The sequence below is a fragment of the Sinomonas humi genome, assembly GCF_000802235.1.
Lineage (GTDB): Bacteria > Actinomycetota > Actinomycetes > Actinomycetales > Micrococcaceae > Sinomonas > Sinomonas humi.
On the sequence record NZ_JTDL01000044.1, the window covers coordinates 1 to 54,830 of the forward strand.

At 66.9% G+C, this 54,830-nt stretch carries 55 protein-coding genes, 3 tRNA genes and 2 pseudogenes (1 of these 60 running past the window's edge); 35 read left to right on the top strand and 25 right to left on the bottom strand.

Annotation, left to right across the window (positions count from 1 at the left end; all coding sequences use genetic code 11):
- The 5 genes and pseudogenes from LK10_RS03815 to LK10_RS03835 all read right to left on the bottom strand — a co-directional run.
- A pseudogene (locus tag LK10_RS03815) lies at positions 1-206 on the bottom strand (phosphoenolpyruvate--protein phosphotransferase); the annotation flags it as partial.
- Positions 207-233: 27 nt separating this feature from the next.
- A complete protein-coding gene (locus LK10_RS03820) occupies positions 234-2,270 on the bottom strand; it encodes a PTS fructose transporter subunit IIABC (protein WP_043120285.1) in 2,037 nt (678 codons plus the stop codon).
- Between the two features lie 2 nt (positions 2,271-2,272).
- Positions 2,273-3,244, bottom strand: coding sequence for a 1-phosphofructokinase family hexose kinase (locus LK10_RS03825; protein WP_043120288.1), 972 nt, complete (start codon positions 3,242-3,244; stop codon positions 2,273-2,275).
- Entirely contained in the window at positions 3,241-4,044 is an 804-nt protein-coding gene (locus LK10_RS03830) for a DeoR/GlpR family DNA-binding transcription regulator (RefSeq protein ID WP_043120349.1), read from the bottom strand. The genes LK10_RS03825 and LK10_RS03830 overlap by 4 nt, the downstream gene beginning before the upstream one ends.
- A 239-nt stretch (positions 4,045-4,283) precedes the next feature.
- Positions 4,284-4,499, bottom strand: a complete 216-nt coding sequence (locus LK10_RS03835) for a hypothetical protein (protein WP_043120290.1) — start codon at positions 4,497-4,499, stop codon at positions 4,284-4,286.
- Positions 4,500-4,639: 140 nt separating this feature from the next.
- Here LK10_RS03835 and LK10_RS03840 point away from each other — a divergent pair, with 140 nt between their 5' ends.
- Positions 4,640-5,392, top strand: a complete 753-nt coding sequence (locus LK10_RS03840) for a hypothetical protein (protein WP_052206922.1) — start codon at positions 4,640-4,642, stop codon at positions 5,390-5,392.
- Here the strand turns inward: LK10_RS03840 and LK10_RS03845 are convergent.
- The gene (locus tag LK10_RS03845) at positions 5,389-6,690 is read right to left on the bottom strand and encodes a DUF445 domain-containing protein (RefSeq protein ID WP_052206923.1); all 1,302 of its coding nucleotides are present in this window, start codon (positions 6,688-6,690) and stop codon (positions 5,389-5,391) included. The two genes, LK10_RS03840 and LK10_RS03845, sit on opposite strands and share 4 nt — an antisense overlap.
- A 53-nt stretch (positions 6,691-6,743) precedes the next feature.
- Here LK10_RS03845 and LK10_RS03850 point away from each other — a divergent pair, with 53 nt between their 5' ends.
- From LK10_RS03850 to LK10_RS03860, 3 genes are all read left to right on the top strand, one after another.
- Positions 6,744-7,619 (top strand): glycerophosphodiester phosphodiesterase, encoded by an 876-nt coding sequence (locus tag LK10_RS03850; protein WP_043120292.1) that lies wholly within the window; start codon positions 6,744-6,746, stop codon positions 7,617-7,619.
- A gap of 101 nt (positions 7,620-7,720) precedes the next feature.
- Complete coding sequence (locus LK10_RS03855; protein WP_052206931.1) at positions 7,721-8,443, top strand: AzlC family ABC transporter permease; 723 nt, start codon at positions 7,721-7,723, stop codon at positions 8,441-8,443.
- Entirely contained in the window at positions 8,440-8,751 is a 312-nt protein-coding gene (locus LK10_RS03860; RefSeq protein WP_043120294.1) for an AzlD domain-containing protein, read from the top strand. The genes LK10_RS03855 and LK10_RS03860 overlap by 4 nt, the downstream gene beginning before the upstream one ends.
- 9 nt (positions 8,752-8,760) lie before the next feature.
- Here LK10_RS03860 and LK10_RS03865 read toward each other — a convergent pair whose 3' ends face one another.
- Positions 8,761-9,387 (bottom strand): TetR/AcrR family transcriptional regulator, encoded by a 627-nt coding sequence (locus tag LK10_RS03865; RefSeq protein WP_043120295.1) that lies wholly within the window; start codon positions 9,385-9,387, stop codon positions 8,761-8,763.
- Positions 9,388-9,521: 134 nt separating this feature from the next.
- Between LK10_RS03865 and LK10_RS03870 the strand changes: the two genes are divergently transcribed.
- Positions 9,522-9,872, top strand: a complete 351-nt coding sequence (locus LK10_RS03870; RefSeq protein ID WP_043120297.1) for a thiamine-binding protein — start codon at positions 9,522-9,524, stop codon at positions 9,870-9,872.
- 55 nt (positions 9,873-9,927) lie between these two features.
- Here LK10_RS03870 and LK10_RS03875 read toward each other — a convergent pair whose 3' ends face one another.
- Entirely contained in the window at positions 9,928-13,203 is a 3,276-nt protein-coding gene (locus LK10_RS03875; RefSeq protein WP_197061840.1) for a DEAD/DEAH box helicase, read from the bottom strand.
- A gap of 611 nt (positions 13,204-13,814) precedes the next feature.
- Between LK10_RS03875 and LK10_RS03880 the strand changes: the two genes are divergently transcribed.
- A complete protein-coding gene (locus LK10_RS03880; protein WP_043120299.1) occupies positions 13,815-14,477 on the top strand; it encodes an O-methyltransferase in 663 nt (220 codons plus the stop codon).
- Between the two features lie 6 nt (positions 14,478-14,483).
- Positions 14,484-14,972, top strand: a complete 489-nt coding sequence (locus LK10_RS03885; RefSeq protein ID WP_043120301.1) for a GNAT family N-acetyltransferase — start codon at positions 14,484-14,486, stop codon at positions 14,970-14,972.
- Positions 14,973-15,025: 53 nt separating this feature from the next.
- Here the strand turns inward: LK10_RS03885 and LK10_RS03890 are convergent, their stop codons facing one another.
- The gene (locus LK10_RS03890) at positions 15,026-16,267 is read right to left on the bottom strand and encodes a UPF0158 family protein (RefSeq protein WP_043120303.1); all 1,242 of its coding nucleotides are present in this window, start codon (positions 16,265-16,267) and stop codon (positions 15,026-15,028) included.
- Between the two features lie 97 nt (positions 16,268-16,364).
- Here LK10_RS03890 and LK10_RS03895 point away from each other — a divergent pair, with 97 nt between their 5' ends.
- Positions 16,365-17,216, top strand: coding sequence for a spermidine synthase (locus LK10_RS03895; RefSeq protein WP_043120304.1), 852 nt, complete (start codon positions 16,365-16,367; stop codon positions 17,214-17,216).
- Here the strand turns inward: LK10_RS03895 and LK10_RS03900 are convergent.
- A complete protein-coding gene (locus LK10_RS03900; RefSeq protein WP_043120306.1) occupies positions 17,206-18,099 on the bottom strand; it encodes a LysR family transcriptional regulator in 894 nt (297 codons plus the stop codon). The genes LK10_RS03895 and LK10_RS03900 overlap by 11 nt on opposite strands.
- 141 nt (positions 18,100-18,240) lie before the next feature.
- Between LK10_RS03900 and LK10_RS03905 the strand changes: the two genes are divergently transcribed.
- Together LK10_RS03905 and LK10_RS03910 are read left to right on the top strand one after the other, a co-directional pair.
- Positions 18,241-19,614, top strand: coding sequence for an MFS transporter (locus tag LK10_RS03905; protein ID WP_043120308.1), 1,374 nt, complete (start codon positions 18,241-18,243; stop codon positions 19,612-19,614).
- On the top strand, positions 19,611-20,357 hold the full coding sequence (locus LK10_RS03910; RefSeq protein ID WP_043120310.1) for a 3-hydroxybutyrate dehydrogenase: 747 nt from the start codon (positions 19,611-19,613) through the stop codon (positions 20,355-20,357). Before LK10_RS03905 ends, LK10_RS03910 begins: the two co-directional genes overlap by 4 nt.
- A gap of 6 nt (positions 20,358-20,363) precedes the next feature.
- Here the strand turns inward: LK10_RS03910 and LK10_RS03915 are convergent, their stop codons facing one another.
- Positions 20,364-21,815 carry an amino acid permease gene (locus LK10_RS03915; RefSeq protein ID WP_052206924.1) on the bottom strand — a complete coding sequence of 484 codons (1,452 nt, stop codon included), beginning with the start codon at positions 21,813-21,815 and terminating at the stop codon, positions 20,364-20,366.
- Between the two features lie 225 nt (positions 21,816-22,040).
- On the opposite strand from LK10_RS03915, the gene LK10_RS03920 reads away from it, so the two are divergent.
- The 4 genes from LK10_RS03920 to LK10_RS03935 all read left to right on the top strand — a co-directional run bounded on the left by LK10_RS03920 (position 22,041) and on the right by LK10_RS03935 (position 26,801).
- Entirely contained in the window at positions 22,041-22,829 is a 789-nt protein-coding gene (locus tag LK10_RS03920; protein ID WP_043120311.1) for an IclR family transcriptional regulator, read from the top strand.
- Between the two features lie 144 nt (positions 22,830-22,973).
- A complete protein-coding gene (locus LK10_RS03925; protein ID WP_043120312.1) occupies positions 22,974-24,719 on the top strand; it encodes a urocanate hydratase in 1,746 nt (581 codons plus the stop codon).
- Positions 24,720-24,730: 11 nt separating this feature from the next.
- On the top strand, positions 24,731-26,332 hold the full coding sequence (gene hutH, locus LK10_RS03930) for a histidine ammonia-lyase (protein WP_043120313.1): 1,602 nt from the start codon (positions 24,731-24,733) through the stop codon (positions 26,330-26,332).
- Between the two features lie 232 nt (positions 26,333-26,564).
- Positions 26,565-26,801 (top strand): hypothetical protein, encoded by a 237-nt coding sequence (locus LK10_RS03935; protein ID WP_043120315.1) that lies wholly within the window; start codon positions 26,565-26,567, stop codon positions 26,799-26,801.
- A gap of 92 nt (positions 26,802-26,893) precedes the next feature.
- On the opposite strand, the gene LK10_RS03940 is transcribed toward LK10_RS03935, so the two are convergent.
- From LK10_RS03940 to LK10_RS03950, 4 genes and pseudogenes are all read right to left on the bottom strand, one after another.
- Entirely contained in the window at positions 26,894-27,292 is a 399-nt protein-coding gene (locus tag LK10_RS03940) for a hypothetical protein (RefSeq protein ID WP_052206925.1), read from the bottom strand.
- A gap of 33 nt (positions 27,293-27,325) precedes the next feature.
- A pseudogene (locus tag LK10_RS22990) lies at positions 27,326-27,388 on the bottom strand (TetR family transcriptional regulator); the annotation flags it as partial.
- Between the two features lie 12 nt (positions 27,389-27,400).
- On the bottom strand, positions 27,401-28,399 hold the full coding sequence (gene hutG, locus LK10_RS03945; protein ID WP_043120317.1) for a formimidoylglutamase: 999 nt from the start codon (positions 28,397-28,399) through the stop codon (positions 27,401-27,403).
- A gap of 134 nt (positions 28,400-28,533) precedes the next feature.
- Entirely contained in the window at positions 28,534-29,106 is a 573-nt protein-coding gene (locus LK10_RS03950) for a VanZ family protein (protein WP_052206926.1), read from the bottom strand.
- Positions 29,107-29,260: 154 nt separating this feature from the next.
- Between LK10_RS03950 and LK10_RS03955 the strand changes: the two genes are divergently transcribed.
- Complete coding sequence (locus LK10_RS03955; RefSeq protein ID WP_197061841.1) at positions 29,261-30,805, top strand: HNH endonuclease signature motif containing protein; 1,545 nt, start codon at positions 29,261-29,263, stop codon at positions 30,803-30,805.
- 90 nt (positions 30,806-30,895) lie between these two features.
- Here LK10_RS03955 and LK10_RS03960 read toward each other — a convergent pair whose 3' ends face one another.
- From LK10_RS03960 to LK10_RS03975, 4 genes are all read right to left on the bottom strand, one after another.
- On the bottom strand, positions 30,896-31,102 hold the full coding sequence (locus tag LK10_RS03960; RefSeq protein ID WP_043120320.1) for a hypothetical protein: 207 nt from the start codon (positions 31,100-31,102) through the stop codon (positions 30,896-30,898).
- Between the two features lie 362 nt (positions 31,103-31,464).
- Complete coding sequence (locus LK10_RS03965; RefSeq protein ID WP_043120322.1) at positions 31,465-32,919, bottom strand: NCS2 family permease; 1,455 nt, start codon at positions 32,917-32,919, stop codon at positions 31,465-31,467.
- A gap of 190 nt (positions 32,920-33,109) precedes the next feature.
- A complete protein-coding gene (locus LK10_RS03970; RefSeq protein WP_156144021.1) occupies positions 33,110-33,292 on the bottom strand; it encodes a hypothetical protein in 183 nt (60 codons plus the stop codon).
- A 94-nt stretch (positions 33,293-33,386) separates the two neighbouring features.
- The gene (locus tag LK10_RS03975; RefSeq protein WP_052206927.1) at positions 33,387-33,983 is read right to left on the bottom strand and encodes a hypothetical protein; all 597 of its coding nucleotides are present in this window, start codon (positions 33,981-33,983) and stop codon (positions 33,387-33,389) included.
- 252 nt (positions 33,984-34,235) lie between these two features.
- On the opposite strand from LK10_RS03975, the gene LK10_RS03980 reads away from it, so the two are divergent.
- Positions 34,236-35,267, top strand: coding sequence for a universal stress protein (locus LK10_RS03980; RefSeq protein WP_043120365.1), 1,032 nt, complete (start codon positions 34,236-34,238; stop codon positions 35,265-35,267).
- Between the two features lie 18 nt (positions 35,268-35,285).
- Here LK10_RS03980 and LK10_RS03985 read toward each other — a convergent pair whose 3' ends face one another.
- On the bottom strand, positions 35,286-36,830 hold the full coding sequence (locus tag LK10_RS03985) for a C40 family peptidase (protein WP_156144022.1): 1,545 nt from the start codon (positions 36,828-36,830) through the stop codon (positions 35,286-35,288).
- Positions 36,831-36,970: 140 nt separating this feature from the next.
- On the bottom strand, positions 36,971-37,342 hold the full coding sequence (locus tag LK10_RS03990) for a metallopeptidase family protein (protein WP_231567591.1): 372 nt from the start codon (positions 37,340-37,342) through the stop codon (positions 36,971-36,973).
- 121 nt (positions 37,343-37,463) lie between these two features.
- Here LK10_RS03990 and LK10_RS03995 point away from each other — a divergent pair.
- The 13 genes from LK10_RS03995 to LK10_RS04055 all read left to right on the top strand — a co-directional run bounded on the left by LK10_RS03995 (position 37,464) and on the right by LK10_RS04055 (position 45,258).
- Positions 37,464-37,536: transfer RNA gene (locus LK10_RS03995), tRNA-Glu, on the top strand.
- Positions 37,537-37,617: 81 nt separating this feature from the next.
- Positions 37,618-37,691: transfer RNA gene (locus tag LK10_RS04000), tRNA-Asp, on the top strand.
- A gap of 49 nt (positions 37,692-37,740) precedes the next feature.
- Positions 37,741-37,813: transfer RNA gene (locus LK10_RS04005), tRNA-Phe, on the top strand.
- 185 nt (positions 37,814-37,998) lie between these two features.
- A complete protein-coding gene (locus LK10_RS04010; protein ID WP_052206928.1) occupies positions 37,999-38,475 on the top strand; it encodes an Asp23/Gls24 family envelope stress response protein in 477 nt (158 codons plus the stop codon).
- Complete coding sequence (locus tag LK10_RS04015) at positions 38,472-38,663, top strand: hypothetical protein (RefSeq protein WP_043120325.1); 192 nt, start codon at positions 38,472-38,474, stop codon at positions 38,661-38,663. The genes LK10_RS04010 and LK10_RS04015 overlap by 4 nt, the downstream gene beginning before the upstream one ends.
- Complete coding sequence (locus tag LK10_RS04020; protein ID WP_043120327.1) at positions 38,660-39,037, top strand: hypothetical protein; 378 nt, start codon at positions 38,660-38,662, stop codon at positions 39,035-39,037. Before LK10_RS04015 ends, LK10_RS04020 begins: the two co-directional genes overlap by 4 nt.
- Entirely contained in the window at positions 39,034-39,702 is a 669-nt protein-coding gene (locus tag LK10_RS04025) for a hypothetical protein (protein ID WP_043120328.1), read from the top strand. The genes LK10_RS04020 and LK10_RS04025 overlap by 4 nt, the downstream gene beginning before the upstream one ends.
- Positions 39,699-40,334 (top strand): hypothetical protein, encoded by a 636-nt coding sequence (locus tag LK10_RS04030; protein ID WP_043120329.1) that lies wholly within the window; start codon positions 39,699-39,701, stop codon positions 40,332-40,334. The genes LK10_RS04025 and LK10_RS04030 overlap by 4 nt, the downstream gene beginning before the upstream one ends.
- A gap of 197 nt (positions 40,335-40,531) precedes the next feature.
- The gene (locus tag LK10_RS04035; protein WP_043120330.1) at positions 40,532-41,818 is read left to right on the top strand and encodes an ABC transporter substrate-binding protein; all 1,287 of its coding nucleotides are present in this window, start codon (positions 40,532-40,534) and stop codon (positions 41,816-41,818) included.
- An 84-nt stretch (positions 41,819-41,902) separates the two neighbouring features.
- Positions 41,903-42,910: a carbohydrate ABC transporter permease gene (locus tag LK10_RS04040; RefSeq protein WP_043120331.1), complete on the top strand. Its 1,008-nt coding sequence runs from the start codon at positions 41,903-41,905 to the stop codon at positions 42,908-42,910.
- A 4-nt stretch (positions 42,911-42,914) separates the two neighbouring features.
- Complete coding sequence (locus LK10_RS04045; RefSeq protein ID WP_043120332.1) at positions 42,915-43,802, top strand: carbohydrate ABC transporter permease; 888 nt, start codon at positions 42,915-42,917, stop codon at positions 43,800-43,802.
- An 80-nt stretch (positions 43,803-43,882) separates the two neighbouring features.
- The gene (locus LK10_RS04050) at positions 43,883-44,086 is read left to right on the top strand and encodes a hypothetical protein (RefSeq protein ID WP_043120371.1); all 204 of its coding nucleotides are present in this window, start codon (positions 43,883-43,885) and stop codon (positions 44,084-44,086) included.
- Positions 44,087-44,247: 161 nt separating this feature from the next.
- Positions 44,248-45,258: a LacI family DNA-binding transcriptional regulator gene (locus LK10_RS04055; RefSeq protein WP_052206929.1), complete on the top strand. Its 1,011-nt coding sequence runs from the start codon at positions 44,248-44,250 to the stop codon at positions 45,256-45,258.
- 206 nt (positions 45,259-45,464) lie between these two features.
- On the opposite strand, the gene LK10_RS04060 is transcribed toward LK10_RS04055, so the two are convergent.
- The 3 genes from LK10_RS04060 to nadE form a co-directional block, all read right to left on the bottom strand.
- Positions 45,465-46,301 (bottom strand): hypothetical protein, encoded by an 837-nt coding sequence (locus LK10_RS04060; protein WP_043120335.1) that lies wholly within the window; start codon positions 46,299-46,301, stop codon positions 45,465-45,467.
- Positions 46,302-46,328: 27 nt separating this feature from the next.
- A complete protein-coding gene (locus LK10_RS04065) occupies positions 46,329-47,141 on the bottom strand; it encodes an exodeoxyribonuclease III (RefSeq protein ID WP_043120336.1) in 813 nt (270 codons plus the stop codon).
- 79 nt (positions 47,142-47,220) lie between these two features.
- Positions 47,221-48,066 carry an ammonia-dependent NAD(+) synthetase gene (nadE, locus tag LK10_RS04070; RefSeq protein WP_043120337.1) on the bottom strand — a complete coding sequence of 282 codons (846 nt, stop codon included), beginning with the start codon at positions 48,064-48,066 and terminating at the stop codon, positions 47,221-47,223.
- Between the two features lie 17 nt (positions 48,067-48,083).
- Here nadE and LK10_RS04075 point away from each other — a divergent pair, with 17 nt between their 5' ends.
- The 4 genes from LK10_RS04075 (at position 48,084) to LK10_RS04090 (ending at position 51,816) form a co-directional block, all read left to right on the top strand.
- Positions 48,084-48,431, top strand: coding sequence for a hypothetical protein (locus tag LK10_RS04075; RefSeq protein WP_043120338.1), 348 nt, complete (start codon positions 48,084-48,086; stop codon positions 48,429-48,431).
- Between the two features lie 68 nt (positions 48,432-48,499).
- Positions 48,500-49,564: a Gfo/Idh/MocA family protein gene (locus LK10_RS04080; protein ID WP_052206930.1), complete on the top strand. Its 1,065-nt coding sequence runs from the start codon at positions 48,500-48,502 to the stop codon at positions 49,562-49,564.
- Between the two features lie 188 nt (positions 49,565-49,752).
- On the top strand, positions 49,753-50,613 hold the full coding sequence (locus LK10_RS04085; RefSeq protein WP_231567593.1) for a sugar phosphate isomerase/epimerase family protein: 861 nt from the start codon (positions 49,753-49,755) through the stop codon (positions 50,611-50,613).
- Between the two features lie 36 nt (positions 50,614-50,649).
- Entirely contained in the window at positions 50,650-51,816 is a 1,167-nt protein-coding gene (locus LK10_RS04090; RefSeq protein WP_043120341.1) for a Gfo/Idh/MocA family protein, read from the top strand.
- Between the two features lie 108 nt (positions 51,817-51,924).
- Here the strand turns inward: LK10_RS04090 and LK10_RS04095 are convergent, their stop codons facing one another.
- The gene (locus LK10_RS04095; protein ID WP_052206934.1) at positions 51,925-52,944 is read right to left on the bottom strand and encodes a LacI family DNA-binding transcriptional regulator; all 1,020 of its coding nucleotides are present in this window, start codon (positions 52,942-52,944) and stop codon (positions 51,925-51,927) included.
- A 140-nt stretch (positions 52,945-53,084) separates the two neighbouring features.
- On the opposite strand from LK10_RS04095, the gene LK10_RS04100 reads away from it, so the two are divergent.
- Both LK10_RS04100 and LK10_RS04105 read left to right on the top strand, forming a co-directional pair.
- Entirely contained in the window at positions 53,085-54,437 is a 1,353-nt protein-coding gene (locus tag LK10_RS04100) for an ABC transporter substrate-binding protein (RefSeq protein ID WP_043120344.1), read from the top strand.
- 32 nt (positions 54,438-54,469) lie between these two features.
- Positions 54,470-54,830 carry the beginning of a carbohydrate ABC transporter permease gene (locus LK10_RS04105; RefSeq protein ID WP_081998256.1) on the top strand. It continues 698 nt past the right edge of the window, so only the first 361 of its 1,059 coding nucleotides appear in the window; it begins with the start codon at positions 54,470-54,472; the stop codon falls past the right edge of the window.

The window sequence follows — 54,830 nt, forward strand, 5'->3', positions numbered from 1 at the left end:
CCCTTGGCGTCCCCCGCGGCGGCGGCGGCGCGGGCCTTCAGCCCGGCCTGGACCGCCTTGGACGCCGCCCGGATCCGCTCCGCCCCGGCCTCCGGGTCCAACCCCGCCACCGGCCCGGCCGCGGGCTCCCGCACCGGGGCCGGCATCTGCCGCACCGGCCCCACCACACGCCCCGGCGTCACACCCACACCGTGAAACTGCTGCATCTTCGGACCTCGAACTTTCTCCGCTCGTCAGGCGGCGACAGGCTGAGCTTCGACGGCCGCGGGGGCCTTCCTGCCAACGTAGCGCTTGAGCCCGACGGTCGCCAGAGCCGTCACGACAACGCCGACTGCGATCGAGATGACCCACATGACGAAGTTGTCAATTGCGAAGAAGACGAAGATGCCGCCATGGGGGGCCTTCGACCCCGCGTTGAACGCCATGCTGAGGGCGCCCGTGACGGCACCGCCGAGCATTGAGGCCGGAATGATCCGGAAGGGATCAGCCGCCGCGAACGGGATGGCGCCCTCGGAGATGAACGATGCGCCGAGGAGCCACGCAGCCTTGCCGTTCTCGTGCTCCGCCGCGTTGAAGGTCTTGGGGGAGATGACGGTCGCGAGGGCCATGGCGAGTGGCGGCACCATACCGGCAGCCATGACTGCGGCCATGATGTGGTACGGGGCCTGATTCGTAGCGCTGGCTGCGCCGAGGCCGGCAACGGCGAACGAGTACGCAACCTTGTTGACCGGTCCGCCGAGGTCGAAGCACATCATGAGGCCGAGGATGATGCCGAGGCCAACGGCGGCTGCGCCGGACATGCCCGAGAGCCAGGAGTTGAGGCCGTCGGTGATCGCCTTGATGGGCCAACCGAGGACCACGAACATGAGGCCGGAGGCGATGATCGATGCGATGAGCGGGATGATCGCGACCGGCATGAGGCCGCGTAGCCACTTGGGTGCGGAGAGCGAACCGAGCCAGTGCGCGGTGTAGCCGGCAAGGAGGCCGCCGACGATTCCGCCGAGGAAGCCGGCACCCATGAGGCCCGCGACGGCGCCAGCGGTGAAGCCCGGCGCGATGCCGGGGCGGTCAGCGATGGCGTACGCGATGTAGCCGGCAAGGGCGGGAACGAGGAAGCCGAGCGAGGTCGAGCCGATCATGAACAGGACCGCACCCAGATATGCGCCGAGCGGGCCCCAGGCCTGCGGCCCGAATTGCGTCGGAAGGTCGAAGAAGTTGTTCTTCACGACGATCGTGCTCGCGTACTTCGTGATGTCGTAACCGCCGAAGAGGAAGCCGAGCGCGATGAGCAGGCCGCCCGCGGCGACGAACGGGATCATGTAGCTGACTCCGGTGAGGAGCGAGCGCTTGAGCTTGCCGCCGACTGACTCGCGGCCCTCGGGCTCTTCGGCCGGCGCGCCGCCCGTGGCGGCGAGCCGGCGTCCGTTCGGGTCAGCGGCGACGGTGAGCGCCTCATTGAGCATGACGAGAGGCTCGTCGATGGCGCGCTTGACCGGCGACTGGACGTAGGGCTTGCCTGCAAAGCGGTCCTTGCCGCGGACGTCGACCTCGACCGCGAACACGACGGCGTCGGCGTTGTCGATGACGGTCTGGGGAATCGGCGTAGCACCCGCCGAACCCTGGGTTTCGACGACGACGTCGATCCCGTTCTCCTTGCCGGCCGCCACGAGCGAATCGGCTGCCATGTAGGTGTGCGCGATGCCGGTCGGGCACGCGGTCACGGCGACGACGAGCTGGCGGTGCCTGTGAGCGGCGGGTGCTGCCGCAGGGGCCGGAGCGGCTGCAGGGGCGGCTGCGGCGGTGGGGGCACCCGAGGCGCCGAGGCCGAGTGCCTCGTTCACGAGGTCCACAATGTCTTCCCGGGTACGGGCGGCACGGAGGGACGCGGTGAAGTCCTTCTTGATGAGGCTCCGGGCGAGCTTGGCGAGGAGCTTGAGGTGCTCCTGGTCAGCGCCTGAAGGAGCAGCGATGAAGAAGACGATATCGGCGGGACCATCCTTGGCTCCGAAATCGACGGGCTGCGAAAGGCGAGCCATCGCGAGGGAGGGCACCTTGACGGCTTCTGATCGGCAGTGCGGGATGGCGATGCCGCCGGGAACGCCGGTGGCCGTCTTCTGCTCGCGGGCATACGCGTCCGCGAAGAGGCCGTCGGCGGCCGTCGCGCGGCCGTCGTCTGCGACGGTCTGGGCGAGCTTCCGGATCACGTCAGCCGAAGCGTCGCCGAGGGCGACGTCGAGCAGGACCAGCTCCGGGCTGATGAGTTCGGTCATGGTCAGTCCTTCGTGAGAGCCGTGACGGTCACGGCAGAGGGATCGGTCTGGTTGACTGCCGGGACGGTCGATCCCGGCAGGGAGGCTGCCGCCGCGCCGTGGGCGACTGCCTGACGGAGACGGCCTTCGGCGTCCGCTCCGCTGATGTCGGCCAGGAGGTACCCGGCCAGCGAGGAGTCGCCGGCACCAACGGTGCTGACGGCTCGGATGGGGGCATGCGTGGCGAGCCACGCGCCGTCGGCCGTCACGAGGACGGCACCTTTCGCGCCGAGCGTGGCGAGCACTGCACCCACGCCAGCGTCGACGAGAGAGCGTGCGGCGGTAGCCGCCCGCTCGGGGGAGGCCTCGAGCTCCGCCGGGGTGCCGGGGTCAGGGAGGCCGACGAGCGCGGCGAGCTCTGCGAGCTCGTCCGCGTTGGGCTTGAGGAGGTCTGGGCGGCCACCTAGTGACGCGGCCAGCGGGGCTCCCGAGGAGTCAACAGCGATCTTCGGGGCGGCCGGGCCGAATTCCGCGCGCAGGCGCTCGGCTGCCGACGTGTAGAAGCTGGCGGGGACACCGGGCGGCAGGGATCCTGCAAGCACGACCCACGAGGCCCCGCCCGACTGCTCTACGAGGAGCTTCAGGAGCTGCTCCTGCTGGTCCAGGGTGAGTTCCGGCCCAGGCTCGTTGACCTTCGTGGTCACTCCGCCCGGCTCCGTGAGGGTCACGTTCGAGCGGAGGGTCTGGTCGATCGGGAGCGCTGCGAACGGAACCTTGGTGGTCTCGAGGCCTGCGAGGAGCGGATCGCCCGGGTCGCCCGGGAGCACGGCGACGGTCTCGAGGCCCGAGGCGACGAGCGCACGGGAGACGTTCACGCCCTTGCCGCCTGACTCCTGCCGGACGGCCACAGCGCGCTGGACCTCGCCGCGCAGGAGGGGGCCCCCGAGCTCGACGGTCCGGTCCAGGCTCGGATTGGCCGTGAGGGTCACGATCATGAGTTGCCTGCCTTCACTACTTCCACGCCAGCCTTCTCAAGCGCCGCCGCAAGCTCGGGCGATGGATCGGCGTCCGTGACGAGGGCGTCGAGTTGGTCGAGCCGTGCGAACTGGACGAGGGTTTCGACGCCGAGCTTGCTCGCGTCGGCGAGGACGACGACGCGGCGCGCCGCGCGCACGAAGGCCTCCTTGACTGCCGCCTCTTCGCTGTCCGGGGTGCTGAGCCCGAAGGCCTCGTGGACGCCGTTCGTCCCGATGAAGGCGAGATCAGGACGCAGGCGCTCGACGGCGTCGACCGTTTCCTGCCCCACCGCTGCCCGGGTGAGCCCCCGGATTCGCCCGCCGAGGAGGTGGACGGCATGCGTGGAGCTGCCTGCGAGCTTGTCGGCGAGCGGAAGGGCGTTCGTGATGACGACCTGCTCTTCACCGTTGCTCCGGCGCCCATTCGCCTGTGCGAGAAGCACGTCGGCAAGAGCCTCGGTCGAGCTTCCGGCGTCGAGCAGGATGCTTCCTGGCCGGCTGCTCGCGATGAGGGCTGCGGCGGCCTCGGCGATGAGCTGCTTCTGGGGGAGGTGCTGCACGAGGCGCTCGGAGAGCGTGGTCTCGGTCGTCGATACGCTGTCGGCCGGAACGGCGCCTCCATGGACCCGGCGCAGGACGCCGGCCTGCTCAAGGGAGGCGAGGTCGCGGCGGACGGTCTCGGTCGTGACGGCGAAGCGGTCGGCGAGTTCCGTGACGCTCACGCGGCCAGCCTCGGCGACGCGGGCCGCTACGAGTCTCTGCCGCTCCTCGGCGAACATCTGCATCCGAACGTCCTTGTCCTCGTGCACTCATCCCGACCGGGATGTGGTGTGCATCACAACAACTTTGGTTTAGTTGACTCTATCTGCGTTTATGTGGCTTTGTCAACGGGTTCCAACACAAACACAGACGAGCGTTGTTGGGGGAGGCTCCAGACACACGTAGAGCCCGGCACGTGGCCGGGCTCTACAGTTCTTCTTGGGCTTTGGGCGCTGACCTTCGAAGGTCTCTCGCTCACCTACATGTCGACGTCGTCCACGCCCGCCCGCCGGTGCACGACCGTGCGGCGGGTCGTCGATGCCATGATGATCGAGACGATGAGGCCGATGACGCCGACCACCATGAGGATGTACCCGATCACCACTTGGTTGATGTACGGGATGAGCCCCGGTGCCACGGCGAACGCCAGGATGGCACCCAGCGCGATGAGAACGATCGATGAACCAATTCGCATGATTCACTCCTGACGGTTGGCGGGTGCAGCTTGCACTCGTTGCAGTACATCTACTACCCGCCCGGAATGCCCCTAAACGTGCCGCTCGTGTTCGCTCTTGGCCTCTCTCACCCAGCCTTTTGCGCGGCTAGGCTGAGGGGATGGCGAGGAAGAATTCTGCATTCCGCATCGCTGGGACGACGGCCCGTGGCGCGCTGTTCGACCGGAAGGGCAAGCCCCGGCCCCGGCTGCAGCAGCTCATCCTGCGGGCTGTCGACGTGCAGCGCCCGCTCGTGGTCGCGAACCTGCGGCGGCTCAGGCGCCGCTATCCGCACCTGACGACCGCCGAGCTGAGCCGGCGGCTCGACCGAGACTACCTGCGCACCGTCGTCGGCGGCGGCGCCGCGATCGGCGGTACGGCCGCGGTTCCCGGCGTCGGGACGGTCACCTCGCTCGCGCTCTCCGCCGCGGCGACAGTCGCGTTCCTCGAGGCGACCGCGCTCTACGCGGCGTCGATCGCGGAGCTGCATGGCGTGCACCTCGAGGACCCTGAACGAGCGCGGACGACGATCATGGCCATCATGCTGGGGGAAGAAGGAACCGCCCTCCTGAGCGAGCTCACGGGCCACGCCCTCGGCGGCTCCGGCTCCCACAACGCGGCTTGGGGTGCGGCGATCAACCGATCGATCTCCGACCCCACGGCTCGGCTGATCCAGCGGAAAGTGCGCGAGCGCTTCATCAAGTGGCTCCTGCGCCGGCAGACCGGCGTCATGCTGGGCCGGGCACTGCCGTTCGGCGTCGGAGCCGTGGTCGGCGGTTTCGGAAACCGGGCGATGGGCCGCGCCGTCATCCGCTCGACGCGGACGGCATTCGGAGCGGCTCCGGAAGTGCTCCCCGGCGAGCTCGCGGGCTAGCCGCCGAAGATCGCGTGGGCGATCGCGTAGATCACGAGGCCCGCAAGGGCACCCACGATCGTACCGTTGAGCCGGATGTACTGAAGGTCCCTGCCGACCTGAAGCTCGATCTTCTGCGAGGTCTCCTCGGCATCCCATCGGGCAATGGTGTCCTCGATGACACCGGCAATGTCCGAGCGGTATGTCGCGACGGCGTATCCCGCCGCCTCGCCGATCCAGGCATTCACCTTGCCCGCGAGCTCATCGTCCGAGACGAGGCGGGTGCCAAAGTCACGGACGCCCGTGGTGAAGCGGTGGTAGAGCTCGCTCTGGGGGTCGTTGACCGCATCGAGGAGTGCGTGCTTGATGGTGGTCCAAGTCCGGCGAGCGAGATCGCGCACTTCGGGGTCGCCGAGGATCTGGCCCTTGAGCGACTCGGCGCGGGCGATCATCGCCGGATCGTACTGCAGGTCCCGAGCGAGGTCCTTGAGGTACTTGTCGATGGACTCGCGCACCTGATGGTTCGGGTCGCTCTGGACCGCGGCGACGAACTTGGAGAGCTCGATGTAGACCTTGTCGCCGACGAGCTCGTTCGCGAAATTCGGGACCCAGGAGGGGGAGCGGTCGGTCACGACGTGGGTGACAGTGCCGTAGTTGGCCGCCACCCAGTCCGCCGCGCGGTCCACGAGGAGGTCCACGAGGCGGTGGTGGTGGCCGGCGTCGAAAATGCGCTCGGCGAGGCGGCCGACGGGCGGTCCCCACGGCGGGGCGAGCAGATGCTTTCGGACGAGCGCCTCGATGACCGCCTGGACGTCGTCGTCGTTCAGGACGGTGAACGCACCGCGGATCACGGCCGCACCCTCTTTGGCCACCCGGTCGGCGCCCGCAGGGGTGGAGAGCCAGGACCCCGCCTTGCGGGCGATATCCACCGAGTCGAGCTTCGCCCGCACGACGTCGGCCGAAAGGAAGTTGTCCTCGACGAACCCGCTGAGGGCCGAGCCGATCTGGTCCTTGCGCCGCGGGATGATCGCCGTGTGGGGGATCTTGAGGCCCATCGGGTGGCGGAAGAGCGCCGTGACGGCGAACCAGTCGGCCAGTGCGCCCACCATGCCGCCTTCCGCGGCAGAGCGGACGTATTCAAGCCAAGGGAACTGGCGTTGGAGGGCGAACGCGACGGCGAACACCGCTGCGATCGCGATGAGAAGGCTCAGCGCGAGCGTTTTCATACTGCGCAAAGCCGCCAAGCGCTCGGCGTCTTCGGGGCTGAGCTCAGCCGTCCGTCCCGTCTCCGGGCTTTCGGCACGATGGAGCGTCACCATAGGCCAACCCTACTCGGGGAATCAGGAGTCAGCAGGTTCGGTAGCGTAGAGCTATGACTTCCGAGCGCCCTCTCGTGTATGCCCACCGTGGGGCGAGCGCCCAGTTCGCAGAGCACACGCGCGCAGCGTACCTCCAGGCTCTCGCCGACGGGGCGGACGGCGTCGAGTGCGATGTCCACCTGACCCGCGATCAGCACCTCGTCCTCCTGCACGACCCCAACCTCGACCGTACGTCGAACGGCACTGGGGCCGTCGCCGACCGGACTCTCGCCGAACTTCGCGAGCTCGATTTCTCCTCATGGAAGGGCGCCCGGATCCCCGCCGAGTTCGGGGCAGTCAGCCAGCAGCTCCTGACGCTGCCCGAGCTCCTCGACCTCCTCGCCGACGTCGGACGCGAGGTCGGGCTTGCGATCGAACTCAAGCATCCCAGCCCGTACCAGCTCCGGCTCGAGGACACCGTGCTCGCAGTCCTTGAGGCCCGCGGATGGGAGGCGAGCTCGTCCCGCCTCGGCAACGTCCGTGTGAGCTTCATGAGTTTCGACGCCGACGCCATCCGTTACCTGCTCGCCCGCGTCCCTGCCGAACACGTGTGCATGCTTGTCGACGACGTCCAAGTCGAGGATGTCCGCACGGACCTCGCCTTGGGGCGGTTCACGGGAGGGGCTGTGGCGAACGTCCTCAAGGCGGCGCAGGCCGAGGCCGAGGCGATTCTCGACGGCGCCCGCACCGGTCTCGCGGGCCCGGGCATCGGCTACGTCCGGAACCACCCGAACCGAGTGCGGGACTGGCTCTCCGCGGGCCGGCGCTTCCGCGTCTGGACAGTCGATGAGCCCGACGACGTCAATCACTGCCTGAGCGTGGGGGTTCAGGAGATCACGACCAACCGTCCAGCGCAGGTGCTCCGACAGGTGGCCGCAGGCGTTGTCTGAGGGACGTCCCGCCCGTGTCTGACGGGCAGCTTGATCAGGGGGCCGCGGACGACGACGCTCCCCAGGTTCCGCTGCGGCGCTCGCCGGCGTTTCGCATCGGGATGTCCATTGCCGTGGCCACGGGCCTCTACGGGATCTCCTTCGGCGCCCTTGGAGTTGCCTCGGGCCTGAGCGTCCTCCAGACGATCGTCCTGAGCCTGTTCATGTTCACGGGAGGATCACAGTTCGCCTTCATCGGCGTGATCGCCGGTGGCGGATCGGGAGCCGCAGCGGGTGCGGCCGCCACCCTCCTCGGCATCCGCAATGCCGTGTACGGAATGCAGCTCAACTCCATGCTCGGTCCTCGCGGGTGGAGTCGCTTCGCCGCTGCGCACGTGACGATCGACGAGTCGACCGCGACGGCCTCGGGCCAGAGCGAACGCGTCGAGCAGCGCCGCGGCTTCTGGAGCGCTGGCATTGGCGTCTTCGTGCTGTGGAACCTGTTCACTGCCGTGGGCGCCTTTGCCGGCAACGCGATCGGCGACCCAAAGCAATGGGGCCTCGACGGCGCCGCGGTGGCCGCCTTTCTGGGCCTCCTATGGCCGCGGCTCAAGGGTCGTGAGCCGGCGGCGATCGCCGTCGTCTGCGCTCTCGCGACCGTGCTCGCCGTGCCGTTCGTGCCGCCGGGCGTGCCGATTCTCGTCGCAGCCCTTGTTGCGGCCATCCTCGGCTGGATGAGCCACGCTCGTGCTGGCCGCCCTCTCGAAATGGAGGGCCTCGAACCCGACGTCGACCCATACCCCCACCGGCCGGGGCCCGGAGGCAAACCTGGGAGCGCGGAATGAACCTCTGGATCTGGGTGATCGTCTCGTGTGCCGCGGCCTACGGCATCAAGCTGCTCGGCTACCTCGTGCCGCGGCGGTGGATGAAGAACGAGCGCATGACCCGCATCGCGGGCACCGTGACGATCGGTCTCCTGGCCTCGCTGACGGTCGTGAACGCTCTCGGGAACGGGCAGTCCCTCGCCTTCGACGCGAGGATCGGCTCACTCGTGGCTGCGGCCGTGGCGCTCCTGCTGCGGGCACCGTTCCTCGTCGTCGTCATTGTCGGTGCCGCCGTCGCCGCAGGCCTGAGGCTGCTCGGCTGGGGCTAGCCCGTGGCGTCACAGCGGCAGGTCCACCTCGGGGATGGCCTCGAGCGGCGGGAGCGGCCGGGGCTCACGGTGGGTTCGGATCGCGTCCTCCACGAGGGCGACGTAGCGGAGCCACGCCATGGAGCCGGGGGCCACGGTGTCGCCGACGCCGATGAGCATCGCGACGAGGCGGACCATGTCCAGGAGCCGGAGTTCCTCGCGGAGAGTGCCCTGTTCCTGGCCGCGATTCAGCAGCACGCCCATCGACTCGATGAGCTTGCCCGCGAGTCCCACGAGAAGCTGGCGGCGCCCGGCCACAGCGGAGAGCAGGTGGTGCTCGTCGTTGGCGACCTGCATGACCGCGCTGAGGACCTCTACGAGGCCGGCGGCCGCGTCCGGGTTGTCGAGGGCATCCTCGGCCACGGGTTCGACCTTGACCTTGATCTGCCGTTCAATCGCCGCCAGGACAAGTTCCTCCTTGTCCGCGAAGTTGCGGAACAGCGTCGCGGGGCCGACTCCGGCCCTATCCGCGACCGACTTGAGGGAGACGTTCGGGCCGTCCTCACGGAAGCATTCGAGGGCTGCCGTGATGATCTTCTCGATGTTGCGAGCCGCGTCCGCCCGCATCGGCTTCCGCCAGGCTCCTTCGTACTGCATTCCTCCACGGTAGCTACCGAGAGTGCGCCGTGGTCTATGTGAAGCTGAACTCTCAGAGAAATCTCGCGTTTTGCGTACGAAAAGGGCGGCGGCCAGCCCCTGGAACTGTCCTATGGGCATGGAAGACTGGCCCCATGATTGTCGCTTTCTCTGTCTCCCCCTCCGGCGAGCGGCCCGAAGAAGCGGGCCAGACGCCGTCGAACGTTCCGGCCGATTCAGTCCATGAAGCGGTAGCCGCCGCCGTGAAAGTGGTGCGGGAGTCGGGGCTGCCGAATCGGACGAGTTCCATGTTCACCGAGATCGAAGGTGATTGGGACGAGGTCATGGACGTCGTGAAACGAGCCACGGAGGCCGTGGGCCGGTATGGGACGCGCGTCTCGCTCGTGCTCAAGGCGGACATCCGCCCGGGCCACACGGGCGAGATCGAGGGGAAGGTCGAGCGGCTCGAACGAGCAATCAACAGTGCGGGGGACCCACGGAAGTAGATGAAAGCTGCTTCCGGCCTCGGGAAGGTCGGTGGACGCGAGTAAGGGTGTCCCATCAGGTCTCATCCAGCCCGAGAGCGGGTTCGAGGATTTCCAGGGTCCGGTTCGGCTGCCATCTCGCGTATCGTCGTGGCCCGCCGGCGGTCATGACGGTCACCCATACGGCCAAGCCTTGTTCCAGAGCTTCAGGGGAGGGCTCCTTGTCAGGGCCGGGAAGCAAGAGCCCGGTTTCCCTAAGGAGGTCGCCAACCCGCGGGGCGGGTATGCCGAGTTCTGAGCTGAGTTCTTGCTGTCCCCAATATTCCGCTCGGCTGACGGGGTGTCCGTTGTCATCAAAGATGGGCGGTCTTGGCCTTTCCGAAGGCCCGCCTTCTGCTCTCGGGATCGGTTCCGGTTGGGTTTCCAGATCAGGTCGCATCCGGGCCACGGTCAGACCATCGGGCTGCTTTGCTTCCCTTAGCCTGGGTGTGGGGGCGAACAAATCGCCGACCCGTAGGTGGGGAGGATGATGGTCCAACTGCAGTGAGATCGCTTTGAAATACGGGAGCTTGGCCCATTCCCCGCGGTTGCCGATGACGTAGAGCCGGTGCTTTGCCCGGCTGACGGCAACGTTGAAAAGGTTCGGAGTGTCCACTGCCCAGTTCCTGGCTCGGGACGTCTTGCCTCCGAGGACGAGGATTACGATGTCTGCTTCCTTGCCCTGAGCTCGGTGGACAGTTCCCGACTGCGTCTTCGATTCGCGAAGGTACCGTTTCGCCCGGCGCTCGAGTTCGAAGGCTGTCTGCCGGAACGGGGAGATGGCGAGCACCTTGGACATATCGTGCCCGGCCTCCATAAGGCTCCTAAGGAGTTCATCGAAGCGGATCAGCTCCTGAGCAGAAGCATGCCCATTCCATTCGATCGTGGTCACATCGAGCCATGACGATTTCGGAGCTTCTTGACGATGCTCCTCTTCGGGGAATCTCCGGAGCATGGTCTTTCCACCGTGAATCATGAGGCCGTCGTAGACCTCGTAGTTGACAGTGTCGAACATGGGGTTATCGCATCGGCGGTGGACGCGCAGCGGGGCACCGACCCAGATTTTGTCCCGCCCAGCTGGTTGAATGTTCGTGCCGTACTTTGCTGTCCGATCGGCGAGAACCTGGGCCGGGTTGGTCCCGGGGAGCCAGTGCGAGTCGGTGCCCGTGATCTCAAGGAGCCGGTTCTGGTATTCGCTGGGGAGAGTCACCACTGGCGTGAGCTGGAGCGGATCGCCCACCAGCAGGGCGCGTCGTGTCCGCCAGATGCCGCAAGCGGCTGCTTGCGGGGGAGCTTGCCCGGCCTCATCTATAAAGAGCCATCCGAGCTGTTCGTCTTTGAGGGACGCAAAGAGCCTCGGCATGGAGGCGAACGTGGTGGTGATGGTCGGCACTACCATGAACAGCGCTTCCCAGGCCTCCCTCACTGCCCTTGAAGGGGTATCAGGTGCGATTGACTTCTTCAGCACATTGCACGCAGCCGAAAGGTTCTGACGCATCTTCTCGTTCTGGTCGAACACGAATGCTCGGTGCAGTTGGAGGGCTTCGAGAAAGAGCCGGGACCGCGACTCGTTGAACTCCTTGTCGAGCCACGGTGCAGCCTTCTCGCGCTCGATGCTGCCGACTTCGAACCAGTCCGCGGGGGGCCCCTCATGGGTATAGCGGGAGAGGGCGCTCTCCATCATCGCGACCTGTCGTTTCCGGTCCTGCAGACGGCCGAAGGTCTCGTCCCGACGCTCCCGAAGCGAAGAGGCAACCCTTCGTGACTGATCGATTGTCGCTTTTAGGATCGCGGCCTCCGCGCCCGCACGGTCCACGCGCTCGGCGAGGTTGACTTGCCGTCGTCTCCACCCGGTCATAACTCGTCCAAATGAGAAGATCTGTTCTAGAACTCCGGGCCGTGCGGCGAGATGGGCGGCAAGGTCGGAACGATCCGCAGCCTCCGACCCAGCGAGTTCTGCAAGACTCTCCTCCTGCCGGGAGACGAGTCTCTCTTGCTCCTTCAGTTGCGTGCAGTCGACCTCAAGCGCGCGTTCGAGGTGTTGTGTCTCCTGGCGGCGGCGGGGCAGGTGGAGGAACGCGTCGTGGAGCCGCTGTCGTACGGTCCGAAGGCGATCCACCTCGGATTTTGCCTTCAGGAAAGACTTCCTGGCTTCCGGCCAGGAGAGCGCATTGGCGGGCGGATGGTTCAGCTGTTGGAAGAGTCCGGGGACGGCATCGGCAGCGTCAGGCCACCTCTTGTCGCCGAAGAGTGCTGTGTTGATAAAGGCTCCGACGTTGGAGGAGTTCCCAAGTTTGGCGGAAACCAACGCCCACGCTTGCTTCGGGGAGTCGTCGTCGCGATTGCTGTTCTTCTCATTCAACAGTCGGGTGGCGATCTCTGGGAAGTATCTGGCCGTAGCGCAGAACGTGGGGCCGATGACGTCTTTGGAGAGTGCAGGGATTTCGAGGCTGATGTTCTCAACCGCTCCGTTGTTGGACGAGGCTATGACCATCTCGAACCCACGCAGGCTTTCGTGCAGCCTGTGAACCTTACTCCGGATTCCGGACCTAGTCCCGATTTCGCTAGTCTCAACAAATGCGCTTCCAGCGTGAGCGAACGAGGCCAGAGCCGTGGCGCGCTTGGTCACCAAGGCCGCGATCATGTCTCTGAGCATGGTCGTCTTGCCGGTGCCGGGTGGTCCGTTGACGGCGAAAAGCCCCTCAGCGCCTTCCAGATCGGCCAGCGCGCGGTTGACCGCGAATTGCTGCGAAAGCGCTAAGGGATGTCCGATGTCGCTCGGCCACCGGCCGTCGGGCAGCATGTTCGGCGCGACCGAATCATAGACGGCGGCGAGGTCCTCGCGGAGGTCTATTCTCTGCCCCGTTGGGTTGAGGCCCAAATACTGACGCATGGCCCCACCTCGCCGGTGGGTCTTGGAGATCGATAAGAGGTCGGCGAAGAAGAAGCTGTTGAGGAACTTCGGCTCAGGATCCTCACCGTCTCGCCTCGGTCGGATCTCCCGGCTCTCCACCCTTACGGCGGTAAGTTCCTCGCCTCGGTATTTCAGAAGTCCCTCAGCCCCGGTTTCATTCAGTCCGAGATCAAGAATCGCTCGGAGATCGGCGTGGGACAGGGGCCGGGTATGGAACCCAGACGCCGACTCGTCCCCCGCCCGGATGCCGCGGGCCACGACAAGGTCGCCGAGCTGCCGCGCCCATCTGGTCTCATCAGCTGTGAAGTCCGCCAGAACATCGTCCAGCAGGTTCCGCTGCCGGAAGCGACCGACAGCCCAGACACACTGCGACAGGGTCACATCGTCGACGCCGAGCACCCCGTCTTCCCCCACACTGACCATCGCGACCGCGCTCTGACCAGCAGGCGGACCGGCAAAGTCCTCGGCCGCTTTCGGACCGAGGACGGCCCAAGCCGACTGCAGGTCGTACACGCCCAGAAACACGGTGTGCCGCCACACATACCCTGGGCGGCTCCGCGGCCAACGAGCATCCTCCCATGGGAGTGGAGCCTGGTTCGCATAGTCCGCTACGTACGGAATCGCTCCGCGTGACCTAGACGGCATCGGCACACCCTGGGGTGAGAAGGCCTCAACTGCGAGCCAGAAGTTGAACGGCGCACCTTGGGCCCCCGCCGGACCTCCTTCGGCACCGCCCCATGCCCCACCCATAGCTACGCCCCCTTTTCGCTTGCTGCCAAGTCCACGACGGGCGCAGCTGTCCAGTTACTGTAATCGGGCAGAATCACTGACGGCTCATCACAAGGCCCTGGCTGCCTCCATCAAGTTCAGGCAAGTAGCTGATTGGGGCGATCGAGGGCGTATGGCGCTGCTGGACAGAGGTGGATTCAGCAGGTTACGAATGTCACTCTGCTTCCGTACGCAACCCTTGAGCGTTGCGCCGCCTCCGGGACCGGACCAGACTGGGCGGCATGGTCGAGCACGCACCCAAGCCCGGATGGACCGACGTCGAACACTGGCTGACCGAGACTGTCGTGAAGCCTGGGCCCGAACACGAACGGGCGCTGCAGACCGCCGTCGAGCGCGGGATGCCCGCGATAGAGGTACAGCCCACTGCTGGGAAGCTGCTTCACCTCCTCGTCAGGATGAGCCAGGCCCGGCGGGTCCTCGAGATCGGGACCCTGGCGGGATACAGCACGATCTGGATGGCCCAAGCGCTTCCCGATGACGGTCATCTCGACACGCTTGAGTACCTACCCGAGCACGCGGAGATCGCGCGTGCCAACGTAGCCGCAGCGGGCCTCGACAACCGCGTCGAGGTGCACGTGGGGACAGCCCTCGAGACTCTGCCGACGCTCGAGGGCCCCTACGACTTCGTGTTCATCGACGCGGACAAGCAGAACAACACGAACTATCTGCAGTGGGCCGTCCGGCTCGGGCGCCCGGGAACGGTGGTCGTCCTGGACAACGCCGTGTGGGAGGGCGCACTCCTCGATCCGGAGGTCGATGAGACGAACACGCCCGGCATTATCGCGGCGCTCGAACTGCTCGGTGAGCCGCCCTTCGATGCGACGGTCGTTCAGACCGTGGGCTCGAAGGGCTGGGACGGTTTCGCGCTCGCGGTTGTGAGGTAGCGGCGCATGGAATTCGAGATCACGTACGCCGGGCCCGACGACGCCGAGGAGCTCCTCGCCGTCAAGGACCAGGGCTGGCGAGAAGCGTACGGACATCTGTTCTCGCCCGAGTTTCTCGCGCGGCTCGGCGACAATCCGAACCGCACGGAGCGGTGGCGGCAGCTTCTGGCGGGCGACGGCGGGGAGCGCTTCGCGGTCGGCCGCTCGGCCGGGCGTATGGTCGGGATGGCGGGTGCGGGCCCCGCCCGTTCCGACGCCCCTGCTCCCCAAGAGCTCTACACGATCTACATCCTCGCGGAGGCGTACGGGAGCGGACTTTCGCAGGCCCTGGCTGATCGGGTGCTCGGCGACAGCCCTGCCTTCCTCTGGGTCCTGGAAGAGAACCCGAGGGCCATCGCCTTCTACAGAAAGCTGGGCTTCGAGCCGGACGGTGCCCGCGAGTTCTTCGTAGCCGATGACCAGCGTGTGCCCGAGATCAGGATGGTGCGGACGTGAACCTCCGGATCGCTTGACCCCGCGGCCCCTGACCCGCGTCCGCTCGGGGCGGATCAGCCCACATGGATGCCGTTCCCCGCGAGGAACTCCCGAGAACGGCCGATCTGGCGGTCGGTGGAGAAGGCCTTCCACTGCTCGCTGAGATTCTCGGAGTGGACGATGTCGCGGAATCGGGAGAAGGCGCCTTTGCCCTCGATCGCCCGCTCCAGCCGCTCCCGAAGGGCCTTATCGCGCTGCCGCTGGGCAAAGGCCGTCATGTCCTGCCACCCGTCGGGAGAACCGGTGCACTCGAGCCGGAGCCAGCGGTCGGGGTCCTCCTCGACGTCGATGGCGGCGTCCTCCCCGACGATCATCGGGTCCGTGGAGCTGTCGACGTATACCTGCCCGGTCTGGAGGTCGAGGTAGCCTCCCTCCGAGAGGGCTGGGTCACCTTCAAGGACGGTGCCGAGCATGTCCAGATCCACTGGCACCACCTTGGCTGTCAGCGGCACGGAGCGCAGGCTGGCCAGGAGGTCATCAGCGAGCACGCGATCTCCAGCGCCGCTGCGCCACGTCAGCCGGTTCACCACGGATACTGCCACGGGCTCGGTCTCGCGACGCTTATGCTTCAAGGCCATTGGTATCCCGGCCCCAACCTGCTGCAGCGCGTCATCGATGTCGCGTCCCGTCACAGCGGCGAGGAACCGATGCGCGTCTTCCTCTGCAATGGCCTTGCGCAGCTCGGCGAGGTCGAGCGCAGGAATCTGCGCGTGCCCGGGCCAGACGTGCTGCAGCATCGGATGAGGGTGGCTCGGCCTTCGCGGCGCCGCGCTTTGGCCGTCGTCATCGGCCCAGCGGCGCCCGTACTGGTCCGGGATGCTGCCCCAGCCCCAGTACGGCAGAGGCGCATCTGGGCGGATGCCCAACACCTCAAGCGGATCAACCTTTTCCTCCCCGACCACGCATCGGTGCGTCCAGCCGTCGCCGAAATCGAACGTGAACTGGAACTCGGCCCCGGTCCCCACCGTCCGGGCAACCTTGGCAGAATCAATGTTGAGTGGCACGATGATCGGCCCCCCGATCGATCCCGCCATCTCGGCTCCCGTTTCCTCGTCGGCAATCACCCGGCCGTCGGCTAGGGAGAACATGGACAGGTGCGAGCGGTCCCACCGGGCGAAGGCATCGTTGATGGCGTTGGCGAGATCCATGAACGTGTGCGAAGGTCCCACCGCGAAGATTCGCCCCGGCCGGGGCCACAGCTCCTCGCCGCGCCCGCCGAGCAGTTCCACAGTCAGCGAGAGCCAAGTCCTTGCCATGCACCAAGGATGTCATCCCGCGGACCAAGGTCGTTATCCATCTGGTGGAGGTCCCCTGGCAGGACTCGACCAGCAATGTGCGGATAGCGTGGTCGTCATGGACACGCGCATGCCCGGCCCCATCCCCGGCCTCTACCCCATCGATACGGGCATGGCGGAGCTCCAGCGCGACGGCGACGCCTCGGACGGGTGGCTCCTGAAGATCAACGGCGTCCAGAGTTCCCACATAGTCCTGAGCGACCCGCTGCGCCTGGACTTCGAGTACATGCGCTGGATCATCGCCCTCGTGGAGGAGCGCTTCCCGCCCGAAACCACGGACAGGCTCCGCGCGCTCCACCAAGGCGGCGGCGGTTGCTCGATGCCGCGCTATCTCGCGACGCGCTACCCCCAGGCGCGGCAGGTCGTCGTCGAACTCGACGGGCAGCTCGCCGAGTATGTCCGCGCCTGGTTCAACCTGCCGAAGGCGCCGCTCCTGCGGCTCCGCGTCGGCGAGGCGCGCGCAGTCACCGAATCGCTCACCCCGCGGACCCGGGATCTCATCATCCGCGACGTCTTCTCCGGGTCGCGGACCCCGCACCCCCTCACAACCGTCGAGTTCACGCGGTCTTCGGCCCTGCTCCTCGACGCCGGCGGGCTCTTCGTGGCGAACGTCGGCAGCGCCCCGGACCAGGTCACGGCCCGCGAGGAGGCCGCCTCGATCGCCGAGGTCTTCCCCTACATCGCCGTGGTCGCCGACCCCGCGATGCTCAAGGGGCGGCGGTACGGGAACATCATCGTCGCGGGAAGCGACAGCCCGCTCGAAGGCTCAGCCGCCCTCCGCCGTCGTCTCCTCGGTGGGGGCGTCCCGGCCCAGTTCTGGGACGACGCCCAAGCGCGAAGCTGGATCGGAAAGGCCGCGCCGAGGCACGACCCGCCGGGGAGCTCGGGGCCGGGGACCGCTACCCCATGAGCACCGGCCGCGCCTCCGCGACCTTGCGCTTGATGGCGTCGACAACGGCGGCGACAGCAGGGTGGCGCATCGAGTCGGGCCTGAGCACCATCCAGTACGGAAGCTGCTCGTGGAAGTAGCCCGGCAGGAGCCGCACGAGATCATCGTGGCGGTCGGCCATGAAGCACGGCAGGAAGCCGATCCCGGCTCCGGCACGCGTCGCCTCGATGTGCACGAACACATTCGTCGACGTGAGGCCGTCCCGCATCTCGGGGGCGAGGCGGCGGGGTGCGTCGAGATCGTCGACTTGGAGCATGGAGTCCACGAAGTAGACGAGGCCGTGGCGGGCTAATTCCTCGGGCGTCTCCGGGGCGCCGTGCCGCTCGAGGTAGTCGCGCGAGGCGTACATCCCGAGCGTGTACTCGCCGAGCCGCATTGCCTCGGCGCGGTGCACCTGCGGCTCGCCGACCACTACCTCGATGTCGACGCCGGAGCGCTGCTGGAGCGCCCGCCGGGTCACCGTGATGAGCTCGACCGCGAGATTCGGGTGGTCCTTCCGGAGCTCCGCCACTGCTGGCGAGGCGATGTAGGCGCTGAAGCCGTCCGTCGCCGTCATACGCACGACGCCGGTGACGGGGTCGTCCGCGCCGGGGGCGAGGCGGCCGACGGCGACGGCCACGTCTTCGGCGACGCCCACCGCGCGCTCGCCGAGGGGAGTGAGCTCCCAGCCGCCGGCCGCCCGGGCAAGCACCCTGCCACCTAGCGACTTCTCGAGGGCTGCGATCTTGCGGGCGATCGTCGTGTGGTTGAGCCCGAGGCTTTCGCCCGCTGTTGTGAACTTGCCCGCGCGGGAGACCTCGAGGAGGACGAGGAGCTGGTCGGGCGAGGGGGACGCCGTCGTCATGCCGCCTACCTTAGCGGCACTGGGTGGAAGTTATCTGCATTTCTGCACAGTTACCCTGCGGTACTGGTCATTGAAGAGACAAAACTGCGCAGGAATACTGGCGGAGGCTTCAGTGGCTCACATCACATTCGGAGGCAACCCATGAACTCAAACCAGCGCCCGGTCGGCGCAGTGGCTGACCGCCCGCTCCTGACCAAGATCGTGTCCGCGTCGATGGCCGGAACGGTCGTCGAGTGGTACGACTTCTTCCTCTACGCGACCGCATCGACGATCGTGTTCAACAAGATCCTCCTGCCCACCATGGGCAACGAGTACGACGGCATCATCGCCGCGTTCCTGACCTACGCGGTCGGCTTCATTGCCCGCCCGCTCGGCGGCGTCGTGTTCGGGCAGCTCGGAGACCGGCTCGGGCGGAAGCAGACCCTGCAGATCACGATCCTCCTGATCGGCGTCGTGACAGTGCTCATGGGCTGCCTTCCCACATATCAGCAGGTCGGCGTATGGGCTCCGATCCTGCTTGTCGTGCTCCGCTTCGTCCAGGGCCTCGCGCTCGGCGGCGAATGGGGCGGCGCCGTGCTCCTCGTGGCCGAGCATGCTCCTGACAAGGACCGGGCGTTCTGGGCGTCGTGGCCGCAGGCCGCCGTGCCGCTCGGCAACGTTCTCGCCACCGCCGTCCTCTGGGTCCTGACGTCGACGCTCTCGTCGAGCGCGTTCCTCGCATGGGGCTGGCGTATCGCGTTCTGGGTTTCCGCGGTCGTCATCATCGTGGGCTACATCATCCGCACGAAGGTTACCGAGTCCCCGATCTTCGAGGCGGCGAAGGCTGAGCTTGAGGCCGAGAAGGCCGCGGGATACGGGGTCTTCGAGGTCATCCGCCGCTACCCGAGGGGGATCCTTGTGGGCATGGGCCTACGCTTTGCGGAGAACATCATGTACTACCTCGTCGTGACGTTCTCGATCGTCTATCTCGGCACGGGACTCAAGATGAACACGGCGTCCATCCTCGGAGTCATCGCAATAGCCCACGTGTGCCACTTCGCGGTCATTCCGACGATCGGCCGGATCGCGGACCGCGTCGGCCGCAAGCCCGTGTACTTGATCGGAGCAATCCTCACCGCGACCTGGGGCTTCTGGGCCTTCCCCGCGTTCGGCACGAAGAACACGTGGGCCATCCTCTTGACGATCATCGTGGGTCTCGTCTTCCATGCCCTCATGTATTCAGGCCAGCCGGCCATCATGGCCGAGATGTTCCCCACCCGCATGCGATACTCAGGCGTGTCCATCTGCTATCAAGTGACCTCGATCGTGGCGGGCTCGCTCGCGCCGGTCTTCGCGACCGAATGGCTCAAGGCCACGGGTTCGTGGTGGCCCACGGCGGTCTACCTCGCGATCGCGTGTGCCATCACCGCGGCGGCCGCCATCGCGCTCCGGGAGACGAAGGGCGCCTCGCTCCACGCGCTTGACGCTGCGGATGCGGTCCGTGTCGGAGCCGCCGACGCCGGGGCACGCGCATGAGCGGTCTCGACGGACGCAAGGCCCTCGTGACGGGGGGCGCAGCAGGGATCGGCGCCGCTGTCGCGAGGGCGCTTGCGGAACGAGGCGCCGCCGTCGTCATCGCAGACCTCGACGGCGACGCCGCCCAGAGCCTCGCCGCCGAGCTCGGCGGCGAAGCCTGGGCCGTGGACCTCCTGGACACCGCGCCGCTCGAATCATTGCGCCTCGACTGCGACATCCTCGTGAACAACGCAGGCATCCAGAAGGTCGCCCCCATACACGAGTTCGAGCCGGATGCGTTCCGCCGGATCCAGAAGCTCATGGTCGAGGCGCCGTTCCTCCTGGTCCGGGCGGCGCTCCCGCACATGTACGAGCGCGGCTGGGGGAGGGTCATCAACCTCAGCTCGGTCCATGGGATCCGAGCGTCCGCCTTCAAGAGCGCCTACGTGACCGCGAAGCACGCCCTTGAGGGGCTCTCGAAGGTCACGGCCCTAGAGGGCGCCGAGCACGGAGTGACGTCGAACTGCATCAACCCCGGATACGTGCGGACGGCCCTCGTCGAGAGGCAGATCGCGGATCAGGCCGCGACGCACGGCATCTCCGAGGATGAGGTGCTCGAGAAGGTCATGCTCACCGAGATGGCGATCAAGCGGCTCGTCGAGCCCGCCGAGGTCGCCTCGCTCGCGGCGTGGCTCGCGTCCGACGACGCCGCGATGGTCACGGGCGCGAGCTACACGATCGACGGCGGCTGGTCCGCGCGCTAGGGCGCGCTAGACGCGAGCCTGCTCTCCCGCCTCGCCTGCCCGCTCGCCCGTGGCGACCACCGGAAGCGGTGCGGTCTCGTCGCGGAGGGCGGGCCGGCGTCGTCCGTCGCCCCTGACCCACAGGGCATACGCTGCGCCGAGCAGCCCAAGCCAGACAGCGCCGACCACGAGTGCGACCCGTGTGTCCTCGAACCAGCCCAGCACGCCGATGACGAGGGCCAAGAACGCGATCGCGGCGATCGAGGCCGCGGGCCAGAGGGGTGACGGGAACTCGGACGGCGCGAGCGCGTACCGCCGGATCTCGCGCTTCATCGCGACGTGGCTCACGAGGATCATGACCCACACCCACACGGTGGCGAAGGTCGCGATCGAGGCGATGATCGTGAACACGTCCTCGGGGATCACGGCGTTGAGCACGACGCCTATGAGCAGCACGCCGGTCATGACGACGACGGTCAGCCACGGCACCCCGCGCTTCGAGACCTTTCCGAAGGACGACGGCGCGTGCCCCTGCTGGGCGAGCCCGAACAGGACCCGGCCGGCGCCGAAGATGTCGGAGTTGATGGCGGAGAGGGCGGCTGTGATGACGACGGCGTTGAGCACGTTCGCCGCGCCTGGAATACCGAGTCCGTCGAAGATCTGGACGAACGGGCTGCCTTCGGTGCCGACCTGCGACCAGGGAAAGAGGCTCATGAGCACGGTCAGGGTGAGCACGTAGAAAAGGAGCACACGAACGGGGACCGTGTTGACGGCACGGGGAATCGCCTGCTTCGGGTTCTCGGCTTCGCCGGCGGTGACGCCGATCGTCTCGACCCCGCCGAACGCGAACACGACCACTGAGAACGCCGCGAGCAGGCCTCCGTAGCCGTTGGGGAGGAAGCCTCCGTGGTCCACGAGATGCCCGAGTCCGGGGTGCTGGCCGCCGAGCTGCACGCCGAAGATGATGAGGAACGCGCCGCCGGCGATCATCGCACCGATCGCGACGACCTTGACGAGCGTGAACCAGAATTCGAGCTCGCCGAAGACCTTGACGCTCAGCAGGTTCACGCCGGTCAGGAAGAAGATGACGGCGAGGATCCAGATCCAGCGTGGGGTGCCCGGGAACCAGAAGCCCATGTAGATGGAGAAGGCCGTCACGTCGGCGATCGCGACGATGGCCATTTCGAACACGTAGGTCCAACCGGTCACGAAGCCTGCGAGCGGCCCGAGGTAGCGGCCGGCGTACTGGCTGAAGGAGCCGGCGACGGGGTGGCGGACGGCCATCTCGCCGAGGGCGCGCATGACCATGAAGACGGCCGCCCCCGCGATCATGTACGCGATGAGGACCGCGGGTCCGGCGGACTGGATGGCGTCGGCGGAGCCGTAGAAGAGGCCGGTGCCGATGGCCGAGCCCAAGGCCATGAACCGGATGTGCCGGACGTTGAGGCCGCGGCTGAGCGCGGCGGTGGAAGGCTGCATGGGGGTTCCTCGCGTCTCTGGGAAGGATTCCTTCCACTCTGCCGGGTCACCCGCGGCCTGTGAGTGGAGTCACCGGCTGCTTGTGTCTCGGACCGCAGACGTGCTGTGTCTGGTATTCCGGACGCTGAGCTTTAGGGGAGTGGTACGCGCCGTCGTCGTCCGTGTGCAGACTGGAGTTCGGTATTCCAGACACGGCCCTCCAGGGGCCCCGATCCGAGGTGTCCCATGCCCCCCGAAGCCGGCCCGAAGTCCAAAGTCCCCGCCGCCGAGAGCACCCTGCGGATCCTGCGGCTGCTCGCATCCCGCCGAGGCCCCCAGCCCGCGGCGAGCATTGCGGCGACGCTCGGACTCCCGCGCTCTACCGTCTACCACCTCCTCGCGGTCATGGAGGAGAACGGCTTCGTCATGCACCTTCCCGAGGAGCGGCGGTACGGGCTCGGGATCGGGGCCTTCGAGCTTTCGAGCGCCTATTCCCGCCAGGAGCCGCTGTCCCGTTTGGGGAGACCTGTGCTCGCCTCCCTCGTCGACACGATCGGTGAGAGCGCCCATCTCGCCGTCCTCCATGGCCGCGACGTGCTCTACATCGTCGAGGAGCGCGCGAAGAACCGGCCCTCCCTCGTGACCGACGTCGGCGTCCGTCTCCCGAGCCACCTCACCGCGAGTGGTCGCGCCATCCTCGCAGCGCTCCCGAAGTCGCAGGTCCGCGCTCTCTACCCCAACGCCGCCGCGTTCAGCGAACGGACGGAGGAGGGAGAGCACATCCGCAGCTACTCGGCACTGCAGTCGGCTCTGGACCAGGTGCGCCAGCGCGGTTACGCGACGGAGGACGGCGAGGTCACCTCCGGGTTCGCCTCCGTCGCGGCGGCTGTCACGGACCATGCGGGATGGCCGACGGCGGCGGTCGCAGTCACGTTCCTCGGCGAGAAGGTGCCGGTGCAGGAGCGCGACGAACTCGCACGTCAGGTCGCGCGTGTCGCAGGCGAACTCTCTCACCGGATCTACGGGCGGCGCTGAAGGCATGCCCGTCTGGAATCCCGGACGACTCCCTTCCGAACCCTCTGTCTCCGGAGCTCCGCCCGCGGTCTCATGGATGAAGAAGGTCCGCACGGAACATTCCGTAGCCACCCCGCCCACCGAATCATCGACGCAGGAGTCACGATGACCACCACCAACCAACCCCGCAAGGCGGATTTCACCACCGGCGCCCGCCCTGTGCGCGCCCCGCGCGGCACCGAGATCAGTGCCAAGTCCTGGCAGACCGAGGCCCCGATGCGGATGCTCATGAACAACCTCGACCCCGAGGTTGCCGAGCGCCCCGACGAGCTCGTCGTCTACGGCGGCACAGGCCGCGCCGCCCGTTCGTGGAAGGCGTTCGACGCGATCGTCGCCACGCTCAAGGAGATGGACGACGACGAGACCCTCCTCGTGCAGTCCGGCAAGCCCGTGGGCGTCTTCCGTACCAACAAGTGGGCACCGCGCGTGCTGATCGCGAACTCGAACCTCGTGGGCGACTGGGCGAACTGGCCAGAATTCCGCCGCCTCGAGGCCGAGGGCCTCATGATGTACGGGCAGATGACCGCTGGATCCTGGATCTACATCGGCACGCAGGGCATCCTGCAGGGCACGTACGAGACGTTCGCCGCAGTCGCGGCCAAGCTCCACGCCGAGGGCCGGATCCCGGCCCCGACCCTGGCGGGCACCCTGACCCTGACGGGCGGCTGCGGCGGCATGGGCGGCGCGCAGCCGCTCGCCGTCACCCTCAACGGCGGCGCCGTCCTGATTGTCGACGTCGACGAGTCCCGCCTCCGCCGCCGGGCCGGCAAGCGCTACCTGGACGAGGTCGAGACTGACCTGGACGCGGCGTTGGCGAAGGTCGTCGCGGCCAAGGCCGAGGGCCGCCCCCTCTCCGTCGGCTACGTCGGCAACGCCGCTGAGGTCTTCCCCGAGATCCTGCGCCGCCACCGGGCGGGGGAGCTCACCGTCGATGTCGTGACCGACCAGACCTCGGCCCACGATCCGCTCTCCTACCTGCCCACCGAGTACACGGTCGATCAGTGGCGCGGCGAGTCCGAGGCCGACCCCGAGGGATTCACGAAGAAGGCCCAGAACGCGATGGCCCGCCACGTCCAGGCCATGGTCGAGTTCCAGGACGAGGGCGCGGAGGTCTTCGACTACGGCAACTCGATCCGCGACGAGGCCCGCAAGGGCGGCTACGAGCGCGCGTTCGAGTTCCCCGGTTTCGTCCCGGCGTACATCCGCCCCCTGTTCTGCGAGGGCCTCGGCCCGTTCCGCTGGGTCGCGCTGTCGGGGGACCCGGAGGACATCAAGGTCACCGACCAGGCGATCAAGGAGCTCTTCCCCGAGAACGAGCACCTGCACCGCTGGATCGACGCGGCTGAGGAGTTCGTCGAGTTCGAGGGGCTGCCCGCCCGCATCTGCTGGCTCGGCTACGGCGAACGCCACAAGGCCGGCCTGCTCTTCAACAAGCTCGTCGCAGAGGGCAAGGTCAAGGCGCCGATCGTGATCGGCCGCGACCACCTCGACTCCGGCTCGGTCGCCTCCCCGTACCGTGAGACCGAGGGCATGAAGGACGGCTCCGACGCGATCGCGGACTGGCCGCTCCTGAACGCCCTCACCGCAGCGTCCTCCGGCGCGACGTGGGTCTCGATCCACCATGGCGGCGGCGTAGGCATCGGCCGCTCGATTCACGCAGGCCAGGTCTCGGTCGCCGACGGCACCGAGCTCGCCGCCGCGAAGCTCACCGCCCTGCTGACCAACGACCCCGGCATGGGCGTCATCCGCCACGTCGACGCCGGCTACGAGCGTGCCGTCGAGGTCGCCGCCGAGCGCGGCGTCAAGATCCCGATGAACGCGACCACAACCGCCGCGACGGACGCGAAGTAAGGAACCTGGACATGACCATCACCGTCCCCGAAACACACCTGCCCACCGAGGTGACCCTCTCCCTCGGCGGCCTGACCGCGGCAGACGTCGTCGCCGTCGCCCGCTACGACGCCAAGGTGAGCGTGGCTCCCGAGGCGCTCGCCGAGGTTGCGCGCGTCCGCGCTCACGTCGAGGAGCTCGCCGCGAGCGAGACCCCCGCCTACGGCATCTCGACCGGCTTCGGAGCCCTTGCAAACCGGCACATCCCTCAAGACCTGCGCACGCAGCTGCAGAAGTCGCTCATCCGCAGCCACGCGGCGGGGATGGGCCCCGCCGTCGAGCGCGAAGTCGTTCGGGCACTCATGCTCCTGCGCGCCAAGACCCTTGCGTCGGGGCGCACGGGAGTTCGCCCCGTGGTCCTCGAGACTTTCGTCAAGCTCCTCAACACCGGCATCACCCCGGTGGTCCGCGAGTTCGGCTCGCTCGGCTGCTCGGGCGATCTCGCCCCGCTCAGCCACGTCGCCCTCGTGCTAATGGGCGAAGGAGAGGCGGTTGGCCCGGACGGCGAGATGTTCGGCGGTCGCGGCCAGCGGACGACGGCGGAGCTCCTCGCCGAGCACGGCATCGAGCCGGTCACCCTCGCCGAGAAGGAGGGCCTCGCGCTCGTCAACGGGACCGAGGGCATGCTCGGCATGCTCCTCATGGCCCTTCACGACCTCGACTCCCTCGTGAAGACCGCGGACGTTACGGCAGCCCTGTCCATTGACGGGCTCATGGGCACGGATCAGGTGTTCCTGCCTGAGCTTCATGAGCCGCTGCGCCCTCATCCGGGGCAGGCCGACTCTGCGGCCAACATGCTCGCCGTCCTCCGGGACTCGAAGATCGTGGAGTCGCACAAGGTGGGCGACAGCCGTGTCCAGGACGCCTACTCGCTCCGCTGCGCCCCGCAGGTCGCTGGCGCGGTGCGGGACACGATCAGCCATGCCCGCACGGTCGCCGAGCGCGAGCTTGCTGCGGCGATCGACAACCCGGTGGTGCTGCCCGACGGACGCGTGAGCTCGAACGGCAACTTCCACGGGGCGCCGGTCGCGTACGTGCTGGACTTCCTCGCGATCGCGGCGGCCGACCTCGCCTCGATCGCCGAGCGCCGCACGGACCGAATGCTGGACCCGGCGCGCTCACACGGGCTGCCCGCGTTCCTCGCCGACGATCCCGGCGTCGACTCCGGGCTGATGATCGCGCAGTACACCCAGGCGGGCCTCGTCTCGGACCTCAAGCGACTCGCCGTCCCGGCCTCCGTCGACTCCATTCCGAGTTCCGCGATGCAGGAGGACCACGTCTCCATGGGCTGGCACGCCGCCCGCAAGCTTCGCAAGGCCGTGGAGAACCTGCGGCGAGTCCTCGCGATCGAGCTCGTGACAGCGGCCCGGGCCATCGATCTGCGCACCGCGATGTCCGACGGCGCGCTCGTCCCCGGTCCCGGGGGTGCGGCAGCGCTCGAGGTTCTCCGGCGCACTGTGGCTGGCCCCGGCGTCGACCGCTTCATGTCCCCGGAGCTCGAGGAGGCGGACCGAGTGCTGGCCGATGGCGAGCTGCTTGCCGCGGTGAGCGCCGCGGTCGGCGGCCTTCGCTAAGCGCTAGCGCTCTCCCGCCGCTGGCTGCTCCTTGGGAGGCTTCCCGAGCCTCCCAAGGAGCCAGCGGCGTGGTCCGACCACGGCATTGGAGAACTGCACAACAGATATAGCCAAACGTGGGCAAGGTCCACATAGCACGGCGTCCCGCGAACCGATAGAAACGTAGAGTCCGCAATGGCGCGGATCACAACAGGCGCTTGGAGCGCCAATTCCACGAAGGGGTTAGGGAGAAATGAAGGCACGCGGAGCAGTACTGACTAGGCGGAGCGCCCACCAGGCGCCTCTCACCGACTGGACGGAGCTGCGCGCCGAGGATCCGGTCGAGATCGTGAAGCACGCGCAGGTCGTGACCACGGGGCGGGTCGAGGAGGTCTCGCTGAGTGGGAACGTGCTGTGGCTCATGGCCGAGGGCGCAGAGTCGCGCCGGCTTTTCCTCAAGTCTGACGGCGTGCTCGTACGCCGCGCATAGAGTTCCCTCGCTCGCAACAGGGAACGCTGGCAACGCCAGCGAGTGGCGGGCCCCGCACCGAGGACGGTGCGGGGCCCTGCCGTCTCTGAGGCCTACGGCTCCGCAGCCGCGTCGTCCTCCACGACGAGGCGGGCTTCGATCAAGCCTGCGACCATCTGCCGCGCCTGGTCGAACTCGTCCCAGTCCCTCTGGACAGCCGCAATGACGGCTCCCTTGAGCAGGACGAGGCACTGTTGGGCGAAGAGTTCCTCGCCGGGGACGCCTGCTTCCTTCGCGAGCCGGGCGAACTGGGCCCTCGATTTGACCATGTAATCGATGCTCGCCGCACCCAGGGGATGTTCGGGTCCCATTTCCATGAGCACGTGGACGAATGAACTGCTGTCGTTCACGCCTGCCTTGAAGGCGTCGAAGAGGGCGTCGAAGATGCCTAGGAGCGCCCTCGGATTGCCGTCCTGCCGGTGCACGGCATCCTCGATCGCGGCGCTGCGCATCTCGTGCAGACGCGCCAGATAGGCGAGGACGAGTTCGTCCTTTGAGCGGAAATGGCTGTAGAAGGTCGCCTTGGCAACGCTCGCCTTAGAGATCAGCTCTTCGTGGTATCAGGTCAGGATTGTGTCAACGAGGCGCGCGGCGACCCGGGCCGTCCGCGAGTCGAGATCGTATGTCGGGTTGAGCTCGGCGATGTCCGCATGCAGCAGCTTGCCGCTCGCCACCAGGCGCCGGACGACGGCGACAATCACCTCGAGAGGTACGCCGAGCGTGGCCGGCGCGGAGACTCCGGGGGCGACGTCCGCTGGCAGGACGTCCAGGTCGATCGTCAGGTACACGGCGTCGAGCCCTTCAAGGAAGTCCTCCACGAACGATTCGGCGGTCTCCCGAGTCGCGTACTCATCGAGGAGATAGCGGACGCCCAGCTCGTCCGCTCGCCGGAACAGCGCAAGCGTGTTGTTGGGGCGGGAGATGCCGACGACGGCGTACTCGAGCGTGCGTCCCGCGGCGGCTTCGGCGCGGGCCATCTGGAGGAACGGCGTGCCGGAACTCGCCCTATCCTCCGCTCGGAGGTCGAAGTGGGCGTCGAGGTTGAGCACCCCCACCCGCACACCGGACGTGCGTTCGGTGTCGGCCACCCCGAGATAGCTTGCGAACGCGGTCTCATGGCCGCCGCCAAGGGTCACGGTGAGGGCTCCGGCGTCGAGGAGGGAAGCGATCACGTCACCACAGCGCTCCTGGCCGCCCTCAAGGTCGCCGGGCTCGCCCTCCCGTCCGGTTTCGACAATGACGTCGCCGGCGTCGAAAACCTCTCGCTCAAGGTGGAATGCAAGCGGTCCGAGAGCAGAGCGGACAGCTGTAGGCGCCGCTGACGCGCCCGTCCTCCCCTTATTGCGGCGGACGCCCTCGTCGGAGCGGAATCCGAGCAGCACGGCCGGTCGCCGCCCGCTAGCACTGCTCGCTGCGACGGCCTCGTCGAGTTCGAGCGCGGCGTAGGGCCGAACGGCCTGCCACCAGCGGCGGTGCTCGGGCCCATCGCCGTCGTGCCGGCCCGACCAAGGCGAGGGCTCAATGTCGACGGGCAGCGCGAGGGAGGAAACTTCGTTCATCCCACCAGCACACCGTACGGGGCGCGGGACGCGCCAGTGCGGGGACGAAGAGATGTCTGGAGCGCCGGATCTTCTTGAGGCGGTGACCGCAGCTAGGGCCAGCCTGCTCTGGGGTGGGAGATTGTGGTTTGTGTTCACATTCGTAGTCGGATGACGAAGAAGAAGTAGCACCAGACGGGCAGCGAAAGTAGCGACAAGACCGCCATAGCGGTCCTTACTCGTGATCGCTCGCGGATGATTGCGGAGAGCAGCCAGAATGCGAGCATTCCGATGAGTCCTCCGACGCAGTTAAGGATCACGTCGTCGATGTCGGAAGCTCCAACCGCGAACACGCCCTGGATGATCTCTACGGCGGCGCTGACTGAGGCAACCGTGAGCATGGTGGTCCATGCGGATCGATGTCGCAGCCACGATGCGTAAACTCCGAGCGGGATGAAGATCAGGATGTTCCCGACGACGTTGGCGAACGCCACTCTCGCGGTCCCGGGAGCGTGGCTGGACGCGTATTCCGCGATAGTCGCGAACGGGACGAGATTGATCGATCTCTCCGAACCCGGTGCGCGAGAGAAGAGAAGCAGCTTCAGCAGGAAGGCCGCGTAGATGGCGAAGACGGCGAAGATGGCCACGGTCTCCGCTTTCGCCCGCTTCGTGGGGGTTCGCGAGCTCGGCAGATCCGTGATCCCCTTGGGTTTCGGTGGCACACCCATTCTCGGGACGCTACAGAGGGAACCTGTCGTGCTCCTGTGAGGCCGGGATTCGATGATTCTCGTACACACGTTCTATTCATCTGATACTATTAGAACATACATCCAAGATCGAGCCTTGGGGGCGTCGATGATAAGCCGAGGGGTACCAGATCTGGTGGGGCTTGCGCCGGACACGGCGGTAGTGCTCGAGCCGCGTCCTGGTTCATTGCTGGAAGGTGCACTCTGGCACCCCGACCCCTCGACGCTCTCTGGCGAGCAGGCCAGGCGAATCCTGGTAGACATCCGAAGGGCGCGCTCGTTCTTCGCAGCATTGGAAGCACTTGCGGTGGAGCGGGTGCGGCTTGCATGCGAGGAGGAGGCGCGCCGGGCGCAGGAGGCCGCAGAAGTAGGTCGTGGGGAACGGGGCGAAGCGGGGCCGCCTCGTTTCGGGGGTGATGTGGGCCGCGCCCTGGCTGTATCAGAGGTTGCGGTCGCGGGGGAGGTCTCGGAGTTCGTCGCGGCGCGGCTGCTGGGCGCAGCGGAGGCGCTGTGCGGAGCGCAGCTGGCGGTGTTGGCCCGGTTGGAGGCCGGAGACTTGACGGAGGCGCACGCGAGGGTGATCGCCGACGAGACCGCAACTCTGCCTGAGGCGGTGGCCGAGCGCTTCGGGATCGAGTGTCTGTCCCGGCTTGAGACCCGCACCGGGCGGCGGCGATCCCCCGGAGAGTTCCGTAAGGCCGTCCGTTCGCTGCGGGAGCGGCTGCATCCAGAGTCGATCCGGGCGCGGAAGGTACGTGCGGAGCGAGACCGCGGGGTGTGGGTGAGGCCGGAGCCGGACGGGATGTGCACGCTTAGTGCTTTCGTACCGGCGGAGATCGGGCTTGCCGCGTTCACTCGCCTCGATGCGCTGGCCAGAGGGCGCCGGGACGCCGACCCCGAGGAGGGGCGGACCCTTCCCCAGTTGCGAGCGGACGAATTCGCCGCGTTTGTCCTTGCCGGCCCCGGCGCTTGCTCGGGCCCGATGACGTGCCCCGAAACGGTGGGTTGTCCGGACCTTATCGAGGCCCCGAGTTCACCGGCGGCCAGCGCCAGCCCGATGGATGGACCTTCCACGCCGGTGGCCGAGATCGTGGTGCACATCTCCGTCGAGTCGCTTCTGGGTGCCTCTCAGGACCCAGCCGTGCTGGAGGGGTACGGGCCGATCGACGCGGCGACGGCTAGGGAGTTGGCTGCAGCGGCACCAACGTGGCAGCGTCTGTTGGAGACACGGGAGGGAGTTGCGCTGTCGCTTGGACGCAGCGCGTACCGCCCACCGAGAGGGCTGCGGCGCTTTATCCGCTATCGGGACGGGACCTGCCAGTTCCCGGGGTGTCAGTCTCCTGCCGCGCGCGCCGAGATCGACCATATGGTCGAGTGGCAAGACGGCGGCGTCACGGATGCGGCGAACTTGCACGCCCTGTGCCGGAAGCACCACGCCCTCAAGAGTCTGCGCCTGTGGCAACCCCACCGACTCCGAAACGAAGACAATGTCTCGGGCGACACCCTGTGGGTCTCGCCCCTAGGCGCACGTGCGATCACCGGACCCGCTGACCACGAACTCGGCAAGTCCGTCGTTGGGGAGACCGGATCGCCATCGCGGGGAGCCGGGCCATCAGCCGGTGAGAAGAAATCTAGCGACGGGTGCAATTCGCACAGAGAATCTGGTCCGCCGCCGTTCTGAACTAGAGGCCGCCGTCAAGTGAACCGGTCTTAGGCCCCAGGCACGGGAACAGCGTTAGACACGGGAACAGCCTTAGACACGGGAACAGCCTTAGAACAGAGCCACCGTCTCCTCGAACGTGACCCTCATCGCTACCGCCCGCGGCGGGACCCCGAGCGACGCGGCGGCGAGCTTGCGGGCATATAGTTCGACGCGCTCGGCGTCATTGGTTGCCGCCGTTTGGCCCAGTTCTGGGATCGCGATCTCCCAGAGGTGCCCACGCCGGACCGCTTTGGCCTCGAATTCGCGCTGTTCCATCGTCTCGTGCCTCCTTGACGGATCTTGCCCCGCCTCATTACCCCGCAGTAGCCAGCGGCATCACTTTTTGGGAGCACATGCGCGGCAGGCTATGACGCGCCTTTGTGAGGCGCTCTTGCGAGGCAGCCGAGTTTGCCGAGCCGGCAGAGCTTGCCGGGTCCCAGTGCTTGCGAGCGGGAGGGCCGGCGGCGGATGACGACGGCCGCCCCCGCGTCTACCCGTTCACTGGCGCTTGGCAGGAGCGAGCACATCGGGCCGGGCACGAGCGAACAACGTCGGGTTGGGCATTGAGCGGGCACGAGCGCCCAACCCCTCCCTTTTGGGATGGCAGGGCGCTCGTGGCTAGTTGGCTTCCGCCTCGCTCAGACTCCGAGAGCCTGTTCGATGGGCCCGAGGGCGAAGAACAGGAGGAACGCCGCGGCGACGGCCCACATGAGCGGGTGGATCTCCTTCGCGCGGCCCTGGAAGAGCCGGACGAGTGCGTAGCTGATGAACCCTGCGCCGAGACCGTTCGCGATCGAGTAGGTGAACGGCATGAGCGCGATCGTGAGGAACGCGGGGATCGAGATTCCCACGTCCGTCCAGTCGATCTTCGTGACCTGCTGGAACATGAGGAAGCCGACGACCACGAGCGCGGGTGCGACCGCCTCGAAGGGCACGAGGTTGATGAGCGGCGTCAGGAACATCGCGATCAGGAGCATGATGCCTGTGACGACGGATGCGAGGCCCGTCCTCGCCCCCTCCCCGATGCCCGCACCCGATTCGACGAAGATCTGGTTCGAGGAGATCGACGAGCCGCCTCCGGCGATCGCGCCGAATGCGTCGACGAGCAGCACGCGGTCGACGTTGGGGATGTTCCCCTCGGCGTCGATGTTCCCGGCCTCGCGGGCGAGGCCGACCATTGTCCCCATCGCATCGAAGAAGATGCTCAGCAGGATGACGAACGCCATGAGGATCGCCGCGAGAGGGCCGAGGTGCGCGAACGCGCCAATCGGGTGGGCCTGACCGATGAGGCTCAGATCGATCGGCTGGACATTGCCGAGTCCGGGAACGACGAGCGACCAGCCGGCCGGGTTCGCCTTCTGGCCGGGGGAGGAGCTCGCGCCGATGTGGAAAACGGCCTCGAGGATGTTCGCGAGGACGGTGGCACCGAGGATGCCGATGAGGATCGCGCCGCGCACGCGACGGACCATGAGGGCGATCGTGAGGACGAGGCCGACGACGAAGACGAGGGTCGGCCACCCGATGAGGCGGCTGTCGACGCCGAGGCCGAGCGGCACGGTGGTACCCGCAGCGTCCGGGAGGCGGCGCACGAAGCCAGCGTCCACGAGTCCGATGAGTGCGATGAAGAGGCCGATGCCGACGACGATGGCTGTCTTCAGCCCCTCCGGAACTGCCCGGAAGACGGCTGTGCGGAAGCCGGTGAGCACGAGGATGAACATCACGATGCCCGCCACGACGACGATGCCCATCATGTCGGGCCACGTGACTCCCGGGTGGGTGGCGATCGTGACCGCCACGAACGCGTTCACGCCGAGGCCGGTCGCGAGCGCGAACGGGTGCTTCGCCCACACACCCATGAGGATCGTGAGGACGCCAGCCACGAGCGCGGTCGCGGCGGCGACCCTCGGGATCCCCAGCGTGTGCCCCGACGAGTCGGCGCCCGAGAGGATGAGCGGATTGAGGACGACTATGTAGCTCAGCGCGAAGAACGTCGCCAGGCCGCCGCGGATCTCGCGGCCCACGCTCGATCCCCGCTCCGTGATCTTGAAGTATCGATCCATCGCACTGGTCGGCGCAGTGGTGGTTGTCGACATAGAGGTCCCCTTGGGTTGGTGGGAGGATGTCGTGGCTATGTTAATGCCCTGTGAACCCATCCACACGCGAATTCGTGAGAAATGTGATCGACAACTCTGAATTTACAGGGTGGAAAAGGCGCCTGAGGGAAGCAACCTCGATTATCCTCTCCGCTGCACTTCTGGCTCTCCTGCTCATACTCGCCCCCGCTCAGGCGAGCTCTGCCGACTCTGGCCAGCCCACGCCGTCGGCCGTCGCCGCGGTGCCCCTCGCCCCGCCGTCAGTCACGCATTCCGCGCCGCCGAGCAGTCCAGTGCCCGGAATGCAGCCCGCCGTTCCGGGGGCATCCCAGACTCCACCGGCACCGCCCCCGGCGCCTGGGAACTCGCTCACCTGGATCTTCATCGTGTTCGGGGTGCTTGGCGTAGCGCTCCTGTTCGCTTGGGCCGTGCTTACGCGCCGCGCGAATGACGGCGGCCCAGAGGACTCAGAAGGCGGCGACTAAGCCGTTCGAGAGACGCCCTGACTCCGCGACGGCCTTGCCGACGGCTTTTGCCTGCCGGAGCAGCTCTCGGGTCGATGGCGACGACAGCTCGGCGACCCCGATGAGGAACAGCCCGATCCCCGCGAGCTCTTGGACGAGCGTCTCCCCGAGGGAGAATCCCAGATCAGCGAGGAACCGGCGGAACTGGTTGTGCGCGCACCGGGTGAGGACAACGGCGTCGGCGAAGATCATTCCCGTCTCCGTGCGGACCGCCCAACGGAGCCGGGACTTGGCCTTGGGGTGTTCGACGAGCGCGAGGTGCTGTGCGCTGACGTTGGTCCTGACGTCGAGGCCGAGGCTCGCTACGTGGTTCCGCAGGTGGCGCATGACCTGGAGGTACTCGGCGGAGTCTTCCGAGGAGAGGTCCGTGACACGCAGCGCCGTCGTCATCGTGCTCGGTGCGCCGGACTCGAGGCCATGGACCGTCACGGTCTCGACCCCTCGTCGGCTCAGCTCGCCCGCCACAGCGAGACCGGAAAGGCCTGTGCCGATCACGACTGCGGTGGTCGACTCCGACGCGGTCGAAAGCGACGTGGACACAGGCCGACTCTCCTCCGTTTGGCGTGCAAAAGGACTTGCGTGCATCGTCCCCCGCGGAAGCACCTTCGGAAGACTACCCGGATTCGAGACGCTCCGGTAGGCCCGTCCCACTTACCCACCCGCTGTAAGGCGATGCTGGGCCGCGCCCCGCCCTCGCAGAAGCTTGACCAGCCCTGTAAACAGACCACCATTGTCAATTGAGAGGCGGTTGCGCCTCAGGGCCCAATGCGGCTCACGGACGAGGAGGACGCCATGGCAGACCAGCCCGAACGCGAGACCGGCCAGAGCCTCGGTGGGGACGCCCTTCCCACAGGCATCGTCGTCGGAGTGGACGGCTCCGATCACGGGCGGTGCGCCCTCATTTGGGCTGCCAGGGAGGCGCAGCGGCGGAGGCGTCCGCTCCACGTCGTCACCGCCTACAGCGTGCCCATTTTTGCCGCCTCAGGGCTCGATGGGGGCTACTCGACGATCGATGACACCGTCATCCAGGAGGGCGCCAAGGCGGTGCTCAAGGAGGCGATCGAGTCCTTGGGGGCGTACGACGACGTCGAGATCACCTCGTCCGTCGAAAGCGGCGACGCCGCCGGGGTGCTTCTGCAATTCTCGGAGAATGCCGAGCTGCTGGTCTTCGGAAGCCGGGGCCGCGGCGGCTTCGTGGGCCGTCTCCTCGGCTCTGTGAGCAGCGCCCTTCCCGCTCACGCGAAGTGCACGACTGTCACTGTCCCGCTGCGGTTTGCTGAGCGGCTCGGCGAACAGGTGGGGGACCGGCGGATCCGCGACGAGGAGTCCAGGGAGAGCCCGAAACAGGTCGAGCGTGTCGTTGCTGTCGGTGTGGACGGCTCCGAGCAGGCCCGCGCAGCCGTTCTCGTTGCCGCGGAGGAAGCGATGCTGCTCGGCGTGCCCTTGCGGGTCATATGCGCGGTGCCGCAGTTCAGCGGAAGCCTCGCCTGGGTCCCGGCGCCGGTCGACCGCGAGCATCTGTTCCGCGATATCCAAGCACAGCTCAAGGCCGGAACAGCATGGCTTCAGAGCCATTTCCCTGACCTTGAGGTACAAACGAGCCTCGTGGATGGGGCGCCTGTCGACATCCTTGTGGATGCGAGCCGCGCGGTCGAACTGCTTGTCCTTGGAACGCGTGGGCACGGCGGCTTCGCCGGCATGCTCTTGGGGTCGACGACCGATGGGGTGCTGCACCACGCAAAGGGCCCCGTCATGGTGGTGCCCGATCACGAGGACGCCCGGCTGTCGGATCGGCCGAAGTTCGGGCCGATGCTCACGCCCTGAGCCACTAGCCGGGCTACGTCAGTAGCGGGCCACAGTCGGCCATACTCCCGACATCCAGGCGAGCGGCGTCACCGTGATGCCGTCGGTGGGGTTGAGGGCGTTCACGATCTGACCGTTCCCGAGGTAGATCCCCACGTGGTAGAAGTTGCCGGGCGTGCCGAAGACCACGAGGTCCCCGGGCTGTGCCGCAGACAGCGGAACGTGGACTGGCGCCGAGTCGTACTGCTCTGTGGCCGTGCGGGGGACCCAGATGCCAGCCGCGTTGAACGAGTACCAGACAAGGCCCGAGCAGTCGAAGCCTGTGGGCCCCGTCCCGCCCCATAGGTAGTAGTTCGGCGCGCCGACCTTGGACATTGCGACGTTGATGGCGGCCTGGATGCCGGAGCCTGTGGGCTGGGGCGCTGGAGCTGGGGCAGGAGCGGGTGCTGGCGCCGGCGCGGGTGCTGGCGCTGGGGCCGGCGCGGGCGCTGGTGCCGGCGCCGGTGCTGGGGCAGGGGCAGGGGCCGGCGCGGGCGCTGGGGCAGGTGCTGGGGCAGGGGCAGGTGCTGGGGCAGGGGCAGGAGCCGGTGCGGGCGCTGGGACAGGAGCCGGTGCGGGTGCGAGCGCCGAAGGCTGGCCATTGGAAGCCGGCTGGAGGACCGAGGCCGACTGGCTCGAGTTGTTCTCCGAAGCGGTGCCCGCAGCGCCGGTCGCGGCGCTTGCGCCCGTCCCCGATCCCTGAGATGCCTGAGCCTGCGACTGGTTCTGCGCCTGTGCCTGGCTGTTCGCTGCATTGGAGGCGGCAAGGAGGGCTGCGTACTGCTGCTGCTGCCGTTGGCGTACCAGCCCGGCGACGCGCTCCTGCTCGAGCGCGACCGTGGTGTTCTGGAGGGTCGCGAGCTGCCCTACGAGCGTCGTGTGCTTGGCGGTCGCCTGCTGGACTGCTGACTGATAGGAGGCGTTCGCCGCGTCCGCTGCCGACTTCGCCTGCGCAGCGGCCGTGGCGGCGTCGTCGGCCGCTTGGGCTGCTTGATCAGCCTGGTCCCGCAGCTGCTTCGAAGCCTCGGCCGCCTGCTGCGCCGCGTTGAAGGCCGCGGCCCGGCGCTCGTTGATCGATTGAAGCGCAGCGGCCCTGTCTAGGACCGCGCCGGCTCCGTCGGCGACGAACGCCTGGACGTTCGGGTTGAGCCCCCCGCTTCGGTAGAGCTCTGCGGCCAGCGCCCCGACCGCCTTGCGGGCAGCCTGATCGGCGGCGTCGGCGGCGTCGGCCTTGGAGCGGGCTTGCTGCGCTTGCGTACGGCGTTGGTTGAGGGTCAGGAGCGACATGCTGTAAGCGTCGTTGGCGCGCATCGCGTCCGTAGTGCTGCGGGCGAGCGCGTCCTGCGCCGTGAGGATGAGGCCCTCGACACGGCTTACCTCGGCGGCCGTCGAGTCGGCGTTAGCCTTCGCGGCGTTGATCTCCTGGGGCGTCGGGATGCTCGGATCGTCGGCGGTGGCGGGGCCGGCCGCGAGCGTGAGGACAAGTCCAGCTGCCGCGCTGACCGCAGCTAACGCCCGCCCGGCGGACTTCACGTTCATCTCCATGCACACCTCGTAGCCTCGACGTTTTCCCCGATCGAGGCTACGGACCAATTGTCACAATTGCAACAAAGGTCACAGACGTAGCTTAAACAACAAGAGTGTCATTCCTTCGCAAGAGTGTGGGCGTGTCGCAACAGAAGTCCTCAGCCCCAGCCGAGTTCGTGGAGCCTCGCGTCGCTGATGCCGAAGTGGTGGGCCACCTCGTGGACGACTGTCACGAGCACCTCCCGCTCGACCTCCTCGCGATTGCGGCAGATCTCCAGGATCGGCTCGCGGAAGATCGTGATGCGGTCGGGGAGCGAGCCGGCCGCGTACCACGAGTCCCGTCTGGTCAGCGGGATTCCCTCGTAGAGGCCGAGGAGGACGGTGCGGGGGTCGTCGTGCGGACCGGGGTGGTGGCGGTCTTCGATGAAGACCGCCACATTGTCCATGTGCGACGCGAGGCGTCGTGGGATGCGGGCGAGGGCGGCGTCTACCGCTTCCTCGAACTCGTCCTCGTCCATCCAGACGCCCATGGGCGTCATGCTAGCTGTGTCGAGCCGATGCGATTTGTGGGCGACGGCGGCCACACCGTATAGTTTTCTGCGTCCACTTCGACTGGGATGCCCCGCAAGGGAAGTCTCGTGAGGTTCTCAGGCCCCCATCGTCTAGCGGCCTAGGACACCGCCCTTTCACGGCGGCGGCACGGGTTCGAATCCCGTTGGGGGTACAAGATCTGGGTTTTGGAGCACGACCTGCGGGTCTGCTAGGATTTAGATCTTGTGAGCGAGGGAAACCTCGGATACCACAAGGCCCTGTAGCGCAGTTGGTTAGCGCGCCGCCCTGTCACGGCGGAGGTCGCGGGTTCAAGTCCCGTCAGGGTCGCTTCGGCGACTGGCTCCGGTCAAGTTGCCAACGGTGATTGACTCACCGGGGCTCTGTAGCTCAGTTGGTAGAGCGTTCGACTGAAAATCGAAAGGTCACCGGATCGACGCCGGTCGGAGCCACTGCGAAATCCCGAGACATCGGGAAACCCCCGAGAAATCGGGGGTTTCGTGTTTTAAGGCGTCCTCTTTCCAGTCGTACTTCCTCAGTCGTACTCTCCTTTCTCAGTCATACTTTCGTGTTTTGTGCCGTACTAAGGTGGGATCAGGCTCACTGGCCTGGCAAGGAAGACGGCGAGGGGAACGGCATGGAGCAATATCCTGAGGTGCGACCGGGGCCGCCCGCGTACGCAGTGGATCCTCCGGCGCCGGGCGGGCGCACCGTGATCCAAGAGCAGGCTGTGGCGAAGGTCGCGGCGGCGGCCGCACGATCCGTCGTCGGCGTCCACTCGCTTGGCACCGCCCCCTCACGAGCCCTCGGCGCGATCCGCGACGCAGTAGGCGCCGATCACGCGGGTGGCGTTCGGGCGGAGGTCGGCGAGACGCAGGCTGCCGTGGATGTGACCCTCGTAGCGAAGTACGGGGTTCCCCTGCAGAAGCTCGCCGACGATGTGCGGGCGGCAGTTTACCGGGCAGTCGAGGAGTACACCGGGCTGACGGTGATCGAGGTCAACGTTGAGATCGCCGATGTCTTCATCGGCGAAAGCAGGCCAGGCGACGCACGCCAGCCGGAGCCGCCCGTGGCCCCGCGCTCGGCGGGTCCGGCCGGAATCGAGGTGCTGTGAATCTCACCGTCGTCGGGATTGCCATAGGCGCCTTTGTCGCCTTCATGTCCTTCCAGTTCGGGGCGTGGGGCTTCATCGGATCCCTCATCTTCATGGCCATCGGGGCCGTCCTCGGCCGAGTGCTCGAGGGCAAGGTGGACCTTCGCCGCGTATGGGATGCCCTGAGCGGAAGGCGCTCGTCGTCGTGAGCGAAGGCGCCCCCGCAGCGCGCACCCTCGTGGGACACAACCGCGTGAGCACCCAAGCCCTCACGAGCCTCGCGCAGGCGGCAGCCGCGGAACAATTCGGTGTGCGCCCGGGTGAGGTGCGTGCCTCGTGGGCGGACGACGCCGGCCTGCTGGCTTTGAGGATCGTCTCCCCGATTGCGGTGCCGGATCTCAGCACGATCACAGACCAAGAGGGAGTCTCGGCCGCCGGGGGCAGCGTGTGGGAACGGGCCACGGCCGCGAAGGCGGCGATTCTGCACCACGTAGCGGGGCTGAGCGGCGCGCAATTGAGCCGCGTGGACATCCGTATCGCAGGAGTCCGACCCCCGATCGGGCAGAAGGCGCGGGTCCTATGAGCGTGGACGCTCCGGGAACCGAGCACGACGGCGATCCCGTCCAGCAGCCAAGCGACGAGGGGGCAGGCGCAGAGCCGGCAAGCCGACAGCCGAGTCACGGCCTCGAGCGGGCCATCAGGAGGGAGACGGGCTCCGGCCGAGTGCTGGCGTCTGCGATTGTGGCGCTTATCGTCGCGCTATTTTGCGTCTACGCTCTCCTCGAATCCACGCTTCAAGCGATCAACCAGCCTGCTTGGCTCATCGACCCCGAAAGCGCCTCACGCTTCATCGCGGGCCTGCCGGAGGACGCGGATCGGAATATCCTCGGGCTGTTGGGTCTCGTGATCGCCGTCGTGGGGCTCATCTTCGTGCTCGTCGCACTCCGTCGCGGACGCTCCGGCCGCCGCTCCCTGCCCGGCCAGCGGATCGCCGTCGTGCTCGATGACGAGGTTCTCGCCTCGGCGCTCGCCCGCCGCGCTCGGAGCGCGGCAACCGTGCGTCCCGAACAGGTCACGGTAGTGCTTTCCCGCAACGAAGCGATCGTCAACGTGCGCCCGACCTCCGGGATCCCCGTCAGCGCCGAAGCCGTGTTGGCTGCCGTGGAGGACGAGCTCCGACGCCTGAGGCCCCATCCGTATCCACTTCTCCGGGTGCGTGTTGCTGGGACGGGGGTGGTCGGCGCATGAACGGCACGCCGCGCACCCTCAACCGCGTCCTCATCCTCTTGTTCGGCCTGCTCGTCCTCGCGCTCGGCGTCCTCATGCTCGCGCTCGCGTCCGTGCCATCCGTGGGGGAGTGGTGGACGGAGTGGGCGCCCTCGGCCTCGCTCCGGGCGGGGCGAGCCTTCGCGTCCACGCTCATTCCCGGCACCAGCGTGAGCTGGGTGTGGTTGCTTGCGATGGCCCTGCTCGTGCTGGTCATCCTGGGCATGATCGGCTGGATGGCGCTTCAAGGAACCGGCCGGCGCGACCTCATCGCGTGGTCGAATCAGCACGCAGAGCACGGGGTTCCGGAAGCGGGCGAGGCGCCCGGGCGCGTTTCCATCGCGGCCTCGGCGGCTGACCAAGCCCTTCGGCACGCCCTCGCCTCCCGCAAAGACCTCCTGAGCACCTCTGTGGCCGCGGTCGAGTTCGAGGGGAAGGTCGCGTTGCGACTGCGTGTGGTCGCGAGACAGGGGGCGGACCCCCACGCGATCGCCGCCGACGTCGAGCGGCTGGTGGGCGGAATGGACCTGCTCTTCGGCCATCCCTGCCCTGTCCTCCTGCACATCTCATCCGGGCCCCGCGCCCGTTTCAGCCGCGCGGAACGCGTCCGCTGAGCCCCTTCCGGACTCCTTCTGAGCGTCCGCTGAGCCTCTTCTGAGAACGTCGGTCTCGAGTTTTCCGCACGTTTGATCACAGAATGGAAAAGACGTGCGTAAGCGCTTGCACACAGGTCTTGCACAGCCTAGGGTGAACTGCGTCACACACCCCCGGGGGCGGCGAGAGACCGCCCCGACAGACAAGGGAGTCGAGCATGAGAAAGACGTTCTCCAAGTACGCAGTGCCGTTGGCAACGGCGAGCGTACTCGCCCTGGCACTCTCTGCCTGCGGCGGGAGTTCGGGCGGCGGAAGCAACAACGCCGCCACGCAGAACACCGATGGCCGGGGCCCGATCACTTACGTACAGGGCAAGGACAACTCGAACGTCGTCCGCCCGCTCGTAGACAAGTGGAACGCGGCGCACCCGAACGAGCAGGTCACGTTCAAGGAGCAATCCGACCAGGCCGACCAGCAGCACGACGATCTCGTCCAGCACTTCCAGGCCCAGGACGCCAACTATGACGTCGTCGATGTCGACGTCGTCTGGACGGCGGAGTTCGCAGCCAAGGGTTGGCTCCAGCCCCTCACGGGCTCGATGGCTTTCGACACTTCGCAGATGCTGCCCGCGACCGTCAAGACGGCGACCTACAACAACACGTTGTACGCGGCTCCGCAGACCTCTGACGGCGGCCTGCTCTACTACCGCAAGGACCTCGTCCCGAACCCGCCCAAGACGTGGGACGAGATGATGAGCATGTGCTCGATTGCGAAGCAGCACAACATGGGCTGCTACGCGGGCCAATTCGCCCAGTACGAGGGCCTCACCGTGAACGCGGCTGAGGCAATCAACTCCGCCGGCGGGCAGATCGTGGACTCGTCGGGCAAGGCTGACGTGAACACGCCGCAGGCTAAGACTGGCCTCAACAACCTGGTCCAGGCCTACAAGGATGGCAACATCCCGCAGCAGGCCATCACTTACCAGGAGGAGCAGGGTCGCCAGGCGTTCGAGGCCGGCCAGCTCCTGTTCCTGCGCAACTGGCCGTACGTCTACAACCTGGCCAAGACCGACGGAACGTCCGTGGTCAAGGACACGTTCGGCATCGCGCCGCTTCCGGGCATGACGGACGGCAAGCCGGGCGCTTCCTCGCTCGGCGGCCACAACGTTGCCATGAGCGTCTACTCGAAGCACAAGGCCACGGCTCTTGACTTCATGAAGTTCATGACGAGCGCCGAGACCGAGCAGTTCTACGCGACGCAGGGCTCCCTCGCGCCTGTCCTCTCGAGCCTGTACACCAACCCGACCCTGACGGCGAAGCTCCCGTACCTGCCAACCCTGCTGACCTCGATCCAGAACGCGGTGCCGCGCCCCGTCACCCCGTACTACCCGGCGGTCACGAAGGCGATCCAGGACAACGCCTATGCAGCCCTCAAGGGTGACAAGTCGGTTGACCAAGCCTTGAGCGACATGCAATCCGCACTCCAAGCGGCCGGAGCCAAATAGCCGCCGAGTGCACTAGGGCGGTCCGGCGCCGGCTCGGTGCCGGACCGCCTTTGTCCCGGCCCCAGGGGGAGAAAAGGAGTCACCATGTCCACTGAGGTTCCGGCGAGGACTCGGGCCAAGGCAGCCCCAAAGTCGTCGCGCCAAATGCCGGGGAGGGAGAGCGCCGATCGCAAGCAGGTCACGCAAGGCCGCTGGGCGTCCGTCCTGCTGCTCCCCACCCTGATCCTGCTCGCCGTCGTCATCATCTATCCGGTCGTCAACGCGATCATCATGTCTTTCCAGAAGGACGCCGGCCTCTCGTCGTCGGGCTTCTTCGTTCAAGGCGGCTTCGCTGGCGCCGACAACTACGTGCACTGGCTCGCCCAGCAGTGCAACGGCGTCTCCTGCCCGCCCGGTACCCTTGGCTCGCAGTTCTGGGGAGCCATGGGCACGACGTTCCTCTTCACGGCCATCACGGTCGTGCTCGAGACGGTGCTCGGCTTCTGGATGGCCGTCATCATGGCGCGCAACTTCCGCGGCCGCAGCGTCATCCGCGCCGCCGTCCTCGTGCCGTGGGCCATCCCGACTGCCGTCACCGCGAAGCTCTGGTTCTTCATCTTCGCGTTCCAGGGCATCGCGAACACGCTCTTCAACACCCACATCCTCTGGACAGGGTCGGAATGGCCAGCCCGGTGGGCGATCATCATCTCCGACACGTGGAAGACCACGCCGTTCATGGCGCTGCTCATCCTCGCCGGGCTTCAGCTCATCCCTGATGAGGTCTACGAGGCGGCGAAGGTCGACGGCGCGAACGCATGGCAGCGTTTCACCCAGATCACCCTGCCGCTTGTGCGGCCAGCGCTCATGGTAGCGATCCTCTTCCGCGTCCTCGATGCGCTCCGCATGTACGACCTTCCGGCCATCATGACCCAGGGTGCGAACAACACGACGACCCTCTCGATCCTCGTGGTCGACCAGATTCGCCAGGGCTTCAACAGCGCCGCGGCACTCTCGACCATCACCTTCCTCGTGATCTTCATCGTTGCGTTCATCTTCGTTCGCTTCCTCGGCGCCAACGCCGTCGGCGCGGCCACCTCCTCGGGAAAGAAGTGACGAAATGAGCGCTACAACCGTCACCACATCGCGAACTGTTTCCACCCCTGAGCGACGCCGGAAGGGATACGACTGGGGCCTCACCCGGACGTACATTGCCGCCGTCGTCATCCTCGTCTGGTGCCTCGCGCCTTTCTACTGGATGGTCGTCACGGCCTTCCGCGACGTCGGCTTCACGTTCGATCCGACGTTCTTCTTCACCCATGTCACGCTCGACAACTTCCGCACGGTGTTCGATACGAGCCTGGGCAACCACTTCGCCCAGAACCTGCTCAACAGCTTCATCGTCGCGGGCATCACGACCCTCGTGGCCCTCGTTGTCGGCGTGTTCGCGGCTTACGCCCTCGCGCGCCTGAACTTCCGGTTCAAGTTCGCCGTCATGGGCTTCATCCTCGGGGCCTCGATGTTCCCGGGCGTCGCGCTCGTCACGCCGCTGTTCCAGCTCTTCACGAACATCGGCTGGATGGGCACGTACCAGGCGCTCATCATCCCTGACATCTCCTTCGCACTCCCGCTCACCGTGTACACGCTCACCTCGTTTTTCCGCGAAATGCCGTGGGAACTCGAGGAGTCAGCGCGCATCGACGGGTGCACGCAGGGCCAGGCCTTCCGCAAGGTCATCCTGCCCCTCGCCGCTCCGGCGACGTTTACGACGGCGATCCTCGCCTTCATCTCGGCATGGAACGAGTTCCTCATCGCGAGCCAGCTCTCCTCCGACCAGACGAAGACGGTCACCGTTGCGATCGCGTCCTTCGCCGGATCGCAGCCGCACGTCGAGCCTTACACCGCCGTTATGGCTGCCGGAACTATCGTCACGATCCCGCTCGTCGTGCTCGTGCTCGTGTTCCAGCGCAAGATCGTCGCCGGCCTCACCGCCGGCGCGGTGAAGTGACGGACGAGCGCAGCCGGCCGTGGGATCCTTTCGCGGTCGGAGGAGAGGCATACCGCCGCTCCTCCGGCCCGCGGAAGGCCGTGGTCGAGCAGTTTGAGCTATTCGTCGGCATTCTGGGCTTCTGGGCGGTACTGCTCCTCGTCGTCACTGTGTGGCTCGAGGTCACGGGACAGCCCGCCCTTTGGTGGGCGCTCGGACTTGCTGCCGTGCTCGTAGCAATCGCGGGCGTGTGGGCGCTGAGGCGTAAGGTGCTTCGAGGGCATACACACGACGCTGAAACGTAGGCGCTACACGGCGCTAAGGCGTGGGCGGCGCGCGGGCTAAGCCGTAGGCGTTGCAGCGGGCTGAGCCCTAGGCGTCACAACGGGCTGAGCCGCAGGCGTTACGCGGCCTTGGCGGCCTGTGCCCTCGCCAGCGGTGGGGCTGGGTGAACCACGGAGGGAACATGGTCGGAATCGAGGACGTGGCTGCTGCGGCTGGGGTGTCGACGGCGACGGTCTCGAGGGCCATCCGCGGACTTCCCCGGGTGTCGCCGCGGACCCGCGCGAAGATCCTGGCGACGGCCAAGGAACTCGGGTACGTTCCGTCGTCGGCCGCGTCACGGCTCGCGAGCGGCAAGACGCACACCATCGGGGTGCTTGCCCCCTACGTCGACCGGTGGTTCTTCGGGAAGGCGATTGCCGGCGTCGACCGCGAGCTGCATGGGCGGGGGTACAACCTCTCGCTGTTCAATCTCGGCGGCCGGACACAGCCGCGCGAGCGGCTGTTCAGCAAGGCCATGGTGCAGAAGCAGATCGACGCGCTCCTCCTGCTGTGCATGTACCTGCACCAGGAGGAGATCGAGGATCTCCACGCGATCGATATGCCGCTCGTCGTCGTCGGCGGCCCCGTTCCGGGGCTTTCCAACGTTGGCATCGACGACTACCAAGCCGCGAGGACCATCACCGAGCACCTCATTGAGCTCGGGCACCGGCACATCGCACTCCTTCACGGTCAGGACGATTCCGACCTGAACTTCAGTGTCCCTCGCATCCGCGTCGAGGGCTTCCACGACGCCGTGCACCAGGCAGGTCTCGAATTCGATCCCGACACTGCGCTGTTCGGCAACTTCACCGTCGAGAGTGGAGTCGAGGCGATGCGACGCTTCCTGGAGCTTCCGGCTCCGCGCCCAACAGCGATCGTCTGCGCGAGCGACGAGATGGCCCTCGGAGTCATGTTCGAGGCGCGTCGCCACGGGATTCGGATCCCCGAGGAGCTTTCTGTGGTGGGGATCGACGGGCACGAAATGGCCGCCGCCGTCGGGCTCACAACCGTGTGGCAGGATCCGACCGCGCAGGCGCGCCGAGGCACGCAGATGCTGCTCGCCGAACTGGGCGGGGACGAGGGCGCGGTCCACCCGGAGAACGCTGAGCAGCGGCTAATCGTGCGCGAGTCGACGGCCCCGCCCCGCCACTGACCCCGACCCCCGCCCACTGACCCCGCCCTCACGCCCACTCGTTTCGGGTACGCCAACTCGCGCCCGGATTCGTTTCGGGTACGCCAACTCGCGCCCAGATTCGTTTCGGGTACGCCAACTGATTATGTTGCTGCGCCCGAAACGGATCTAGAGGAAAGTTGGCGTACCCGGAACGACGTGGAGGGGGAGTTGGCGTACCCGAAACGTTAGGAGGCGCGGGCGAGCTGGCGGATCGGGATCCAGCGGGAGGCGAGCCGACGGTAGGCCGCAGCAGCGCCAGTGAGGTCGCCCTCCGCGAGGCACTCGATGCCGAGACGCACATCAAGGCAGGATTCGTCGGGGAACACCCGATCCGCGACGCGCCCGTAGTCGAGTTCGACGACAGAGTCAGGGTGGAACTGCTCGAGCCATTCGGTCAGCGATGTGAGCTCGTCGAGCATGGTCATGTCCGGGGCAGCGAGGGCGAGATTGGCGACGGCGAAGCGAGCCCGCCCGATGGCCTTCGCCCAGGTGGCCACGATCCGGACCGTGCGGACGTGATCGCCCTCCTCGACCACCTCGGTCGGGTCTGATTCCTGAAAGAGGACGAACCAGCTGAAAGGAATGCCCCAGAGGGATTCGCGGGTGTTGATCCGCGGGCTCGCGGTCTCCGCCGCTATCCGATCGACACGCCGCTGGTGCCGCTCGCGAGCCTCTTCGGGAAGCATGAGCTCGGCGAGGATCCGCGGCGCGCTGCTGATGATCGATTCCGCGGCGAGGCCCGAACGCAGGACGAGCTGACTAGGGCAGTAGAGGGTCGTGCCGTTGACGGTCAGAGCGCGAGTGAATTCCGCCCCATCCGGCGGGAAGGGATCGTCCGCGCCGCTCACAATGCGGTCGAGTGTCGCGTCGGTCTCGGCGGCGTCGAGGTCCTCCCGGCCGCCCTTCCCCAGCAACCCGGCCTTGATGCGCTCGCGTTCCTTGGGGCTGAACGCCTCGAGCGGCTCATAGATGCGCAGGTGCGAGGACAGGGGCCGTGAGACAGGGCTGTGCGGCTCACTCATGGCCGGTCGCCGGCCTCGGGGCGCTGCTCACGCGCCATCTGCGAGCTCCACCACCACGGGAGCGTGGTCGGAAGCACCCTTGCCCTTACGTTCCTCTCGGTCGATGTGGGCGCCGACAACGCGGGCCTCGAGCGCGGGGGAGGCCAAGATGAAGTCGATGCGCATGCCTTCCTTCTTTGGGAAGCGCAGCTGCTTGTAATCCCAGTACGTATACACCCCAGGGCCGGGGGTGTAAGCACGCGCAGCGTCGGTGAAACCGCTCCGCTCGAAGGCCCGGAACGCCTCACGCTCGGGCTCGCTCACGTGCGTGAAGCCCTCTGTGCGGAACATCTCGATGTCCCACACGTCTTCGTCGAGCGGGGCGATATTCCAATCGCCCACGAGTGCGATCTGCGCCTTCGGGTCCTGCGCGAGCCACTCGGAGGCATGCTTGTTGAGCGTCGCAAGCCACTCCAGTTTGTACGGCATGTGCTCGTCATCGAGAGCGCGTCCGTTGGGCACGTAGAGGCTCCACACGCGCACTCCGTTGCAGGTTGCGCCGATCGCCCTGGCTTCCTGCTCGGCCTCGATTCCGCCCTTGCCGAACACCGGCTGATCGGGGAACGTCCGCTCGACGTCCTCGAGGCCCACTCGGGAGGCGATGGCGACGCCGTTCCACTGGTTCAGGCCGAAATGCGCAACCTCATAGCCGTTGCGCTCGAAGAGTTCCCAGGGGAAGTTCTCATCCCGGCATTTCGTCTCCTGGATCGCGAGCACGTCCACTCCGCTGCGCAACAGCCAGCCCTCTACACGGTCGGCACGGGCACGAAGGGAGTTGACGTTCCAGGTGGCGATCTTCACGCAGCCCACGCTATCAACGGCACGCCCTCGGCGCGACGAGTCAACGTCGCGCGACGAGCCAACAGCAGGAGGCCGCCGTCTACTTCGTCCAGGCGGCAGCACCCTCCTGCCACCAGGTGTCGAAGCGGGTTACAGGCGTCGAGCGCTTGTGCCGGGTGAGGAGATAACGCTTCTCGATCGACTCCGCGACCTCGTCAGGGACGTCGCGGCCCTCGAGGTAGCTGTCGATCTGCTCGTAGGTGATGCCGAGCTCGTGCTCGTCCGTGCGGCCGGGCTGGAGGTCGAGGAGGTCAGCCGTGGGGATCTTCTGCCAGACGCGCTCGGGCGCGCCGAGATACTGGAGGATCTGCCGGTTCTGCCGCTTGTTGAGCCCGAAGAGCGGCAGGATGTCCGCGCCGCCGTCGCCGTATTTGGTGAAGAACCCGGTGACGGACTCGGCGCCGTGGTCTGTGCCGACCACGAGCAGGTTGCGTTCCCCCGCGATCATGTACTGCGCGATCATGCGGGCGCGGGCCTTCGTGTTGCCGCGCGTGAAGTCGCTCAGCTCCTTGTCCGAGGTCCGCTCGTATTCCTGCTCGAACCCGTCCACCGCGGGCTTCACATTGAACGTCCACTCCGTCTTCGCCCGCACGAACTCGAGGGCCGCTCGGGCGTCCTCCTCGTCGTGCTGGACGCCGTGAGGGAGCCGAACAGCCACGAAGTCAGCTTCGACGCCGTCGTCCGCCAAGGATTCGACGGCGAGTTGCGCGAGGCGTCCAGCAAGGGAGGAGTCGAGGCCGCCGCTGATGCCCAGGACGAAGCCCTTGGCGCCACTGACCTTGACGTAGTCCTTGAGGAACTTGACCCTCGCAGTGACTTCTTCGGCCGGGTCAATTTCCGGCTTGACGCCCATTTCATCGATGATCTTCGCCTGAAGTTCGCGCATGGGCATAGCCTACCCACGTGACGGTTAAGCTGAACAAGAAAGCGTTCGAGCACGCGAAATCGCTGATCCGCGAGGGCAAGGTTGTGCGTGACAGCCGCGATGACTGGAGCGAGCACGCCCCCAAAACCCAAGAGTTGAGCGAATTTCTCGACAAGAAGGGACCCGGCGGGTATTCGGAATGGTTCCTGGGACTCGACGATGAAGCCTCGGACGAGAGCAAAGCGCATTACAAGTTCCCCTTCGGCGACCTCAACAAGGTCCACCGGTGCGCGGTGATTTCGGGCGAGAGCCGGGCGAGCCAGTACAACCACGACGAGATCCGCGAGGCTCTCGGCGATCTCCTCAAACGTATCGACGAGTCCTGAACGCCGAGAGCGGCGGCAAGCGTGGCAAACGGTTGCCCAGCCACAGCGATCCTCATTAGGTTGGGACGATGGCAACTGATGCGTCCGCTGAATCCCCGCAGGCCCTCGTGAGGCGCGCCGCCGTCGTCGGGTGCGGCGACATCTCCGCCCAGCATTTCGCAGCGATCGAAGCGGTCGACGGCGCCCGGCTGGCCGCCGTCGTCGATACCGACCCTGAGCGGCTCGCCAAAGCGGAGGCGGCGCACGGCGTGCCTGGGTACGCGAGCCTCGGCGAGTTGCTCGACTCAGGGGCGGTCGACGTCGTCCATCTCTGCACCCCGCACAACGCGCACGCTCCGCTCGCGCTCGAAGCCCTCGCGCGCGGCGTCCACGTGCTGACCGAGAAACCCGTGGCGCACGTCCTCTCCGATGCCGAGGCACTGGCCCCGGCCGCGCGCAAGGCGTTCGCCGAGCATGGGGTGCAGCTGGGAGTCTGTTTTCAGAACCGGTACAACGCGACGATCCGGGCACTGCGGGGCCTGCTCGAGAGCGGAAGCTTGGGGCGAGTCCTCGCCGCCAACGCCACCGTCATGTGGCACCGCACGGCCGACTACTACGCTGCCCGGCCCTGGCGCGGCACTTGGGAGGGCAGCGGGGGCGGCCTCCTCATGAACCAGGCGATCCACACCCTCGACCTCCTTCAGTGGCTCGTCGGCCCGGCCAAGGTCCTGGGTGGGGGAGCTTCGAGGCGGGCGCTCGAGGGCGTGATCGAGGTCGAGGACACCGCGGACATCCTCCTTGAGCACACAAGGGACGACGGCGAATCCGTGCGCTCCGTCTTCTACGCCACGAATGCGAATGCAGTGAACTCGCCCATCACGCTCGATATCGTGACGGAGCGCGCCGAACTGAGCCTTCGCGGCGTCCTCACCGTGAGGTACGCGGACGGGACTGTGGACGTGGTCGAGGAATCCGGGATCCTTCCCGGTGAGCGGAGCTATTGGGGTGCGTCTCACCGGCTGCTCATCGCCGACTTCTACGCGTCGCTGGACTCAGGCGTCCCGTTCTGGATCGGCGCTGAGGAGGCCACGGCAGCACTCCGGTTGATCAAGGACGTCTACGCGCGCTCCTTCCCCGAGGGCCGCTGGCTCTAGCCCGTCCTCGGGAAACCCCGCCCTTTCGGGTGGACAGAGCCTCCTCCCGCTCCTCTCGGGTACAGAAACTCGCCGCTTGGCAAGTAATGGCAAACGGTTTCCATCCTGTGCCATCCCTGCCTACGGTGAAAAGCGTGTGATGGCCGTCACGAGAGCGGCCTGTGATTCCGAACGAGGGGAGCGCAAGGATGGCCAGGATCGGTGTCCAGGCGATGATGCTCAAGGAGAGCTTCGCAGAAATCGGCCCTTTCGAGACCCTCCGCAAGATCGCGGACATCGGGTACCGCGCCGTGGAGGTGTCCCAGATCCCGATGAACGAGGAGAACGTCGCGGAACTCGAACGGGCGCGCGGGGAGCTCGGCGTCGAGTTCGCCGCTCTGTCCGCACAGCTCGAAGGCGAGAAGGGCGCGACGCCGTACCCGCTCGCCGTCGACCTCGAGCGAGCGGTCGCCGACTGCCGGCGGCTGGGCAGCCAGATGCTGCGGATCGGCATGGCGCCCATGGGCGAGCTCCGCAGCGAGTCGGCAGTGGTCGATTACGCCAAGCGTGCGGAGAAGGCCGCACAGGCCCTCGAGGGTGAGGGGATCTCGCTGTACTACCACAACCATCACGTGGAATTCGCGAAGATGGGCGGGCGTCATGTCCTCGACATCCTCGCTGCTGAGGCGCCGAGCATGGGCCTGGAGATCGACGTCCACTGGGTCCAGCGTGGCGGCTTGGAACCGGTCCGAACCCTCGCCAAGTATGCCGGGCGGACGGCCATGGTCCACCTCAAGGACTACCGCATCGGTCCTCTCTCCGAGGAGGGCATCAATGCCCAACAGAGCGGCGACCACGCTACCTTCCAGCGGCATTTCTGGGACACCGTGCAATTCGCCGAAGTCGGTGAAGGAAACCTCGACTTCGCCGCGATCGTCCCGGCCTCGATCGACGCCGGCGCGAGGTACCTGCTGGTCGAACAGGATCAGCTGTACGGGCGCACGGTCTTCGAGGCGCTCCAAATCTCCTATGACAACCTCGTGGCCCTCGGTTTCCAGGACCTCTTCTAGAGCACCAGCAGCACGACCGACAGGAGCAAGAGAGAAGTGAGCAGGAAAGTCCGCCTCGGAATTGTCGGGTTCGGCAACCAAGGCAGCAATTACGCAAAGTTCCTCACCGAGGGCAAGGTCCCGAACATCGAACTCGTGGCAATCACAGATACGGATCCGGGCCGACGCGAGCTCATTGCCGAGCGGCACCCGGACCTCGCCGTCTTCGACGACTACGTCACGATGCTCGAATCCGGTCAGGTTGAGGCCGTCGTGACCACTGTCCCGCACTATCTGCATCCGCAGATGGGGATCCAGGCTCTCGAGCGGGGCATCCACGTGCTCATCGAGAAGCCAGCTGGCGTGTACACGAAGCAGGTCCGGGAGCTCAACGAGTTCGCGGCTTCCAAGCCGGACCTCACGTTTGCCATCATGTTCAACCAGCGCACCAACCCCTTGTTCCGCCGGCTCAAGGAGATCGTCTCCTCAGGCGAGATCGGTGCAATCCGCCGTACCAACTGGATCATCACCACGTGGTACCGACCGCAGGCGTACTACAACCAGAGCGCGTGGCGCGCGACGTGGGGCGGCGAGGGCGGCGGCGTCCTGGTGAACCAAGCGCCCCATAACCTCGACCTGTGGCAGTGGATCTGCGGAGTGCCGAAGAGCGTGTTCGCGAAGGCTGCGTTCGGCTTCCGGCGGGACATCGCCGTCGAGGATGAGGTCACCGTCGTCGTCGACTATGGCGACGGCGCCACGGGCACCTTCACGACGGCGACCCACGAGCTGGTGGGCACAGACCGCTTCGAGATTACTGGCGACAAGGGCAAGATCGTCGTCACCGACTCGCAGACGGCGGTCGTGACCCGTTACCGCCGCTCGGAGCAGGAGATCAACGTGAGCATCCCGACCGAGGACATCTGGAAGATGACCCGGGACGAGTTCGATCCCAACGAGTACTACACGCACGAGACGGTCGAGTTCGACTCCGCTTGGGGCGGCCAGCACGCGACTGTATTCGAGAACTTCGCGGCCAACATCCTCGACGGGAGCCCGCTTATCGCGCCCGGCAGCGACGGGATCCTGGGCGTGCGCCTCGCCAACGCGATCCACCTCTCCGCCTGGACGGGCAAAGAGGTGCCGATGGACTTCGACGAGGACGAGTTCCTCGGGCTCCTGAACAAGAAGATCGCCGAGGAGGGCAAGTTCCCTCAGCGTGCCTGACGGCGGTTCGGTTTCCGACCACGTTTGATGGGCCAAAGCGGCGTGTCGGTTCGCCGACACGCCGCTTTCGGCCGATCTGAGGATCGAAGAAGGTCGGAAACCTAGAGGTCAGGCGCGCGCTGGCCCCGTCGAAGCGCGGACCTTGAGGTGCGTCGGCATGACGGCAAGCTTGCGCGGGGTGCCCCCGCGGATGGGGTCCAGCTGGGCCATGAGCATCGAGACCGCGACTCGGCCGGCTTGCTCAATCGGCGATGAGATGGTCGTTAGAGGCGGGTTGCAGAAGTCAGCGCCGAAGATGTCGTCGCACCCCACGATGCTGATGTCCTCGGGCACCCGCACGCCGCGCTCGCGGAACCGCTCGAGCATGCCGATCGCGAGGAGGTCGTTGAACGCGATGACTGCCGTCACTCCCGTTCCCAGAGTCGCGTCCGCTGCCGCCGCGCCTGAGAAGGCCGTGGGCGCATAGGGTCCGAGACGAGTTGCCGCCATCCCGCGCTTCGCGGCGGCTTCCTCGATCGCCTTCCATCGGCGGTGATTCGACCAGGAGCTCGTCGGGCCGCCCGCATAGACGACGGATCGATGCCCGAAGGATGCGAGGTGCTCAAGGGCCTGGACGACGGCGCCCGGCGTGTCGATGAGCACGGTTGGCGCCTCCGCCGTCGCCCGGTTGATGGTGACGAGCGGCTGGCGGGATGCGGCGTCCGTGAGCTGTTGGTCGGTGAGGCGCGAGGCCGCGAGGATCACACCGTCCGTTGAGCGGCGCAGCTTGCGGAGGGTGTCGAGTTCGACGTCGGTCGCCTCCTCGGTGTCGACGAGGAGCTGGGTGTAGCCCGAGGCCTTCAGCTGGTACTGAGTGCCCCGGATGATGTCGAAGTAGAACGGGTTCGTGATGTCCGGGACGAGGACGGCGATGACGCCCGTGCGCCCCGAGCTGAGCCCGCGCGCCTGAGTGCTCGGAACGTAGTGGAGCTGGGCCGCGATGCGCTCGATCTTCTCGCGCGTCCGGGCGTTCACCCGCTGGGGGTTCGAGAGTGCGCGGGACACCGTCGAGGTGGCGACGCCGGCCATCTCGGCGATGTCGCGGATGGTTGGCATCCGTTCGGCTGAAGAGGGCGGCTCCGGGGTCATGGCGTCCATTGGAGCACCACTGGCAACTTTTGGCAATCGCTTGCCGCAGTGTTGCCTTCCTTCCTAGGCTCGACGGTATCGATGCAGGGGTGAGCTCGGTCACATTGGCTCCGCCCCCGTGGCACTCAAGGAGGAGACACATGCGTTTCGGCACCAAGGCCAGACTGGCCGCGATCGCGACGGCGGCGGTATTCGCCCTGTCGGCGTGCGGCAGCGGATCATCCAGCAGTTCGAGCGGCGGGGCAGTCAATGGAGCCGGCAAGACGCTCGACGTGCTCGTCGGCGTCAACACCGCCTACCCCGAGCAGCAGAAGCAGTGGATGTCCGATACCGCGGCCAAGTTCAAGCAGCAGACGGGTGCAACCCTGAAGTTCGAGACCTTCACCTCGGCCAATGAGGAATTGACCCGCATCCAGACGTCGGTCGTCTCCGGCCAGGGCCCCGACGTCTACGCGCTGGGCACCACCTTCACCCCGACGGCGTACTCCACGGGTGCCTTCAAGGTCCTCACCGACTCGGACTGGAACAAGATCGGTGGCAAGGACCGCTTCAACCAGGCCGCGCTCGGCATTTCCGGCCCCGATTCGAGCCATCTCATCGGCGTCCCGTTCGCGAGCCGCCCGTTCGTCATGGCCTACAACAAGACCATGCTGAAGGCAGCCGGCATCGACAAGCCCGCCACGACGTGGGACGGCCTCGTCGACCAGGCCAAGAAGATGACCGACCCCGCCAAGGGCCAGTACGGCATGGCGATCGCCTACAAGGACAACTTCGATCCATGGAAGTACATCTGGGGCATGTCGGTCCAAGCAGGCAATCCGCTCGTGGACGGCAAGACCGCCAAGCTCGATGACCCGACGGTCAAGACCGCCTACTCGACGTACTTCGGCTGGCTCACCAAGGACAAGGTCGTGAACCCTGCCTCGGTTGGCTGGAGCAACAGCCAGGCACTCGCCGACTTCGCGTCGGGCAAGGACGCCTACTTCCTCATGACGAGCTCCGGTTCGATCCCGACCCTCGACAAGTCGCCGATCAAGGACCAGTGGGATTACGCCCTCATGCCCACCGTGGCTCCTGGCCAGACCTCGGACAAGGCCGGCTCGAACCAGGCGGCGTCGATCCTCTCGGGCGACAACCTCGTCGTCGCGAGCTACTCCAAGAACCAGGACCTCGCGCTCGCCTACATCAACCTCGTGACGAGCAAGGACGAGCAGCTCAACTACCAGAAGATCTTCGGTGACCTGCCCGCCAACGCGGACGCCCTCGCCTCGCTTGACTCCGCGCCGCACATGGCGGCCCTTACGCAGGCGGCCAAGGAGTCGAAGGCGACGCCGTTCACCGGGGCCTGGAGCGACATCCAGCTTGATCTCCTCAACGTGGTCGTCCAGAGCATCCCGGACCTCTCGTCCGGCAACGTGTCCGATTCCGCCTTGAACTCCCGCATCAGCGATGCGCAGAACAAGGCCCAGCAGTCCCTCAACCGGGTGAAGTAACCCGCGGACTCCGATCCGGCGAGGCAAATGACATGACGACAAGCAATTCCGCTTCCGGAACCCGGCACGCCGCACGCGCGGCGCGCCGGGCCTCCGGGCCGGCCCCCGCCGTCGGCCCCACCAACGACCCGGACGAGAGCCCAACCCGCTCCGTCCCCGCCATCAGCGAGGGCTTCGAGACGCCCGCGGGCAAGCGCGGCCGGGGACCCTCCGAGCGCAACCGCCCCCTGTGGATGCTGATCCCGGGCGGGGTCCTGATGATCATCGTGATCATCGTCCCGCTCCTGCTCGGCATCTACATGTCGCTCCTCGACCTCGACCAGTACACGTTGAGGCAGTGGATCGAGGCCCCGTTCATCGGGATCGCGAACTACATCGAGGCGGTGACGCAGA

Bases quoted from the DNA above. Each gene is read 5' to 3' on its own strand.
- LK10_RS03990 (WP_231567591.1), bottom strand. From the start codon at position 37,342: ATGGGCGTCTGGATGGACGAGGACGAGTTCGAGGAAGCGGTAGACGCC.
- LK10_RS04025 (WP_043120328.1), top strand. From the start codon at position 39,034: ATGAGCGTGGACGCTCCGGGAACCGAGCACGACGGCGATCCCGTCCAG.
- nadE (WP_043120337.1), bottom strand. From the start codon at position 48,066: ATGCGCGAACTTCAGGCGAAGATCATCGATGAAATGGGCGTCAAGCCG.
- LK10_RS03820 (WP_043120285.1), bottom strand. From the start codon at position 2,270: ATGACCGAACTCATCAGCCCGGAGCTGGTCCTGCTCGACGTCGCCCTC.
- LK10_RS03895 (WP_043120304.1), top strand. From the start codon at position 16,365: ATGGACACGCGCATGCCCGGCCCCATCCCCGGCCTCTACCCCATCGAT.
- LK10_RS03900 (WP_043120306.1), bottom strand. From the start codon at position 18,099: ATGACGACGGCGTCCCCCTCGCCCGACCAGCTCCTCGTCCTCCTCGAG.
- LK10_RS03905 (WP_043120308.1), top strand. From the start codon at position 18,241: ATGAACTCAAACCAGCGCCCGGTCGGCGCAGTGGCTGACCGCCCGCTC.
- LK10_RS03915 (WP_052206924.1), bottom strand. From the start codon at position 21,815: ATGCAGCCTTCCACCGCCGCGCTCAGCCGCGGCCTCAACGTCCGGCAC.
- LK10_RS03865 (WP_043120295.1), bottom strand. From the start codon at position 9,387: ATGCAGTACGAAGGAGCCTGGCGGAAGCCGATGCGGGCGGACGCGGCT.
- LK10_RS03950 (WP_052206926.1), bottom strand. From the start codon at position 29,106: ATGGGTGTGCCACCGAAACCCAAGGGGATCACGGATCTGCCGAGCTCG.
- LK10_RS04040 (WP_043120331.1), top strand. From the start codon at position 41,903: ATGTCCACTGAGGTTCCGGCGAGGACTCGGGCCAAGGCAGCCCCAAAG.
- LK10_RS03855 (WP_052206931.1), top strand. From the start codon at position 7,721: ATGTCCATTGCCGTGGCCACGGGCCTCTACGGGATCTCCTTCGGCGCC.
- LK10_RS04085 (WP_231567593.1), top strand. From the start codon at position 49,753: ATGGCCAGGATCGGTGTCCAGGCGATGATGCTCAAGGAGAGCTTCGCA.
- hutH (WP_043120313.1), top strand. From the start codon at position 24,731: ATGACCATCACCGTCCCCGAAACACACCTGCCCACCGAGGTGACCCTC.
- LK10_RS03940 (WP_052206925.1), bottom strand. From the start codon at position 27,292: ATGCGCAGCGCCGCGATCGAGGATGCCGTGCACCGGCAGGACGGCAAT.
- LK10_RS03890 (WP_043120303.1), bottom strand. From the start codon at position 16,267: ATGGCAAGGACTTGGCTCTCGCTGACTGTGGAACTGCTCGGCGGGCGC.
- LK10_RS04100 (WP_043120344.1), top strand. From the start codon at position 53,085: ATGCGTTTCGGCACCAAGGCCAGACTGGCCGCGATCGCGACGGCGGCG.
- LK10_RS03860 (WP_043120294.1), top strand. From the start codon at position 8,440: ATGAACCTCTGGATCTGGGTGATCGTCTCGTGTGCCGCGGCCTACGGC.
- LK10_RS03835 (WP_043120290.1), bottom strand. From the start codon at position 4,499: ATGCGAATTGGTTCATCGATCGTTCTCATCGCGCTGGGTGCCATCCTG.
- LK10_RS03830 (WP_043120349.1), bottom strand. From the start codon at position 4,044: ATGTTCGCCGAGGAGCGGCAGAGACTCGTAGCGGCCCGCGTCGCCGAG.
- LK10_RS03935 (WP_043120315.1), top strand. From the start codon at position 26,565: ATGAAGGCACGCGGAGCAGTACTGACTAGGCGGAGCGCCCACCAGGCG.
- LK10_RS03845 (WP_052206923.1), bottom strand. From the start codon at position 6,690: ATGGTGACGCTCCATCGTGCCGAAAGCCCGGAGACGGGACGGACGGCT.
- LK10_RS03925 (WP_043120312.1), top strand. From the start codon at position 22,974: ATGACCACCACCAACCAACCCCGCAAGGCGGATTTCACCACCGGCGCC.
- LK10_RS04080 (WP_052206930.1), top strand. From the start codon at position 48,500: ATGGCAACTGATGCGTCCGCTGAATCCCCGCAGGCCCTCGTGAGGCGC.
- LK10_RS04035 (WP_043120330.1), top strand. From the start codon at position 40,532: ATGAGAAAGACGTTCTCCAAGTACGCAGTGCCGTTGGCAACGGCGAGC.
- LK10_RS03850 (WP_043120292.1), top strand. From the start codon at position 6,744: ATGACTTCCGAGCGCCCTCTCGTGTATGCCCACCGTGGGGCGAGCGCC.
- LK10_RS03960 (WP_043120320.1), bottom strand. From the start codon at position 31,102: ATGGAACAGCGCGAATTCGAGGCCAAAGCGGTCCGGCGTGGGCACCTC.
- LK10_RS03825 (WP_043120288.1), bottom strand. From the start codon at position 3,244: ATGATCGTGACCCTCACGGCCAATCCGAGCCTGGACCGGACCGTCGAG.
- hutG (WP_043120317.1), bottom strand. From the start codon at position 28,399: ATGAACGAAGTTTCCTCCCTCGCGCTGCCCGTCGACATTGAGCCCTCG.
- LK10_RS04045 (WP_043120332.1), top strand. From the start codon at position 42,915: ATGAGCGCTACAACCGTCACCACATCGCGAACTGTTTCCACCCCTGAG.
- LK10_RS03920 (WP_043120311.1), top strand. From the start codon at position 22,041: ATGCCCCCCGAAGCCGGCCCGAAGTCCAAAGTCCCCGCCGCCGAGAGC.
- LK10_RS03965 (WP_043120322.1), bottom strand. From the start codon at position 32,919: ATGTCGACAACCACCACTGCGCCGACCAGTGCGATGGATCGATACTTC.
- LK10_RS03910 (WP_043120310.1), top strand. From the start codon at position 19,611: ATGAGCGGTCTCGACGGACGCAAGGCCCTCGTGACGGGGGGCGCAGCA.
- LK10_RS04030 (WP_043120329.1), top strand. From the start codon at position 39,699: ATGAACGGCACGCCGCGCACCCTCAACCGCGTCCTCATCCTCTTGTTC.
- LK10_RS03870 (WP_043120297.1), top strand. From the start codon at position 9,522: ATGATTGTCGCTTTCTCTGTCTCCCCCTCCGGCGAGCGGCCCGAAGAA.
- LK10_RS04055 (WP_052206929.1), top strand. From the start codon at position 44,248: ATGGTCGGAATCGAGGACGTGGCTGCTGCGGCTGGGGTGTCGACGGCG.
- LK10_RS04095 (WP_052206934.1), bottom strand. From the start codon at position 52,944: ATGACCCCGGAGCCGCCCTCTTCAGCCGAACGGATGCCAACCATCCGC.
- LK10_RS03880 (WP_043120299.1), top strand. From the start codon at position 13,815: ATGGTCGAGCACGCACCCAAGCCCGGATGGACCGACGTCGAACACTGG.
- LK10_RS03985 (WP_156144022.1), bottom strand. From the start codon at position 36,830: ATGGAGATGAACGTGAAGTCCGCCGGGCGGGCGTTAGCTGCGGTCAGC.
- LK10_RS04010 (WP_052206928.1), top strand. From the start codon at position 37,999: ATGGAGCAATATCCTGAGGTGCGACCGGGGCCGCCCGCGTACGCAGTG.
- LK10_RS03840 (WP_052206922.1), top strand. From the start codon at position 4,640: ATGGCGAGGAAGAATTCTGCATTCCGCATCGCTGGGACGACGGCCCGT.
- LK10_RS03980 (WP_043120365.1), top strand. From the start codon at position 34,236: ATGGCAGACCAGCCCGAACGCGAGACCGGCCAGAGCCTCGGTGGGGAC.
- LK10_RS03885 (WP_043120301.1), top strand. From the start codon at position 14,484: ATGGAATTCGAGATCACGTACGCCGGGCCCGACGACGCCGAGGAGCTC.
- LK10_RS04060 (WP_043120335.1), bottom strand. From the start codon at position 46,301: ATGAGTGAGCCGCACAGCCCTGTCTCACGGCCCCTGTCCTCGCACCTG.